A 57,671-nucleotide genomic window follows, 5' to 3' on the forward strand; every position below is an offset into this window, starting at 1 on the left:
CAGTGCGAGGGCGTGCGCGAAGCCGCGGTGATCGTGGTGGGCGAGGCGCAGAAGCAGCGGCTCGCGGCGTATGTGGCGGGGCAGTCCGATGCAGCAGCCTTGCCGCCGCTCGACGCGCAACGTCTGCAACGCGAACTGGAGCAGAAGCTGCCGGGCTACATGGTGCCGTCGTCGATAACGGTGCTCGCACGGTTGCCGTGGATGCCCAACGGCAAGCTCGACCGGGCGTCGCTGCCCGCGCCGCAGGCGGGGTCGATCGAACGGGTGGCGCCGTCGAACGAGGTCGAAGCGGCGCTGCTGTCGATCTGGGCGGCCGTGCTCGGGCGCGATGACCTCGGTGTGACGGACAACTTCTTCGAAGCGGGCGGCGACTCGATCCAGAGCCTGCAGATCATCGCGCGGGCACGCGAGGCGGGCTGGCGGCTGACGCCGCGGCAGGTGTTCGAGCATCCGACGGTCGCGGGGCTCGCGCAACGCGCACAGCGGCTGGACACGGGCGCAGTAGAGGAATTCGACGACGGCGCGGCGCTGCCCTTGACGCCGATCCAGCGGCTCTTCTTCGAGCGCTATCCGCAAGGGGAATCGCACTGGAACCAGGCGGTGCTGCTGAAGGTGAAAGGGCGGCTGGTGCCGGCGGCGCTGGAGCGCGCGGTGGCGGCGCTGGAGGCGCGGCATGACGCGTTGCGGCTGCGGTTCGTGAAGGAGGCGGGGGAGTGGAAGCAGGTGGCGGTGAAAGCAGCCGGGACGTCAGAGGCAGAGCGAGCCCCGAATGCTTCGCAAGCATCAAACGCATCAGACGCGTCAGAGGAAGCACAGGCATCGCGGACATCAGAACCGCTGCAGACCTCACAACCATCACACTCAGCTAGCACAGCGGTAGTCCACCACGACCACCTCGCCTCGCTTGCCGGGCTGACAGCGGCCTGCGACCGCATCCAGTCGAGTCTGAACATCGAACACGGTCCGGTCTGGCGCATAGGCCACTTCGAGACGCCCGACGAAACGCGCGTACTGATCGCGATCCATCACCTGGCGGTGGACGGCGTCTCCTGGCGCGTGCTCCTCGAAGAACTGCAAACCGCCTATGAACAGGCCGAACGCGACGAACCCATCGCACTGCCGGCGCCGTCGATGTCATGGCGCGCCTGGGTGCGCGCAATCAATCAGTATGCCGAATCATCGGAGCGCGTCAGTGAACTCGCGTGGTGGCAAACTTCACTCGACGCGCCGGCGTTGCGCGCCGGCCCGCTGTTCCCGCCGCTTTCTTCGCATCCCCAACCGCAAAAGACGCTGCTGAAAAAACTATCGCCCGACATGACCGCCGAGTTGCTGCGCGAAGCGCCGCGCGCCTACAAAATGCGTGTCGATGAAGTGCTGCTTGCCGCGCTCGCTCGGGCCATCGGCGATACCGTCGCGCGTGACGAAGTGCTGGTCGAACTGGAGGGCCACGGTCGCGAAGACGTGATTGAAGGCGCAGACCTCAGCCGAACGGTTGGGTGGTTCACCACTCAATACCCGCTCGCGTTACCGCGCGGCATGGACTCCGCTGACTCGCTGCTGCGCGTGCGCGAGCGCCTTGCCGCGGTACCGCTGCGCGGCCTCGGCTGGGGCCTGCTGGCCTGTTGCGCCGACGCAGCCAGCCAGTCAGCGCTGCGCGCGCTGCCATCACCGGAAATCGGCTTTAACTACCTGGGCCGCTTCGATCAAACGTTCGACGGCGAAAGCCGCTTTGGCTTCGCGCCTGAATCGTCGGGAGACGCCATCGCGCCGCATGCGCGGATTCCCGATCGCGCGCTCGATATCAATGGCTGGATTGCAGGCAACTCGCTGACGTTCAACTGGGGCTACGCGCCGCAGTTCCTGTCCGATGAGCTCGCGGAGGAACTCTTCGCGTCATTCGAGTCCGCTCTCGACGAACTGCTGGCCCATTTGCGCACAGCCACGTCGCAGCCGCAGATGTCCGCTCCGCTGAGGGCAGCTCCGGAGTCGCTCGAGACGCTTGCAAGGCGCGACGCCGTCGCTGCAAGCTGGGCTGCGCGTGCGGTCTATGAGGCCAGTCTGCCGGTGCCGTCCGACGACGCGCTCGCTGGCTGGTTCGCGCGACGTCGGCCGCAAGACGCGAACGCGCGGGCGTGCGCCGTGTCATCCCCGGTCGTGCCGTTGAACGCGCTCGGTGCGCCCGCCACGCTGTTCTGTCTGCATCCGGGCTACGGCATGGTCGGCGAATATCGCACGCTTGCGCAAGCGCTCAATGGCCGCGTGACCCTGATCGCGATGCAGGCGCCGGCGCTGCGTGGCGAGCCATGGGAAGGCGACACCTTCGAAGCCCTCGCCGCGCACTACGCACAGCGCATCGAAACGCTGCAGCCGCACGGCGACTACGCGTTGCTCGGATGGTCGTTCGGCGGGCGGCTTGCGATCGCCATTGCGGATCATTTCGAGCGGCGCGGCGTGCGCGCGTCGTTCGTCGGTATCGTCGATACGGCGACGCATCGCGTAGACGGCGCTGCGCCCATAGTCGACGAAGGCTCCGTGGCTGCGCCCGAACTCGCGTTGCTCGACGGGGCGGAGCCGTCGCTGCTCGGCAAAGCGCTTGCCGTCGATTCCATGCACGCGGACTTGATGTCCCGGCATGAACTGCCGCGCGTCGCCTGCGATCTGCACGTGTGGCGCGCTCGGCGCGTAGCCGACCCGCGACGCCGGATGGCATGGGCGGACCGCACGCGCGGCCGGCTGCACGAGTTCGACATTGACGCGACTCATTCCAGCATCGTCCACCATCCGCTTCTCGCGGCGCAGCTTGCGCAGTGGTTCGGACAGCCGCTTCCACGAAACGGAGACCCATCAGCGTCCTTGCACGGCGACGCCTGAGCAGTCGGCGTTTTGCAAGGTCCGCCGCACGACCTGCAGGACTATCCGACGAGCGCCGTTGTCGCTTCGCCGCGACGATTTATTCACATTGAATGCGAACGATTATTGTTTACATTAGCATCTTGTCTTGAGAGAATCGTCACGCACCAGGAGCGGCGCGGGACGCCGCCCCTGACTCGGGGATACAAGAATGGGGAAACAAGAAGAATGAAGGTAGAGCAGGCAGGGAAAAGCGGTTCTAAACGGGAGCGCGGCTTGCCGCACCTGCGACCGATATACGTCGCGCTGATGCTGGGCGTTGCCGGGTTCGGCGCGCACGCACAAGGGTCGCTGGCCGCGGCCTCGGGCGCGGAGGCCTCGAAGGAATTGCCCGCGGTTCAGGTGCGCAGTTCTGCTGAGGATCCGCTTGGGCCAGGCGTCGGCTACGTGGCCAAACGTTCCATGACGGGAACCAAGACGGATTCCGCGTTGCTCACGAATCCGCAGAGCGTATCGGTCGTAACGCGTCAGCAGATGGACGATCAGGGCGCGCAGACCGTCGATCAGGCGTTGCGCTACACACCGGGCGTGTATTCGCAGGACGGCACCGACATTCGTGCCGATCAGCTTTACGGCCGGGGTTTTGCGCTCGACTCGTATCTGGACGGCTTGCATCTGTACCAGTCGCCGCGCTTCGCGACGCCGCGCATCGACCCATATTTCATGGAGCGCATCGACGTGCTCCATGGTCCGGCCTCAGTGCTCTATGGGCAGGGCAGCCCGGGCGGTCTCGTCAACTACGTGAGCAAGTTGCCGACGGAGCAGCCGTATCACGAACTCATGATGCAGATCGGCAACCACAACAACTATCAGTTGGGTTTCGATTTTAGCGGTCCCGTCGACAAGAATGGCACCGTGCTGTACCGGCTGACAGGCGTCGCCCGCACCGCCGAGACGCAAGTCAGCGCGATCAAGGACCAGCGGCTTGCCATCGCGCCGTCGGTCACGATCCGCCCGAACCGCGACACCACGTTCACGCTGCAGGGCAGTTTTCAGCGCGACCCGAACGGTGGACTGTTCAATCCGGTTCCGGCAGGCGCGACATTGTTCAGTAATCCAAATGGTCAACTTGGGCCGGACAAATATTTCGGCGACCCGGATCGCGACGGCATGCACCGCACCCAGTACTGGTTCGGTTATCAGTTCGATCATGCGATCAACGACAAACTCAGCGTGTCGCAGAATCTGCGCTATCTGCACATCGACCAGCATTACTACCAGACGTCGGTGACGAGCGCGCTCGGGAGCAATCAGCGTACGGTGTCGATGTGGGGCAACGTCGATAACGAGCACTACACGCAGTTCGAGGTCGACACGCACGCACAGGCCAAGGTGACGACGGGCGCCGTTCAGCACACGATGCTGTTCGGTCTCGACTATCAGCGCTCGATGCTGGGCGACACCGAGGGTAATTCCGTCCTCGGCACGGTCGATCTGTACAACCCGAACTTCTCGTCGCTGCCGACACAGCAAGCGAATACGCGCCTCGACTATTCGTTGAGCACGGTCGGCGTCTATGCGCAGGACGAGGCGCGCTGGCGCAACTGGGTGCTGACGTTCGGCGTTCGTGAGGACTGGACAGGGGGCAACCAGCAGACCACGTTGCTCACCACCGGAACCGGCACGACGTACCACACGAACGATCACGCGTTCACCTGGCGCGCCGGTCTCGCGTACGAGTTCGAAAACGGCATTGCGCCGTACATCAGCTATTCGCGTTCGTTCCAGCCGGTGCTCGGCGCGACCTACTCGGGCGCGCCGTTCGCGCCGACCAAGGGCCGGCAGGTCGAAGCCGGCGTGCGTTATCAGCCGAAGTGGTTCGACGGCTACTTCTCCGTCGCCGCGTTCACTCTCACACAGGACAACGTGTCGGTAAGCGATCCGAACCATCTGGGCAGCACGATACAAACCGGTCAGATCCGCTCGCGCGGCGTCGAACTGGAAGCGCACGCGAACGTCACCGCAGATGTGAAGGTGATCGCGTCGTACACGTACCTGAATCAGGAAGTGACGAACACGACGACGGCTAGCAGCCTGAACAAGCGCCCGACGATCGCGCCTCGTAACACCGCTTCGCTGTGGGCGGATTACACGTTCCACCGCGGGCCGCTGCGCAACTTCGGCCTCGGCTCGGGCGTGCGCTATATGAGCAGTTCGGCGGGCGACGCAGCCAACACGTTCACGGTGCCGGGGCGCGTGCTCGTCGACCTGGGTGCGCATTACGACATCCAGAACTGGCGTCTGTCGCTGAACCTTAACAACGTGTTCGACCGCGAGTACATCTCGTACTGCACGACCGCGTCGGTTTGCTACTGGGGCGCGAGCCGTACGGTGCTCGGAACGGCGCGCTACCAATGGTGATGGCCATGACGAAGGGTGGCGCCGACGGCTCACTGCATGCGTTGTCATGACGGAACGTCTGCGCTTTAACGGCAGGCGGCGCCTCGCGCTCGCTGGTTTGGGCGCGGCGGCGCTCGCGGCATCGGGCGCTCCGTTCGCCCGCGAGGCGGCCGCGCGTCCGGATGCGGCGAGTTCAGGTGCGCACGCGGCTGCAGGTGCCGCTGTCGCTTCGAACCCGCGCGTCGTGGTACTCGACTGGCCGCTGACGGAAGTCGTGCTGTCGCTCGGCGTAGTGCCGGCCGGCGTTTCGCGTCCCACGTGGTATGCAAAGCTCGACGGCGTTCCACCGTTGCCGTCTTCCGTCGTCGACACGGGCTTGCTGTATCAGCCCAATTTCGAGGTGCTGGAGTCGCTGAAACCGGAGCTTATCGTCATCACGCCATGGCATGCGCCGCTGCGCGCGTTGCTCGAACGGATCGCGCCGACGTTGACGGTGCAACTGTTCGGACCCGGCATCGACGTCTATCCGGCGGTTCATGCCGCGACCCGAAAGCTGGCCGGCGCGCTAGGACGCGAGGCCGCGGCCAATGCGCTGTTCGCACGCGCCGACGCCGCGCTTGCCGACGCGTCCGCGCGTCTCGCGGCCTTTCGCGCGACCGGACGCCCGCTCTATCTACTACGCCCAATCGACGACCGCCATATCGCCGTGTTCGGCAAGAACAGTCTGTTCGGCGGCGTGCTCGGCGCGCTCGGGATCGACAATGCGTGGCAGGGCATGGCCGATCCGCAAGGCATGACCGAAGCGGACCTCGGTGCGCTCGCGGCGCACACCGATGCGCAAGTCGTCACGATCGGCGTGCCGCCCGGCGTCGCCGCGCAACTTGCGCGAAGCCCACTATGGAGCGCGTTGCCGTTCGTGAGGCAAAACCGCGTGCAGCATATCGGACCGTTGCCCGCGCTCGGCGGCGTCGTTGCGTCGATGCGTTTTGCCGACAGCCTCGCGAACGCGCTGCAAGGAGTCAACACATGAACCGCCCGACGGCGACCGTCGCCTTCGCCGCCCCTCGCGCCTGGCGGCTGCCCGCGTTGCTGCTGATGCTGGCCGCGTGGCTCGTTTATCACACGCTATCGGCGCGGCTGCCGGTCGCGCAATGGCCAGGCGTCGTGCTGTCCGGCGCCGACGCAACGCTGCCGCAACTCGTCGTGCGTTATGGCTGGTTGCCGCGCGTCGCCATTGCGTTGATCGCCGGTGCGGCGTTGTCGCTCGCGGGTGTCGTGTTCCAGCAGGTATTGCGCAATCCGCTTGCTGAACCGCTCACGCTCGGCGTGTCGGCGGGCGCCTATCTCGCCCTGACGATCGCCGCGGTCGTCGCGCCCGCGCTCGTCGCCGACATGCGTTTCACGGTTGCGCTGACCGGCGCCGCACTCGCAATGCTGGCAACCATGGCGATGACCTGGCGCAAAGGCTTCGCCGCCGTGTCGATCGTGCTGGCCGGAATGATCGTGAACCTGTATTGCGGTGCACTGTCCGTCATCCTAACTATCGTGTTCGAGCGTTCGCTCACATCCGTTTTCATCTGGGGCGGCGGGTCGCTCGTGCAGAACGGCTGGGCGGGCGTCGTCTGGCTGCTGCCGCGCGTGCTCGCCTGCGGTGCGGCTGCGGCGCTACTTGTGCGTCCGCTCACCCTGTTTTCTCTCGACGACGGCAGCGCGAGCCAGCTCGGTATGTCGCTCGCATGGACGCGGCCCGTCGCGCTCGCCATCGCGGTGATCCTGAGCGCGTTCGTCGCGAGCGCGGTCGGCGTGATCGGCTTCATCGGGCTCGGCGGTCCGGTGCTCGCGCGACTGATGGGCGCGCGTCGGCTGCGCGACCAGTTGCTGTGGGCGCCGCTCGTCGGCGCGCTGTTGCTCGCAATCGCCGACCAGGCCGTGCAGAGCTTGCCAGGCGTGCTCGGCGAATTGCTGCCGACCGGCGCCGCGGTGGCCCTCTGCGGCGGCCCGCTGCTGCTGTGGATGCTGCGGCGTCTGCACGTCGACGCGCCGCGTCCAGCATCGGCGGAACGCGCAGCCCCGCGCCGCGCGTTGCGCGTGCCAGTGCTGCTGCTCGGCGGGCTGCTCGTTGCCGCGGTTGTCATCTCGCTGTGCTTTTCGGTGACGATGCACGGCTGGCAATGGACGGACGCGCGACATTGGAGCGACGTCTGGTTCTGGCGCGTGCCGCGGCTGACCGCTTCGCTCGGGGCCGGCGTGATGGTCGCACTCGCGGGCACGATCCTGCAGCGCGTGACCGGCAATCCTATGGCGAGCCCCGACTTGCTCGGCGTCAGCGGTGGCGCGATGCTCGGCATGCTGGTGGCCGCGGTCGTCGCGACGGAGCCGTCGACGCCCGTGCTGCTCGCCGGATCGGCGGCCGGTGCACTCGTTTGCCTGCTGACGATCGTCACGCTTGGGCGCCGCAGCGGTTTCGCGCCCGAGCACGTGTTACTCGCGGGCATCGCGATCAGCGCGTTCGCGCAAGCAGTCATCATGCTCGCGACCGCGAGCGGCGGTGCTTATGCGAACCTGCTGCGTCCGCTGCAGTACGGCTCGACCTATCTCATCGTGCCCGCGACGGCCATCGCCGTTGGCGTGTGTACGGTCGCCGCCGTGCTCGTCGCGTATCTCGGCGCGCGTTGGCTGGAAATCCTGCCGCTCGGCGCCAACGTGGCGGATGCGCTCGGCGTCGGCGCACAGCGCGCGCGGCTGCTGCTGCTCGCGGTCGCCGCGATCCTCACGGCGGGAGCAACGGTCGTGATCGGCCCGATGTCGTTCGTCGGCCTGATGGCGCCGCATCTCGCGCGGCTGCTCGGCTTTCCGCGCGCGCGTTCGCAGATGCTCGTCGCGGCGCTCATTGGCGGCTTGCTGATGGTGCTGTCGGACTGGCTCGGGCGCAACATGATCTTCCCGCAACAGATGCCGGCGGGCGTGATCGCGACGCTTCTGGGCGGCCCTTATCTGATGTGGCTGTTGCGTCGTTGATGCATCGATCCAGTTAGGCCGATCCTGCTGAAAGCGGGGACGAAGTCAGGGAGCCGATGGCTCCCTGACTTTTTGTGCGACGTCCGCGCGCGATCTGCGCGACCTCGCGAATCGCGTCGAACGCCGCCTTAGAACGAAAACGTCGTATTGAGCATCACGAGCCGCGACTCGCCGACGGCGATGATCAGATTGCTGTTGCTCGACGGATAGTACGTTTTGTCGAACACGTTCTTCACGTTCAGTTGCACATGCGTGGGAATCTTGCCGATCTTCGTGTCGTACGCGGCGAACAGGTCGGCGACCACATAGCCCGGCAGCGTGAAGCTATTTGCCGTATCGCCCGGCCGCTTGCTTACGAGCCGCGCACCGCCGCCAAAGCGCCATTGTCCCGGCAGGTAGGGCAGCATCGTGTCGTAGACGGCGAAGAGACTGCCCGTATGACGCGCCGCGTTCACGAGACGCGTGCCGTCGTCGCGGTCCGTCGCGTTCGTATACGCATAGCTGCCGATCACGCTGACGTGCTGCGTGAGCCGTCCGGCAACGTCCAGTTCGACACCGCGCGACCTCGCGCTGCCCACTGTCTCGGTCGTATCGCCGACGGTTACCGCGACGTTCTGCTTGTCGATCTGATACACCGCGAGCGTGCCGGTGATACCGTGCGAGTCGAACTTCAGCCCGGTTTCGAACACGCGTCCATGCTCCGGCGCGAGCGGCTCGTTCACTTGTGTGGCGACGTTCGGCACGAACGACTTGCTGAAGTTCGCATACGCGGAAAGTGCCGGCGTCAGCCGGTACACGAGGCCGAATTGCGGCAGCCAAACCTGTCCATGCGAGTGATCGGCGATCACGAACGGACGGCCCACGCCCGATAGTTGCTGCCAGTTCTCCCAGCGCACGCCGCCTACGGCGATCAGCCTGTCGGTCAGATGAACGGTGTCCTGTGTGACGACCGAGTAGGTGTGGACCTTCGACAGGCTATCGCTTTGCGCCGCGCTCGGCGTGCCGCCCGCAGCGAGCATTCCATAGACAGGCTCGTACAGATCGAAGCCGGACACTGCCTTGCCGCGAATCGTGTCGCCCCGAAAGCTGCGCTGCCGTTCGTATTCGCCGCCCACATAGACCTCGTGACGCATGCCTGCGAGATTCAGATTGCCGATCGCGCCCACGGTGGCGATCTCGTCGGAGTCGTTGCGCTGCAGATTCGCATCCGACGTGCGGCTCATGATGCCGGTCCTGCTGTTGAACGCCGTCGCGCGCGTGATGTACTGGTCGTAGCGGTCGCGGCTCCATCCGTAAGTCGCGCGCACGCGCCACTCGTCCGAGAAGCGATGTTCGATCTTCGCCCGCAGCGTTTCCTGCTCGCCCGAGCTTTGCGCCCAGGGTTCCTCGTAGCGCGTGTAGCGCAGTGCATCGTCGAGATGGCCGTTGACGAGCACGGTGCCCCGGTCGAAGGGCGTCGTGTAATCGACGTACTGGTAGCTCACGTCGATCGATGTATTGGCGTCATGCCATGAGAGCGACGGTGCGATCAGCGAATCGCGCTGACGTCCGAAGCTGCGCCAGTAGCGCGCCGTGTTGTATTCCCCGGTCAGGCGAAAGGCGAGCGTGCCGCCCGCGACCTGTCCCGGCTGGCCGATGGGCCCGGTCAGGTCGAAGCCCGTACCGCTGCCGCGATGGCTCGTGTAATTCGCCGAGACGGAGCCGTGGAAGGTGTCCTCCGGTTTGCGCGTGATCAGGTTGATGACGCCGCCCGGCTCCTGAATGCCGTAGAGCAGCGAGGCGGGGCCTTTGAGAACTTCGACACGGTCGATCGTCGCCAGATAGTTGTGCAAGCTCGGCGAGCGGATTCCGTCGACGAGGATCGAGCCGTCGTCGTTCGAGCCGAAGCCGCGTTTGATGAACGCGTCGCGCGTGCCGCCAAGCGTGTTGGTCTGCGTGATCCCGCTTACGTTACTCAGTACGTCGTCGAGTGTGCGCGCCTGCTGGTCCTGCATCACGCTCGAACTCACTACCGCGACGGACTGCGGAATGTCGCTGATCTTCGTCGCGATGCCGCTCGCCGTTTCGCTCGTGCGCGGACGATAGCCGACGGTCGGGTCGGCGAGCGCTGTGCCTTGCACGGCGACCGCCGGCAATTCCGACGAAGCGGCGGGCTGGGCGCTCGCGGCGTCGGAGGAAGCGGCGGCCATCGCGGCTGGCGCGGTCACCATGTACATCATCATCGAAAGCGGCAAGCCGATGCCGGACCGGCGATAGCGGCCTGGTAGTGCAGAAGTTTTTACGAAGCGCATGGATGGTTCGGACGACGCGGCACGCCCGCACCAAATCGGTCGGGAGTGTCCGGCGGCGTCAGTTTTCATTAATGATGCGAGAGAATAATGTAAATGAGAATTGTTATCAAATGAAAACATTGAAAATCTTAGGTAGGCGGAGAGCGGTGAGGCGGCCGCATTGGCTCGGCCTCGCTAGCGTTGCGCCGGTGGTTACCGCGTCAGCAGAACCCGCATGCTTGCTCTAAACTAGCTGCCGCCCGCGCCCAGCCCAATCAAACAAGACGACCTCGATGCCTCCTGTTCCCGCCGATTCCAACGATCGCAACGACTCCACCGATATCTCGAGTGTCAGCCTGCCGAAGCAACCGGCGTTTCAACGCTTCTGGTGCACGCGGATTCTTTCGTCGCTGTCGTTCCAGATGCTCGCGGTCGCGATGGGGTGGCACATCTATGCGCTGACGCACAGCGCGTTCGCGCTCGGCCTCGTCGGTCTCGCGCAATTCCTGCCAATGTTCCTGCTCACGCTCGTGGTCGGCCATTTTGCGGACCGCTACGATCGTCGGCGGATCGCGGCGATTTGTCAGAGTCTCGAAAGCGTCGCCGCATTGCTGTTCGCGTGCGGCACCTTTGGCGGATGGATCAGCGCGCCGGTCATCTATGCGCTGGCCGCATGCGTGGGCGCGGCGCGCGCGTTCGAGTCGCCGGCGGTCGCTTCGCTGCTGCCGGGCGTCGTGCCGCGCCCGCAGTTGCCGAAAGCGACGGCATGGGCCACTTCGGCGAACCAGACCGCGCAGATCGCCGGTCCCGCGCTCGGCGGTCTGCTTTACGGCATCGGGCCGGGCGCCGCTTATCTCGCATGCATGCTGTCTTTCGCTGCCGCCGCGACGGCCGTGTGGGGCATTCCGCTACGCGCGAAGCCGGCAAGCCGCGCGCCTGTCACGCTCGAATCGGTGTTCTCCGGCATCGCGTTCATTCGCAAGGAGCCGGTCATATTGGGCGCGCTGTCGCTCGATCTGTTCGCGGTGCTGTTCGGCGGTGCCACGGCGTTGCTGCCGGTGTTCGCGCGAGACTTCCTGCATACGGGGCCGCTCGGGCTTGGCCTGTTGCGCTCGGGCACGGCCATCGGCGCGCTCGCCGGGACCATCTGGCTTGCACATTTCCCGCTGCGCAACCGGCCCGGCGCGGCCATGTTCGGCGGCGTGGTCGTGTTCGGCATCGCGACACTCGTGTTCGGCCTGTCGCATCAGTTCATTGTTTCGCTGCTTGCGTTGATGGCGCTCGGCGCGTCGGACACCATCAGCGTGGTCGTGCGGCTGTCGCTCGTGCAGCTTCGCACGCCGGATGAAATGCTCGGACGCGTGAGCGCCGTCAACTCGCTTTTCATCGGGACGTCGAATCAATTGGGCGAATTCGAGTCCGGCGTGACGGCCGGCTGGTGGGGCGCACGAACGGCCGTACTGGTAGGCGGCATCGCAACCATCACGGTTGCCTTGCTGTGGATGAAGCTCTTCCCCGAACTCAGGAACACGCGTTCGCTCGAACGCGAAGAAGAACTGGTGCCTAGCAACTGAGCGGCGCGCTATTCTCAATTGATGGAAACCCGGTTCTCGATCCGGCCGGGTTCTCCAGAAAAGCTTTAACGGTTAAGGTTGACGTGTTACTTGCGGAACGACCCGCGAAGGAGCCGCTTCATGACACGCCTCGACTCGCAACCGAACAGTTATCCGAGCGACATTGCTTTCACGCCCACCGTCAAGGCATTGCAAAGCCGCAACGGATCGCGCGACGCGTATGCCCGGATGGAAGAAGAGCACGGCTGGCAAACCCGGCTGACGCCTGACGTCGCGCGTTTCATCGAGCAGCAGACCAGCGTGTTCTTCGCGACCGCAAGCGCAGAAGGGCAACCGTATATCCAGCATCGCGGCGGCCCTGCGGGTTTTCTGCACGTGCTCGACGACCACACGATTGCGTTCGCCGACTTCGCCGGCAATCGTCAGTACATTACGTCCGGCAATCTGGCCGACAACCCGAAAGTGCATCTCTTTCTCGTGGACTATGCGCATCGCCGGCGCATCAAGATATGGGGCGAAGCGCGTGTGATCGACGACGATCCCGCGCTGCTCGCGAAGCTCATGCCGCAAGGTTACAAGGCACGCGGAGAACGCGTGATCGTGATGAGCGTGCATGCGTGGGACGTCAATTGCCCTCAGCACATTCCACAGCGTTTCGAGGCTGCGGACGTCGCCGCCGCGTTGCAGGAGCGTGACGAGCGCATCAAGGATCTCGAAGCGCAAGTAGCGGAACTCAAGCGCCTTTCAGCTGCTTCTGGCGCTTGATAGACGATGCCCGACGGTGATCTGAGCCTGAGCCGCACCCGCTATCATGGTGCGATCGCGACTCGGCTCCTTTCATCATGCGCATTGCTCCCTTACCACCGCTCCAATGTCTGGTCGCGTTCGAATCGGCCGTGCGGCACGCAAGCTTCACCAAGGCCGCCGCGGAGTTGCATCTGACGCAAAGCGCGGTCAGCCGGCAAATCCAGCAACTCGAGGAATTTCTCGGCCGGTCGCTGTTCGTCCGTGAGCATCGCGCATTGCGTCTGACCATCGCCGGCGAGGGTTACGCAAAGCGCGTGCAATGGCTGCTCGCGAACTGTTCCGAAGCGACGCTCGACGTCATGAAGCGTTACGGCGACCAGGAACTGACCATCGCGTGTTCGTCGGGCGTCGCCGTGTTGTGGCTGACGCCGCGGCTCGGTGCGTTTCGTGCCGCTTACCCGAACGTGAAAATCAGAATGATCGTGCGCGACGGACTCGCGTCGATGTCGCCCGCCGAATTCGATGTGGGTCTCTACTACATCCGCCAGCATGCCGAGCCGCATTACACCGCCCGCCGCATTTTCGACGAGGAGGTGTACCCGGTCTGTTCGCCCGCCTATCTCGCAGGCCGCGTGCTCGAGCCCGCCGATCTTGCTCAGGAAACGCTGCTGATTCAGGAAGACGGTCAGCGCCAATGGATGTCGTGGCCGGAATGGTTTCGCATCAACGGCGTGCAAATGCCTGTTGCGCCGCAGGCGGTCATGGTCAATCACTATCCGCAACTCGTGCAAATGGCGATTCTCGGTCAGGGCGTCGTGCTCGGCTGGCGGCACATGATCGACCGATGTCTCGAAGAAGGGCTGCTGGTGCGCGCCACCCACGCATCCGCAAGTCACGGCGGCGGCTACTATGTGGTGTCGCCGAACGACCGCTCACAGAACCAGGCCGCGCGCGTGTTCACGCGGTGGCTCTTCGAGCAGGCCGAAGCGCAGACGGGCAGGGCGGCGGCCTGAACGGCTTCGCATGCGCTGCACGCATGCGTGCATGCGAATCTTTCGTTTCGAAAACAATTCAGGTCTCTCTACGATCGGCGTTATGCATGCAAAAGCGCCGCGAGGACGGCGTGGCGCGTTGCCGACACTTTGCCTGACAGGCAGCCAGATGAGGAAAGAGACCATGCAAGGAACGCTTTCATCCAACGTACCGCTCTCCGTGGACACGCTCGCGCGCCAGCGGCGGCACGCCATTATCGCGACCGTGCTCGGCAACGGGCTCGAATGGTTCGACTTCACCGTCTACAGCTTTTTCGCGGTCATTATCGCGAAGCTGTTCTTTCCGACCGGCAATGACCTGACCTCGCTTCTGCTTGCCGTCGCCACGTTCGGCGTGGGCTTTTTCATGCGTCCGGTGGGCGGCATCGTGCTCGGCGTGTATGCGGACAAGGTCGGGCGCAAGGCTGCGCTGTCGCTGACCATTCTGCTGATGGCGGGCGGCACGGCGCTCATCGGCATTGCGCCGACTTATCAGCAGATCGGCCTGTGGGCACCCGTACTGATCGTGATCGCGCGATTGCTGCAAGGGTTTTCGGCGGGCGGCGAGATGGGCAGCGCGACGGCGTTTCTCACCGAGTACGCGCCCGCTAACAAGCGCGCGTACTACTCGAGCTGGATTCAGTCGAGCATCGGCTTTGCGGTGCTATTGGGCGCAGCGGTCGGCACGTTCGTGACCAGCAGTCTGAGCACCGAAGCGCTTCATTCGTGGGGTTGGAGAATGCCGTTTCTGATCGGCATGCTGATCGGACCCGTCGGCTATTTCATTCGCAGCCGCATGGACGAAACGCCTGCCTTCAGCGCAGTGGCCGACGAAGCGAAAGACGATTCGCCGCTCGCCGAAGTGTTCCGCCGCTTCCCGCGAGAAACCTTCGCGAGCTTTTCGATGGTGATTCTGTGGACCGTTTGCACCTACGTTCTGCTGTTCTACATGCCGACGTATTCGGTCCGCACGTTGCATCTGCCGCAATCCACGGGATTTCTCGCGGGCATGTTCGGCGGTTCGATGATCATGTGTTTTGCTCCGGTGGTGGGCAAACTCGCTGACCGCTACGGGCGCCGCCGTTTCCTGTCGGGAGCCGCCGTGCTGATTCTCATGCTGGCCTGGCCGATGTTCGCCTACATCAACCGGGCGCCGGGCCTCGCTTCGCTGATGGTTTTTCAAGGCGTGTTCGGTCTGCTGATCGCTGCATACACCGGACCCATTCTCGCGGCGTTCTCGGAACTGTTTCCGACCAAGGTGCTCTCCACGGGCCTGTCGGTCGCCTACAACTTCGCTGTGACGATCTTCGGCGGCTTCGCACCGTTCTTCATTACGTGGCTGATTGCGTCGACAGGCAGCAACATGGCACCCGCGTTCTACGTGATGATCGCCGCCGCGATCAGCCTGACGGGCACGTTCTTCGTGCGCGATCCGCAGCGGCACTGAATCGGGCAGCGCGTGCGGCGCGCTTCCGGCCGCACGGATTTCTTATCAAGTAAGCAAGTCAGCAAGTCAGGACAATTCCCATGAGCATTACGGTAATCAACGGCGGCAATGTACTCGATCTCAAGCAGGGCATTCTGCTCGAACATCATCATGTCGTGATCGAGAACGGCCATATCGTCGAAGTCACCGATCGTCCCGTCGATCTGCCGAACGCACGCGTGATCGACGCGCGCGGCAAGACGGTGATGCCAGGTCTCATCGATTGTCACGTACATGTGCTCGCTTCGCGCGCGAATCTCGGAGCGAACGCAACGCAGCCCAACATCCTGACGGCGATCCGCGCGCTGCCGATCCTGAAGGCGATGCTCGGCCGCGGCTTCACGACCGTGCGCGATGCGGGCGGCGCGGATTGGGGTTTGACGCAGGCGCTCGAAAACGGCCTGGTTCCGGGGCCGCGCATTTTCCCATCCGGCAAGGCGCTTTCGCAGACGGGCGGCCACGGCGATTTCCGTCCGCGCGGCGATATGCTGGAGCCGTGTTCGTGCTGTTTTCGCGCCGGCGCAATTGCGCGCGTAGTGGACGGCGTGGATGCCGTGCGTCTCGCCGTCCGCGAAGAAATCCAGAAGGGCGCGACGCAGATCAAGATCATGGCATCGGGCGGCGTGGCATCGCCAACCGATCCGATCGGCAACACGCAGTATTCCGAGGACGAAATCCGCGCGATCGTCGCCGAAGCGCAAGCTGCAAACACCTATGTGATGGCGCATGCATACACCGGCCGCGCGATTTCGCGCGCGATTCGCTGCGGCGTGCGCACTATCGAGCACGGCAATCTGGTGGACGAAGCCGCCGCCAAACTGATGCGCGAACATGGCGCGTTTGTCGTGCCGACGCTCGTCACCTACGACGCGCTTGCGAAGCACGGCGCCGACTACGGGTTGCCGCCCGATTCGATCGCGAAGGTCGAAACCGTGCGGCAAGCAGGACGCGATTCGCTGCAGATCTACGCGAACGCTGGCGTGCCGATGGGTTTCGGCTCCGACCTGCTCGGCGAAATGCACACGTTCCAGAGCGACGAACTGCGCATTCGCGCAGAAGTGCTCGGCAATCTCGAAGCGCTGCGCTCAGCAACCACGATCGCCGCTGAGATCGTTGCGCAAGAAGGCAAGCTGGGCGCAATCGAAGCGGGCGCGGTGGCGGATGTGCTGGTGGTCGACGGCAATCCGCTCGACGATATCGGCACGCTGACCGGGCAGGGCGAGCGTCTCGCGTATGTGTTTCAGCGCGGCGAAGTCGTGAGCGAGCGCGGCGCGGTAGTCTCGCGCTGAGACAGCGTGTCATGCCGGACTGATCGCGTGCAATTGATGCCCGTGCGCCCGTTACGTAGAATCGTGGCGCACAACGCTTGATTGCCAGCGCAACGATTTGCGCGATCACGAGGAGAACGGGCATGACTTTGCACACGGCCGGGCCGATTGCGGCGACCGTCTATCGCGGCGATTCGGTAGAGAACACGCACCGCGCGCATGTTGCGGTCGTCGATTCGAATGGCCGCCTGCTGTATTCGTTCGGCGACCCGTCGCGCGTGACGTTGGCCCGCTCCGCCGCCAAGCCTGCGCAAGCGCTGGCGGTGCTGGAAACGGGCGCGCTCGAGCGCTTCGGTTTCGACGATGCGGACCTCGCGCTGATGTGCGCCTCGCACAGCAGCGAGCCGCGTCATATCGAACGTGCGCGGCAGATGCTCGCCAAAGCGCAGGCGAGCGAAAGCGACTTGCGCTGCGGCGGGCATCCGCCGCTGTCCGATGCGGTGTATGTCGACTGGATCAAGCGCGATTTCAAACCGGGTGCCGTGTGCAGCAATTGTTCGGGCAAACATGCGGGCATGCTGGCCGGCGCGCGATCGATCGGCGCGGCGCTGAGCGGTTACGAACAGCCGGAGCATCCGTTGCAGATCCGCGTGAAGCACACGGTGGCCGACGTTTGCGACTTGCCGGACGACGGCGTGCAATGGGCCACTGACGGTTGCAATCTGCCCACGCCGGCATTTCCGCTCGATCGTCTCGCACGGCTCTTTGCGAAGCTGGCCGCGGCGCAGGACGAGGTTTCGTCGTCCGGTGCAGCGCCCAACACGCGGACAGCGGCACTCGCGCGCATCTATCGCGCGATGACGGCTTATCCGGAACTGGTCGGGGGCGAGGGCCGCTTCTGCACGATATTGATGAACGCGTTTGGCGGCGCGCTCGTCGGCAAGCTCGGTGCAGACGGCAGTTATGGGATCGGCGTGCGCGCATCGAGTCAGACTGCCGCGCACACGTCGAAAGCGGGCGCACAAGATGCACAAGGCACACAAGGTGCACTCGGCATCGCCGTAAAAATCGAGGACGGCAATGTCGGCGTGCTGTACGCGGTGGTTGCCAAAGTGCTGGCGCAACTCGACATCGGGACCGCCGGACAGCGCGCGAAGCTCGACTCTTTCCATACGCCCAGGATGCTCAACACCATGGGCGTCGCAACTGGCCGGCGGGTCTTCTCGGTTGCGCTCGAAGCGTCCCGATAGGACGTGTGCCGGGCAACGCCCGGCACTCGCGCGATTTCGTCAGGCCGCGGCTTCTGTGGCAGACATCAGTGCACTGCGTATCGCGCTGGCGAGTTCACTGGCCTGAAACTTCGCGACATAGCCGTTCGCGCCGGCGTTCTTCACATGCGCTTCGTTGGCCGCGCCGGTCAACGACGAATGGATGATCACCGGAATGTCGCGGGTGCGCTCGTCGGCCTTGATCTGGCGGGTCAGCATGAAGCCGTCCATCTCGGGCATTTCGAGGTCGGTCAGAACGAGCGCGATGCTGTCCTTGACGCGCGCGCCGTTGCTCTGTGCTTCGTCGGCGACTTGCTGCAAGGTCTGCCACGCCTCTTCGCCGGTCTTGGTCATCACGTATTCGGCGCCAATCGCGGTCAATGCCTGCTCGATCAGCTTGCGGGCGAAACCGGAGTCGTCGGCGGCAAGAATCTTCGCGCCCGGGCGAATGCCGAGTGCATCGCCCACGGACGTCGGGTCCACGCTCGGGTGCTGCGAGGGGAATACGTCGCGCAACACCTGCTCGACGTCGATCACCTGCGCGAGCCGCGAATCGCCCGTATTGCCGTCGATCCGCGCAATGCTCGTCACCAGGTTGCCGCCCGCCGCGCCTTCCGCGGAGAGCACCTGATTCCACTCGAGTCGCACGATGTCGTCCACTTCCTCGACCGCGAACGCCTGGGTGGAGCGCGCGAATTCCGTGACGAGCAGGATATTCAGGCCGCGCGTGGGCTCGCAGCCCATGAGCCGCGGCAAGTCGATCACGGGAATGATCTGCCCGCGAATGTCGACGGCGCCCATCACGAACGGCGACGAACCGGCGATCGGCGTGACCGGCGGCATCGTCGAAATTTCGCGGACCTTGAACACGTTGATGCCGTAAAGCTCATGCGCGTCACTGCCGGGGACGGAGCCCAGCCGATACAGCAGCAGTTCGAATTTGTTGGAACTCGTCAGGTTGCTGCGTTCGTCGTGCGCGCGGTTATCTGCTGCCATCGAATCTCTCCAGGATTGCGGTGCGTGGCGCGCTTGCATGGATTGATGCCGTCGCGCCTCTTACTTTTTGTTATCGGCGCGCTTGCCGAAAAATTCAGCGCTTTGCCGGATTTCTGCTGGCAATCCCTGGGTGAGCCACCTGATCTCATTCACGAGATGGCGTCATTCGTGTGAAGGTTACCTGCCGTTACACAAGCCACAGCGTCGTATCACACCGCGCCGGGGCGCGCTTCTAGAATCTCCCGCGATGGACGGCGGTGCCACGCGGCGCCCCGTGCTCCGTTGCCGTTTCGCTTTCAATCCAAGGAGAACGTATGATCCGCTTGCCTCTCGCCACTATCGTCAGCGCCACTATGGCGAGCCTGCTGACCGTCGCCACGGCCGCCAGCGCCCAGACGGCGCCGGCCCCCGCCGCAGCGGACGCGGGCCGTCTGCATGCTGCCGACCAGACGTTCATTGCCGACGGCACCAAGGCCGTCGCCACTCAACGCGATGCCGCGCGCATCGCCACCTCACGTTCCACGGACCGCGACGTCAAGGCATTCGCCGAGCGCGTCTCGACCGATAACGCTAAGATCTCGGACGCGCTCCGCGCGGCGAGCCCGCGCGGCGTCGACGTGCCGAAGAACGACCCTGACACTGCCGTGCTCGCGAGCATCAACAATCTGCGTGGCGCCGAGTTCGACAAGGCTTATATCGAGCAGGTCGCGCTCGCCGGCGAGCAGAAGGCATTGTCGGCGTTCCAGGCCGAAATCGCTTCGGGCCGCGATCCGCAATTAAAGGATGCGGCGAAAAAGGCGCTGCCGACCATTCAGGAGCATTACGCGATGGCGCAGGAACTGGCCAAACGCAAGCATCTGTCGGCGGCGCAGTAAAGCACTGCACGCGTGCCGCTTCGCTGGGACAAAGCGGCGCGGCGCGCGTTTTTTCCGGATTCATCGCATGAAGAAGCCTGCCAATCTGGCGCAACAGTTGGACCATATGCTTAGGCAAGCGGTCGCGCTTCAACAGAACGGCGCATTGGCCGAGGCGCAGGAACTTTATCGCGAGATTCTCGAGCTCAAGCCTCGCCATTTCGACGCGCTGCAACTGCTGGGCGCATTGGCGTTGCAGAGCGGCCGCATCGAAGAGGGCGTCGATCTGCTCGCGAGGGCGCTCGCGGTCAACCCGAAACAGGCCGCGGTTCATTCCAACCTGGCGTATGCGTTGAACGCGCTGCATCGTTTCGATCAGGCGTTGGCCAGTGCGAACCGCGCGCTCGCCTTGCAGCCGCAGTTTCCCGACGCGCTCAATAATCGCGGCAACGCGCAGGCGGGCCTCGATCGTCCGCTCGACGCGCTCGCGAGCTTCGACCGGGCGATCGCGCTCGTCCCCGATTTCGCGCAGGCCTGGAACAACCGCGCGTGCGTGCTGCGCGATCTGGGCCGTCCCGCCGACGCATTGGCCAGCTGCGACCGTGCGCTTGCGCTGCATCCGGGTTACGCCGAAGCATGGAGCAATCGCGGCAATGCGCTTTCCGATATGAACGAGCCGTATGAAGCCGAGCGCAGCTACCAGCGCGCGCTCGAACTGGCGCCGGGCTTCGTCGACGCATGGAATAACCTCGGTCTTACGCAGATCGATCAGGGGCAACATGAGCAGGCGCTTGCCAGCTATCAGCGCGCGCTTGCGCTCAATCCCGAAGCCGCCGAGACCCACTGGAACGAAGCGCTGTGTCTGCTGCAATTGGGGCAGCTCGAAGCGGGCTGGCGGAAGTATGAATGGCGATGGGAGCGCAGCCGCATCAAGGCGAGCCGGCGCGTCATCGCGCAACCGCTTTGGCTCGGCGACTTTTCGCTCGACGGCAAGACGATTCTGTTGCACGCCGAGCAAGGGCTGGGCGACACGCTGCAGTTCTGCCGCTATGCGGCAATGGTGTCGAAGCTCGGCGCGAAGGTCATACTCGAAGTGCAGCCTGAGTTGCGGCGGCTGATGTCCACGCTCGACGGCGCAGATCAGATCGTCGAAGCGGGCGAACCGCTGCCGCCGTTCGATTGCCACTGTCCGCTGTTGAGCTTGCCGCTCGCGCTCGGCACGTCGCCCGGCAGCATTCCGTCGTCCACGCCTTATCTTTCTGCCGGGCCCGCTGCGGCGCGCGCATGGGGCGAGCGTATCGACGCCGATGCACGAGGCCGCCTCAAGGTCGGCCTCGTCTGGGCCGGCGGGAACCGCCCGCACGTGGCCGAGCTTCGCAAGAACGACGCGCGCCGTTCGCTCACATTCGCGCGCTTCGCGCCACTTCTCAATGTGGCCAACGTGCAGTTCTTCAGTCTGCAAAAAGGACCGGCGGCGCAACAATTGTCTGTCAGCGAATGCGCCGCGCATATCGTTGACCACACCGGCGAACTGCACGATTTCGCCGACACCGCAGCGCTCGTCGCGAACCTTGATCTGGTGATTTCCGTCGACACATCCACCGCGCATCTCGCCGGCGCGCTGAACAGGCCGGTGTGGATTCTGGAACCGCTTCGACACCTGCTGGCGCTGGATGCTGGAGCGCAGCGACACGCCCTGGTATCCACGCGCAAGGCTCTTCAGGCAACCGTCGCTGGGCGATTGGGACAGTGTGATGGAAAGCGTGCGCGCAGCGCTCGCCGACCACGCGCTCGCGTGGACCGGCGTAGACTGAACGTCCGTTTAAATGACGGCTATGCCACGGAGATTCATCAATGGAATACAGACATCTGGGTGCATCCGGTTTCAAGGTGCCGGTGCTGAGTTTCGGCACGGGCACGTTCGGCGGCAAGGGTGATTTTTTTCAGGCGTGGGGCTCGACCGACGTCGATGAAGCACGGCGTCTCATCGACATTTGCCTCGATGCGGGCGTGACGATGTTCGACACCGCAGACATCTATTCGCGCGGCGCTTCGGAGTCGGTGCTCGGCGAAGCGCTGAAGGGCAAGCGCGATAAGGTGATCATCTCGACCAAGGCGACCTTCCGTTTCGACGACGGTCCGAACAACGTCGGCTCATCGCGCTTTCATCTGATTCAGGCAGTGGACGCAGCGCTCAAGCGCTTGCAAACCGATTACATCGACCTTTTTCAGTTGCATGGTTTCGACGCCAGAACGCCGGTCACGGAAGTGCTGTCTACATTGGACGACCTGGTGCGCGCAGGCAAGATCCGCTACACGGGTGTGTCGAACTTCTCCGGCTGGCATCTGATGAAGTCGCTGGACACGGCGGACCGCTACGGCTATCCGCGTTATGTCGCGAACCAGACTTACTACTCGCTCGTCGGGCGCGATTACGAGTGGGAATTGATGCCGCTCGGCGTCGATCAGGGCGTGGGCGCGGTGGTGTGGAGCCCGCTCGGCTGGGGACGTCTGACCGGCAAGATCAAGCGGGGCCAGCCGTTGCCCGATACGAGCCGTTTGCACAAGACCGCCGACATGGGGCCGCCGGTGCCGGACGAGTATTTGTACCGCGTGCTCGATACGATCGACGAGATCGCCGTGGAAACCGGCAAGACCGTGCCGCAGATCGCGCTGAACTGGCTGTTGCAACGTCCGACGGTGTCGACGGTGCTGATCGGCGCCCGCAATGAAGAGCAGTTGCGGCAGAACCTGGGCGCGGTCGGCTGGAACCTGACGCCGGAGCAGGTCGCGCGGCTCGATGCGGCAAGCGCCGTGCGGCCGGCTTATCCGTACTGGCATCAGGAAGGATTCGCCGAGCGCAATCCCAAAGCGGTATAGGCGGGCGGTTCGGTGCGAGTTCTAACGCGTGAGTCCGGCGGCTCGTCACGAGTGCCCGGACTCACGCGCGCTGCAAGTTCGATTAGACCACTGCGTTGAGCCGCTTCAGGTTGCTGAAGCGGCGCCCGACACGCATCAAGCCAATCCGCCGTTTGCCCGCAGCACTTGCCCGTTGACCCACGCGGCCGCCGGGCTCGCGAGAAAGGCCACCACCGACGCAATATCTTCCGGTTGCCCGAGGCGTTCCAGCGGCGGCATCTTTGCAAAGTGTTGAATCTGCTCGTCGGTCTTGCCGTCGAAGAACAGCGCCGTCGCGACCGGGCCCGGCGCCACCGCGTTCACCGTGATGTTGCGCCCGCGCAGTTCCTTCGCGAACACGTGCGTGAACGTTTCCACCGCGGCTTTGGTCGCGCTGTAGATCGCGTAGCCAGGCATGTTCAGCGCGACGGTCGTGCTCGAAAAGTTGATGATGCGTCCACCGTCGTTCATGCGGCCCGCCGCTTCGCGCAACGTATTGAAGGTGCCGCGCACGTTGATGTCGAATGTGCGGTCGTACAACTCGTCGCTCGTGTCGGCGAGCGGCGTCGGCTTGATCACGCCTGCGTTGTTGATCAGCACGTCCACTTTGCCCAGTTGCTGCTCGGCGGTTTCGAACATGCGGCGCACGTCGGCAGCCTTCGACACATCGGCCTTCACCGCCACCGCCCGGCCACCCGCGCCGTTGAGTTCGGCGACGAGCGCGTCGGCCTCGCTGGAACTCGACGCGTAGTTGACGACGACAGCAAAGCCGTCGGTCGAAAGGCGTCGCGCAATGGCTGCGCCGATGCCTCGCGATGCGCCGGTAACGATAGCGACTTGTGCGTTCCTGATCGTGTTCATGGTGCGTTTCCTTTTCGGTATGGAGTTGGTGAGTGAATGATGAACGCTTTGTGCTTCGAGATAATCAGGTTAGACTCGCCATCATCATTCGATTTTCTTTAACAATAGCGCCCATATGGACCGTTTCGAAGAAATGCGTGTGTTCGTGCGGGTCGCCGAGCGGCAAAGCTTCACGCGCGCGTCCGACGACTTGCAGATACCGCGCGCCACGGTCACGAACCTCATCAAACGTCTGGAGGAGCGGCTCGGCGCGCGGCTACTGGAGCGCACCACGCGAACGGTTCGCCTGACGCCCGACGGGCAGGCGTATTACGGACGCTGCGTGCGGTTGATCGCCGATATGGAAGAGGCCGAGGGCTCGTTCTCTAACCTGGCGCCGAAAGGTTTGTTACGTGTGAATCTGCAAGGCACGCTCGCTCGGCACTTCGTCGTGCCGACGCTGCCGGCGTTCCTTGCACGCTACCCTGATATCGAACTGACAATCGGCGAAGACGACCGTCTGGTCGACCTGGTGCGCGAGGGCATCGACTGCGTGCTGCGAGCCGGCACGCTGCAGGATTCGTCGATGGTCGGGCGCCGCGTCGCGCAACTGCAGCAAGTGACGGTGGCGAGCCCGGCTTATCTGGAGAAATATGGCGAGCCCGCCGATCCGTCGGCGCTCGAATCGCACCGCGCGGTCAACTATGTGTCTAGCGCAACGGGCAAGCCGGTGCCGCTCGAATTCGACATCCAAGGCCGCATTACGCCGATGCTGTTGCCCGGCGCGGTGTCCGTGACGGGCGTCGAGCTCTATACGGGCTCGGCGGTGGCCGGGCTGGGCATGGTCCAGGTGCCGCGCTATCGCGTGTCGGATGAACTGGCAAGCGGGCGTCTTAAGATCATTCTCGCGAATTTTCCGCCGCCGCCGATGCCGGTGTCCGTGCTGTATCCGCAGAATCGGCAACTGTCGTCGCGGGTGCGCGTGTTTGCAACGTGGCTGCGCGATATCTTCGAGGCGGCGGGCACGACGTGAGCGCCGCCGTGTAAGGTCTCGTGGGATGATGTGCGCCGCACATCGGGTGCGGAACCTGCAACAAGGGAGCAGCAAGATGATCGATGGACTGGTGAGCGGGCGCCTGTATGGCGAGGCGCAGCTTCGCACGGGGCAAAACGGTACGCGCTTCGTGACCTGCAAGGTGCGCGCGGTCACCAATGACGGCGACACGATTTTCGTCAACGTGATTGCGTTCGATAACGGCGTGCAAACCGCGCTGCTCGCGTTGAGCGACGCGGACAGCGTTGCGCTGAGCGGGGCAATCACGCCCAAGGTGTGGACCGACAAGAACGGCCTGGTCAAACCGGCCGTCGACATGGTCGCTCACAAGCTCCTGACAGCCTACGAGGGGCGCAAGGACGGCGACGCGTGACGGCTGACGCCGCGCGCGGCATGGCGCCTGCCGTGTAGCGGGGCGTTATGACACGAAGTGCGCCAAACTTGGCCGGTGCGCGTCGTGGAAAACTGTATAAATATACAGTATAGTGTTCAACTGCAAGCGGGACGCGGCTTCAGCGCCTCAGCGCCCGTTTGCACTGAACTTGCGCGGTCGCGAGGCGTCCGTGAGAGGTGGCCCACTCATTCAGACGGTCGAAAAATTGTCATCCAACGGCATCATCAAGATTCGCGGCGCGCGCCAGCACAACCTCAAAAACGTCAATCTCGACGTGAAAACCGGCGAAATGACGGTCGTTACCGGCCCGTCCGGGTCCGGCAAGTCGAGCCTCGTGTTCGACACGCTTTACGCGGAAGGGCAGCGGCGCTACGTCGAAACGTTTAGCGCGTACGCGCGGCAGTTCCTTGATCGCATGGACCGGCCGCAAGTCGACCGGGTCGACGGCGTGCCGCCCGCCATCGCGATCGACCAGACCAATCCGGTGCGTAGTTCGCGCTCCACCGTCGGCACCATGACGGAGCTCAACGACCACCTGAAGCTGCTCTACGCGCGCGCGGCCGAACTGTTCGACCGCAAGACGGCGCATCAGGTGCGTCACGACACGCCCGAAACGATCTACGCCGAGCTGCTCGAACGCACGGAAAAGGACGATCCGCGGCTTGTCGTCACGTTCCCGGTCGAATTGCCGGAGTCGGCGTCCGAGCAGGAAGTGGAGCAATGGCTGTCGGCGAGCGGCTACACGCGCGTGCAGGCGCAGCGCGAGGTCGAGTCGCCTACCGGCAGACGCAAACTGCTGGACGTCGTCGCGGACCGTTTCCGCCTGCGCCAGGCGGACAAGCAGCGCGTTGTCGAGGCGATCGAAGCGTCGCTCAAGCGCGGCGGCGGGCGCGTGAATATCTACGTGCTGCCGCCGGCTTCCGAGGTCCAGCAGGCGCCTGAGGCACAGCAAGCCGAGCCGCAAATCTGGCGTTTCTCCACAGGACTGCACAGCCCGGAGAGCGATCTGCGCTACGCCGATCCGCAACCGGCGCTGTTCTCGTTCAACTCGGCGTACGGCGCGTGCGAGGTCTGCCGTGGGTTCGGCCGCGTGATCGGCGTCGACCTGGGTCTCGTGATTCCAGACGCGCGCAAGACGCTGCGCGACGGCGCGATCAAGCCCATGCAAACGCCGGCGTGGAAGGAGTGTCAGGACGATCTGATGCGCTACGCGGCGAAGGCCGACATACGCCGCGGCACGCCGTGGGGCGAACTCACGGACGCCGAGCGTGACTGGGTGATCAACGGCTCGCCTGACTGGAACGGCAAGTGGCAAAGCCATTGGTACGGCGTCAAACGCTTTTTCGAATATCTCGAATCGAAAGCGTACAAGATGCATATCCGCGTGCTGCTGTCGAAATACCGCAGCTACACGCCATGCGAAACCTGCGGCGGCGCGCGCCTGAAAACGGAATCGCTGCTTTGGCGTCTCGGCAGCAAGAAGAACGCCGACGACGTGCTGACGCCCGCACAGCGCTTCATGCCGCGCGGCGTCGAATGGAACCGCGCTCAGCTCGAAGCGTTGTCCGGTCTCACCGTGCACGACCTGATGCTGATGCCGATCGAGCGCATCCGCCGCTTCTTCGACGAAATCAGTTTGCCGAGCGCTTTGCTCGACGACGCGCTCAAGCTGCTGCTCGCCGAAGTGCGCACACGCCTCAAATACCTGTGCGACGTCGGGCTCGGCTACCTGACCCTCGACCGCCAAAGCCGCACGCTGTCGGGCGGCGAAGTACAGCGGATCAATCTCACCACGGCGCTCGGCACGTCGCTCACGAAAACGCTGTTCGTGCTCGACGAGCCGAGTATCGGCCTGCATCCGCGCGATCTGAACCGTATCGTCGAAGCCATGCATCGCCTGCGTGACGCGGGCAATACGCTGGTGGTGGTCGAACACGATCCGTCGGTCATGCTGGCGGCGGATCGCCTGATCGACATGGGGCCGGGGCCGGGCGAGCGGGGCGGCTCGATCATTTACGACGGTGTGCCCGAGGCCATCCGCTCGTCGGGCACGCTCACCGGCGAATATCTCGGCGGCCGCCGGCACGTGGCGGACGCGGCGCACTGGTCGCAGCGCCCGGTCGACGCGAGCACGCCTCGCATCGTGCTCGAAGGCGCGACCGAACATAATTTGCGCGACGTGACGGTGGAGATTCCGCTGCAACGGCTCGTCTGCGTAACAGGGGTGTCGGGCTCCGGCAAATCCACGTTGCTGCAAGACGTGCTGTATCCGGCCATGGCGCGGCACTTCGGTCTCGCCACCGAGTCACCCGGTGCATTTCGCAGCCTGACCGGCGCGGACCAGGTCACCGACGTCGTGCTCGTCGACCAGTCGCCTATCGGCAAGACCGCGCGCTCCAATCCGGCGAGCTACGTCGGCGCGTTCGACGAGATCCGCAAGCTGTTCGCGAAGGCGCCGCTTGCGCAACAACGCGGCTATGGCCCAGGCATGTTCAGCTTCAATTCCGGCGACGGGCGCTGCCCGACGTGCGGCGGTTCGGGCTTCGAACATATCGAAATGCAGTTCTTGAGCGACGTGTATTTGCGCTGTCCGGACTGCGACGGCCGCCGTTATCGCGCCGAACTGCTCGAAGTGAAGATCGAGCGCGGCGAACCCGCGCGTGCGTTGAGCATCGCAGACGTGCTCGAACTGACCGTCAGCGAAGCCGCCGCCTATTTTTCGAAGGACGCCGAAGTATTACGCGTGCTGCAGCCTATCGTTGATGTGGGCCTCGAATACGTGAAGCTCGGCCAGCCGGTGCCCACGTTGTCGGGCGGCGAGGCGCAGCGGCTCAAACTCGCGGGCTTTCTCGCTGAATCCGCGCAGGCGCGCACCGCGCGCGGCGCGAAGCAGGCAGTCGCCCAACGGCTTTTCATGTTCGACGAGCCGACCACGGGCCTGCATTTCGACGATATTGCCAAGCTGATGCAGGCGTTCGGCAAGCTGCTGGCAAGCGGCCATTCGCTGATCGTGATCGAACACAATCTCGACGTGATTCGCGCGGCGGACTGGATCATCGACCTCGGTCCCGAGGGCGGCGACGGCGGTGGCCGCGTGTTGTGCGCCGGCACGCCGGAAGACGTCAAGGGCTGCCCCGAATCGCATACCGGCGAAGCGCTGTTGCACTACGACCGCGCAATGAGCGCGGCTGCACTGCCTGCCGAGGAGGCATCGCAAGGCATTCCGTTGCAGAAGGCGCTGAGCGCGGCGCGCGCGCGCCGTGCCGTCGAAGGCGAGGACGTCGTACGCATCGTCAACGCGCGCGAGCACAACCTGAAAGCGCTGGACGTCGACATCCCGCATGGCAAGTTCAATGTCATCACCGGTGTGTCGGGGTCGGGCAAGTCGACGCTCGCGTTCGACATTCTTTTCCACGAAGGGCAACGCCGCTACCTCGAATCGCTCAATGCGTACGCGCGTTCCATCGTGCAGCCCGCCGGCCGGCCTGAGGTCGACGCCGTGTACGGCATCCCGCCGACGGTCGCGATCGAACAGCGTCTGTCGCGCGGCGGCCGCAAGAGTACGGTGGCGACCACGTCCGAGGTGTGGCATTTCCTGCGCCTGCTGTATGTGAAGCTCGGTTTGCAGCATTGCATTCATGACGGCACACCGGTTACGTCGCAAAGCGTCGAGTCCATCGCCGCGCAATTGCTGCGTGACCATAAGGGGCAGCACGTCGGCTTCCTCGCTCCGCTCGTGGTCAACCGCAAAGGCGTGTACACGGATCTCGCGAAGTGGGCGAAGGCACGCGGCAATACGCATCTGCGGGTGGACGGCGAATTCGTGCCGGTGGACCCGTGGCCGAAGCTCGACCGCTTCCGTGAGCACACTATCGAACTGCCGGTTGCCGACCTGATCGTGTCGGCGGACAACGAAGCGGAACTGCGGCACGCGCTCGATCAAACGCTGGAAGTCGGCAAGGGGGTGATGCATCTGCTCGCGCCGCTCGACGGTCTGCATGACGCAATAAACGGCGGGCGGCCCACCGCGAAGCTCGGCGCGGTCAAGGTGCTCTCCACCAAGCGGGCGTGTCCGGTTTGCGGCACGAGCTACCCCGAGCTCGATCCGCGCATGTTCTCGTATAACAGCAAGCACGGCTGGTGCACGACCTGTGTGGGCACGGGGCTCGCGCTCACACGCGAGCAACGCGCCGCGTACGACGACACGATCGTCGTAGACGACAATCGTGGCCGCGAACAGAGTTTGCCGTCGGAAGAGCAGGAACCCGAAGGTCTCGTCGACGAACCGTGTCCGGATTGCGTGGGCACGCGTTTGAATCCCACGGCGCGAGCCGTCACGTTCGACGCGCAAGCCATTACCGACGTCGCGCAGTGGACTGTGTCGGATACGCGCGCGTGGATCGACGGTTTGCACATGACAGGCCGCGACGCTGAGATTGCGCGCGACGTAGTCAGCGAGATCGGCAGCCGTTTGCAGTTTCTCGAAGAGGTCGGGCTCGGTTACCTGAGCCTCGACCGGGCAGCGCCGAGCCTGTCGGGCGGCGAGGCGCAGCGCATTCGCCTCGCCGCGCAACTGGGCAGCAACCTGCAAGGCGTCTGCTATGTGCTGGACGAGCCGACCATCGGCCTGCATCCACGCGACAATCAGATCCTGCTGAACGCGCTGCGCAAGCTCGGCGACAAGGGCAATACGCTCGTGGTCGTCGAGCACGACGAAGACACGATCCGGCGGGCCGATCACATCATCGACATCGGGCCGGGCGCCGGCAAGCGTGGCGGCACGCTGATCGCGCAGGGCAGCGTGGCGGATCTGTCCGCGCAGCCCGAATCGCTGACGGGGCAGTTTCTCGCAACGCCCATCGTGCATCCGCTACAGCCGCGTCGCAAAGTCGTCGCGCCAGGCAAGCGCGCGGCGGCGGTGCCCGAGAACTGGCTGACCGTGCACGGCGGCAAACTGCACAATCTGCGCAACGTCACCGTGGGCATTCCGCTGTCGCGACTCGTCGCGGTGACGGGTGTCAGCGGCTCGGGCAAGTCCACGCTTGCGCGTGACGTGCTCATGGCGAACCTGCTCGACGCAGTTGGGCGCTCGGTGTTGTCGTCGCCGGCTACGCGTCGGGCGCGAGCGGCGGCAGAAGAGAAGCCCGCCGCGAACCGCCGTTCGAGCGTGCTCGCGCGCACCGCGCCACGTGCTCCGCTGAACGTCACGCATGCGTGGCAGGGCTGCGATTCGATCACGGGTTGGGAAAGCATCGACCGCGTGCTGGAAGTCGATCAGACGCCAATCGGCAAGACGCCGCGCTCGTGTCCCGCAACGTACATCGGCGTGTGGGACGCAATTCGCAAGCTGTTTGCCGGCACGCTCGAAGCTCGCGCGCGGGGCTACACGGCATCGCGCTTCTCGTTCAACACAGGTGAGGGCCGCTGCCCGGCTTGTGAAGGGCAAGGCGTGCGCACCATCGGCATGAGCTTCCTGCCGGATGTGAAAGTGCCGTGCGATGTCTGCCACGGGCAGCGCTTCAACCCGGAAACGCTCGCAGTGACATGGCGGGGCAAGAATATCGGCGACGTGCTCACCATGGAAATCGACGAGGCTGTCGAGTTCTTTGCGCCGATCTCGAACATTGCCCATCCTCTGCAGTTGATGAAAGACGTGGGGCTCGGTTACCTCACGCTCGGTCAGCCATCGCCTACCTTGTCGGGCGGCGAGGCGCAGCGCATCAAACTCGTCACGGAGTTGAGCAAGGTGCGCGACGACATTACGCGGCGCGGTCAAAAACCGCCGCATACGTTGTATGTGCTCGACGAGCCGACGGTTGGCCTGCATATGGCCGACGTCGCCAAGTTGATTCGCGTGCTGCATCGTCTCGCTGACGGCGGCCATAGCGTGGTGGTGATCGAGCATGACCTCGATGTGATCGCCGAGGCAGACTGGATCATCGACCTCGGTCCCGAAGGCGGTGTGGGTGGCGGGACAGTCGTCGCTGCTACGGACCCCGAAGGAATCGTGCTGGTTCGCGCGAGCCACACCGGCGCAGCGTTGAAGCCTGTGCTCGACCGTACTGCACATGGCGGCGCTCGCGCTGCGCAAGTCCAAGCGGGCGAAGGCACCAACGGGTAGCGGAAACTTCGAGTCGCGCAGCAAAAGAGAGGGCCCGCATTGCCGACCAGGCGATGCGGGCCCTTTCCATTCCCCTAGAGCATGTTTAGTTCGAGACAATGTTTTGTTTAGTGCACTGTCACATCGTCGGATATCGCAAGCCGGGTTGGCACACGAGCAAATTCGGAAAACTTTAGAACGTCCCGTCTAAAAGGCCGGCAGTGCCAGATTGAAACAATGCCATCAAAAAAAGTTTGACGACCGATTTTGATTTGTTATTGTCCCTGTCCATTGAGTGTTTCATAACGCTTGGTGCGTTGGTGGGACACGCGCACCGGGCTCTTCTTCACGGTTTTCCAGCCTGTTTGAAAGTCAAGCGTCCGTAATTCGGCCGCCGCTTCCGCTCGCGCTCGAAATGCTTAATCGCTTGCCATGACGCCTCGAGGCGTGGTCCAGCTGCGACATAGCAGCCGGACGAGCAGTGAGTGTGGTGCGCGAAACAATATTTGCTTATATCAAACAAATTTTGACTACGTGATTCTGACTTGCTATGTTTCTGCCACCGCATGACATGCAGCGCAATTTGATCTGAGCCTTGCGCGCAGGCGGTTCTGTGGCAATAGTGTTCCCCAGTCAGTGAATCTTTCAACTCACTGACAGATCAGCTGGGCAGAAGCAAGCTCGCACCGGAAGTGCCCTCGGCAGAACGCTGGCGAGTTGATGAAAAGTTAGGCATCCAAATTGTTTGTGTCTCAGTGAATGTGCCGAGCCGCGCCGAAAATGGCGTGCCGCGAAAGCGGACGGGTTCACCTCGACATGAACATTGCACGAATAGAAAAGCTTTCATTTCTGTTAGTAAATTAGTAGTCCAATTCAATAGATTGAATTGGATTCGTATCGCCTTTCGCAAAGTGATTGGATTAAACGCAATTTAATCGTTTTGGACTTATTTGCACTAATGCTGGGCATATCCGGTAAAGCGTGGTGCGCCGTCGTCGTAAAAAGGGCAGGGAAGTTCATAAGGCTTTTCTTGCACAACAGGTGTGGTCTTACTGACAAGTGAGAAGGGGAAAATGAAACAAAGGGCATTGGCGTTGGCCATTAAAAGGATGCTTTGGGCAGAACTCGCCTTGTCGGCGGCTATGGCCGCACCGGCGTTTGCACAAAGCCAGCCGGCGACGACCGGCAATACCGCGGCCACTACGACGTCGGAAGCCACTCCGGCAGCGACGGACTCGGGCAACGTAACGAAGATGCAGCGCGTGGAAGTTACCGGCTCGCTGATCCGCACGTCGGATAAGGTCGGCAATACCGAGGTGCAAACCATCACGCCGAAAGAAATCGAGCAAAGCGGTTACACGACCGTGGCTGATTTTCTGCGCGGCACGTCCGCCAACTCGGGCAGCAGTTGGGGCCAAACGACCATGAACAGCTCGGCGCAAGGCGGTGGGGGCATCGCGTTGCGCGGCTTGAGCGAAAAGTACACGCTGGTTCTGGTCGACGGCCAGCGCGTCGCCAATTACGGCAAGGCGGTGAACTTCACCGACACGTTCTTCGACGTCAACTCGATCCCGCTCAATATGGTGGATCACATCGACATCGTGAAGACGGGCGCCGTGTCGGTGTACGGCTCGGACGCGATTGCCGGCGTGGTCAACATCATCACGAAGAAGAACTTCCAGGGCTTGCAGTTCGACGGCCAACTGGGCAAGGCGCAGCATCCGGGCGACGCGCAGGGCAACTTCGGCGTGCTCGGCGGCTTCGGCGATCTGAATTCCGACCGCTTCAACGTAACGGCTGCGGCGAGCTATTACCGCGACACCGGTTCCTCGCTCGCCGATCGTTCGATGACGGCCAACCAGGACTTCAGCCAGTTCCCCGGCGGCCTCGCAGGCCCGCTCGGGCCGAACCAGCAGTCGTACTGGACGGCTCCTGACGGCACCAAGACCGCGCTCAGCCCATGCCCGCCCGGCAGCGTGTCGGCGGACGGCGGCGCGGAGTGTAAATCGAATCCCGCGAGCACGACCTCGCTGGTTCCGTCTACAACGCGTTTGAACGCAAAGGTGCGCGGCACCTTCAAGATCAATGACGACGTGCAGGCCTACGCGGACCTATGGGTGAGCCGCAACGAAACCGTGCAGAACGAAGGCCCCGCGGCACTTTCAAGCATAACCAACGCCTACAATCCGGCCACCGGTTCCGCGCTGCCGCTGTCGCGCACCGTTCCGGGGACCAATCCGTACAACCCGTTCGGCGCACCGGCGCAGATCAACTACACGTTCCCCAACACTATTTCAGCGGATACGGTCTCCACCTTCTGGCGCGCGATGACCGGCGTGAAGGGCTCGTTCACCACGCAGAAGTTCGGCGACTGGGACTGGTCTGCGGACTACGGTCATTCGCAAAGCACCGTGGACACGACCTACAGAAACATGTTGAACGTGGCGGGTGTCGAGAACATTCTGCAGAACGGCGTGTACGACTTCGCGAATCCGTCGGCCACGCCTAACGGGCTGAACGGCGTGTTCCAGAACGACTACGAACAGGCTATCTCGAAGCTCGACAGCGTGACGGCGAAAACCTCGACCGGCAATCTGTTCAATCTGCCGGGCGGCCCGGTCGGCGTCGGCTTCGGTACGGAATTCCGCCACGAGAGTTCGCTGATCAATTCGCGCACTTACACTGTGCAGGGCATCACCGCGCCGGCGAACGTGCAGACGGTCGACGGCGAGCGCAACGTGGCCGCTGTCTACTACCAGGTCGACATTCCGATCATCCGCAATCTGACGTTCACGCAGGCGGGCCGTTACGACCACTACAGCGACTTCGGCGGCGCGTTCTCGCCGAGCTTTGCGCTGCGCTTCCAGCCGGTGCAGGCGCTCACGGCATTCGCGTCGTATAGCCGCGGTTTCCGTGCGCCGACGCTCGTCGAAAACTCGCAGGCAACCTATCTTGCGCACCAGAACCTGGTCGATCCGAACGATCCGAGCGGTTCGTCGACCAAGCGCTTTACGACTGAACAGGTCAATGGCAATCCGAACCTGCAGCCCGAGCATACGAAGAACTACAACATCGGCTTCCAGCTCTCGCCGGATTCGTCGACCGATATCGGCGCAGCGTTCTACAAGATTCACATCGACGGCGTGATCGGCACCAACGATCCGAATGCGGTGATGAACGCGAACGACCCGTCGACGGTGATTCGCAATGCGGACGGCACGGTCGCCTACATCAAGGAACAGTTCGTCAATCTCGGCTCGCTCGACACCGACGGCTTCGACATGAACTTCCGCAAGTCGGTCGGCACGAAGTACGGCACGTTCACGCTCGCCGGCGACTGGGCCTATGTGTGGCACTTCAAGCTAAACAGCCCCGGCGCACCGACGCAGGACTTCGCGGGTAACAACCTTGCGCTGCTGCAACCGTTCGGCGCGAGCAACCCGCGCTGGAAGGGCAACACGAGCCTGAGCTGGGACTATCGCAAGTTCACGACCACGCTCACGTGGCAGTACACGGGCCCTTACACGAATGCGGTGGCGTCCGAATTCGGCGACGGCGGCACGTTGTCGGTGGCGTCCTACAGCCAGTTCAACCTGATGGCCACGTATCGCGGCTTCAAGCACTGGACCATCTACGGCGGCATCAACAACATCTTCGATCGCAAGCCGCCGTTCGACGTCGAGTGGCAGGCCACACCGGATATCACCGGCTACGACCAGTCGCTTTACACCAACATCGGCCGCTTCTTCCAGGTCGGCGCGACGTACCGCTTCTAAGTCCTCGATGTCTGTTTTTGAAAAGCAGTCTGTTTAGTCGGTCGGCTGCTTCGGCTCCCGTCTTCGGGACCGAAGCGGCCCAACTTTGTTAGAGACGCAACTGGAGTTCCCCGTGCTCAATACCCTTATCAACTATTCAGTTCAATCGATGGGCCTGATTCCCGTTCTGGCCTTCATCTTCCTGCTGGGCATCTCGATCATCGTCGAGCGCTTCATGTTCTTCTCGCGAGCGGTCAAGGCGGGCAAGACGCTCGAACATGATCTGAAGATGGTCGAGCCGGCCAATCTGTCCGACGCACAGAAAGTCGCCGAGCACTACAAAGCAACCGTGCAGGGCGAACTGGTCAAAAGTGCGCTGAAGGTGCAAGGCAAACCCGAAGCGGTGGTGGAGCGCGAACTGGAGGAAACCATCATGTTCCAGATGCCGCGCCTCGACCGCAATCTGTGGATTCTCGACACGGCGGTGACGCTCGGGCCGCTGCTCGGCCTGCTCGGCACGATCATCGGCATGGTCGAGTCGTTCAACGTGCTCGGCACGAGCGGCACCGCGAATCCGAACGGCGTGACGGGCGGGATCGGCCACGCGCTCACGGCTACCGCGTGCGGCCTGACGATCGCCATTATCTGCGTGATCTTCCTGAACTACTTCAACAAGCGTATCCGGATGACGGTCAATCAGTTCGATCTGATCAAGTCGCTGCTCGTGTCGCGGTTCGCCGCCTGAACATCCGTTTCCAAGGAGAAGGATCATGCGTAACCATCGCAGCCATTACCTGGGCGCGGAAGAGAAGGCGCGCATCGAGATCATTCCGATGATCGACATCATGATGTTCCTGCTCGTGTTCTTCATGCTTGCCACGCTGAAGATGATTCAGGGCGCGGGCATCAAGCTCGATCTGCCGCAATCGAGCACGGCGGAGCAGTTGCAGCAGACGGTCAAGGTGTCGATCGGCGTCACGAAGACCGACGAGATTTATCTCGACGCGAAGCCGGTCACGCCCGCGGAGTTGACCGCGCATCTGCAAGGGCTCGTGCATGATTCGAAGAAGGTCGACGTGGCGATTGCGGGCGACGAAGGCACGAGCTACAAGAACATCGTCAAGGTGATGGACCTCGTGCGCGCGGCGGGCATCAGCTCGGTTGCACTCGCCACCAATCCGACGACATGAGCTCTCCGGTACTCGACATGAAAGACCCGCAAAGCCGCCTGAGCGGCGCGCTCTGGGCGTCGTCCAATCCGGCGCATCATGGCCGCATGTCCATGAAGACTGCGCTCGCTGCCGCGCTCGTCGTCGAATTGCTGATCGTCGCGGGGCTCTCGCAGGTGAGCTTCAGGCAGGAGCCGCCCGCGCCGCGCAAGATCATGGAAGTGACGATGGCGCCGCCGCCACCGCCGCCTCCGCCCGAGGTGAAAAAGCTCGAGCCGCCGCCCGCGCCGACGCCGGTAAAACCGCCGCCTAAACAGCAGCAACCCAAGCCGCAACCGGCGCCGAAGCCGCCGCCGGCGATGCCGTCGGCGACGCCCAAACCCGCGAACATCGCGCCCGCCGCAAATCCGAGCGCGAATGCGCCCGCGCTCGCCACGGCAAACGCGACGCCGGGTCCAGCCACGGCGCCTGCCGCTCCGCCCGCGCCGGTGGCGCCGCCGGCGTTACACGGCGTGGTCGACGGACGCGGTCACTGCCAGGCCGTGCAGCCGCAGATTCCACGCCGCGCGTTGCAAGAGGGACTGTCGGCGACGGTAATCGCACATCTGTCGATCAGTCCCGACGGCAGCGTCAGCGACGTAAAGATCGTGCGCGTGACACCGCCGACCTCGGTCTTCAACGACGCGGTCATCACGGCAGCCAGGTCGTACCGTTGCGAGAAGAATGCCGAGCCGTACGTTGGCGAGGTTGCGTTCTCGTTCAAGACCGCACCGAGCGACGACGACCAGTAAGGCCGCAACCGCAGTGGAGAAGGGAGCGCGGGCGATGGCCAGAACCATCCTCGCGCGATTCGACGTACCGCGTGCCGGCTCGCAGCCGGCGCGCGACCTTTTAGCGCTTGGAATAAATGAGACCTGTGAAGTTTCGCTGGCCGCGCGCGTTGCGCATGCTCGCATATCTGCCGCGGCCGGGCTCGAGCGTGGCCTCGCTGTGGGCGCGCGCCGTCGTGCTCGGCCTCGGTCTCACATTGGGCATGACATCCGCGCACGCGAGGCCATCGATATCGCAATACGACGAGCCCCGATATCCGGCGAACTTCACCCACTTCGACTACGCGGATCCCAACGCGCCTGCGGACGGCACGCTCAGCTTCCAGAACTACAACGAGTTGCAGACCTACGATTCGATGAATCCGTTCCTCGTGCGTGGCGCACCCGCGCCGGACGTGCTGCACCTGATGTTCGACACGCTCATGCAGCGAAGCTGGGACGAGCTTGCGTCGGAGTATCCGTTGATTGCGGACGACGTGGAAGTCGCGCCCGATCTGTCGTCGGCGACGTTTCACATCAACCCGGCCGCGCGCTTCTCGAACGGCGATCCGATTACCGCAGCCGACGTCAAATATTCGTTCGACACGTTGACGAGCCCGCAGGCGTCGCCGATGTTCAATGCGCAATTCGCGGTGATCAGGCGCGCGGTCGTGGTCGATCGGGCCACCGTGCGCTTTGAATTCAGGCGTGCCGAGCGCGGCGCGCCGCTGATTGCGGGCGACCTGCCGGTGTTCTCGCCGAAATGGGGGATGCGTGCCGACGGCACGCGCGCGCCGTTCGACCAGATCGCGAACGAGGTGCCGGTTTCGAGCGGCCCGTATCTCGTCGAATCGCGCAAGAACGACAAGGAGATCACGTACAGGCGCAATCCGGCGTATTGGGCGGCGGACCTGCCGTCGAGGCGCGGCATGTACCGCTTTGCGCATATCACGTTCAAGCTGTATCGCGACCACTACACGCAACTCGAAGCCTTCAAGGCCGGCGACGCCGATGCGATTGTCGAATACAGCGCGACGCAATGGGCGCGCAAGTACGTGGGCAAGAACTTCGACAACGGTGTGTTGAAGAAAGGCAATTTCGCGGATGGCCCCGCCCAGATGCAAGGCATGCTGATCAATCTGCGCAAGCCGATGTTCCGGGACGTGCGGGTGCGCCATGCGTTGACCATGGCGTTCGATTACGACTGGATGAACCGGATGATGTTCTACGGCCAGTACCGGCGCACCGGCAGCTATTTCGCTGCGAGCCCGTTCGGTGCGAGCGGCATGCCGGGCGCGAAGGAACTCGCGCTGCTCGAACCGTACCGCGCAAGTCTGCCGCCGGAAGTGTTCGGGCCGATGGTGAAGCCGCCCGACACGCTGCCGCCGAATTCGCTGCGCGGCAATCTGCGCGTGGCGCGCGATCTGCTCGCGCAAGCAGGCTGGCACTATCGCGACGGCGCGTTGCGCGACGCCAACGGCACGCCGATGAAGATCGAGATCATCGACGATCAGCCCGGCATGGACCGGCTGATTCTTCCGTATATGCAGGCGCTGGCGAACCTCGGAATAGAGGCGCATCTGCGGGAGATCGACAGTGCGTTGTATCAGAAGCGGATCGACAACTTCGAGTTCGACATGACCACGTATATCTATCCGCCGGTCACCATTCCCGGTGTGGAACTCGCGCGCCGCTTCGGCAGCGCGGCGGCCTCGCAGGTGGGCTCGGAGAATTACCCGGGGATCCGCTCGCCCGCAGTCGACTCGCTGATCCATGCCGCGCTCGCCGCGACCACGCTCGACGATCTGCAGGCGGCAACCCGCGCACTCGACCGCGTGCTGATCAACTCCTATTACCTCGTGCCCGAGTATTACGCGCCGGGCGCGCGCATTGGCTACAAGGCCACGCTCGGCTTTCCGGAGATCGTGCCGGCCTCGTACCAGTACGAGGATTGGGTTATCGACTACTGGTTCGCCAGACGGCAGGCCGCGTCACATTGAGTTCATCGGAAAGCGACATGCTTGCGTACATTTTCAGACGATTGCTGTTGATGGTGCCGACCTTGCTCGGTGTCGTCACGCTGACTTTCATCGTCACGCAGTTCGTGCCGGGTGGGCCGGTCGAGCAGGTGATGACGCAACTCCGCCACGGCACTGGCCGTGGCGGAGACGCGGGGGCGGGCGGCGGCGGTTATCACGGCAGCCAGGGTGTCGATCCGCAGCAGATCGAGCAGATCAAGAAACAGTTCGGCTTCGACAAGCCGCCGCTCGAGCGCTATGTGCTGATGCTCGAACACTACGCGAGCTTCGACCTCGGGCAGTCCTACTATCAGCATGCAAGAGTATGGGACGTGATCCGCTCGAAGCTTCCGGTGTCGATCACGCTCGGGCTCTGGACGGTGCTGCTCACCTATCTGGTTTCGGTGCCGCTCGGCATCGCCAAGGCGGTGCGCAACGGCTCGCGTTTCGACACCGTGACGAGCGTACTCGTGCTCGCGGGCTACGCGATTCCCGGCTTCGTGCTGGGCGTTCTGCTGCTGATGCTGTTCGGCGGCGGTACCTTCTGGCAGGTATTCCCCATGCGCGGTCTCACATCGGATAACTTCGGTGAGCTGAGCACATTCGGCAAGCTACTCGATTATCTGTGGCACATCGTGCTGCCAGTCACGGCCTCGGTGGTCGGCAATTTTGCGGTCGTCACGATCCTCACCAAGAACACGTTTCTCGAAGAGATCGGCCGTCAGTATGTGCTGACCGCGCGTGCGAAGGGCGCCACCCAGCGCGACGTGTTGTGGAAACACGTGCTGCGCAACGCGGCGATTCCGCTGCTGACCGGATTGCCGGCGGCGTTCGTCGGCGCGTTCCTGAACGGCAATCTGCTGATCGAGACTTTGTTTTCACTCGACGGCATGGGCCAGCTCTCATACGACTCCGTGATTCGCCGCGATTACCCGGTCGTGCTGGGCTCGCTCTTTCTCTTCACGTTGATCGCCCTTGTAACCAAACTCATTGCTGACGTCTGCTATGTCCTCGTCGACCCGCGTATCCAGTTCAACCGGCTTGACCGATGACGCGTCCGCCGCGCCACGCGGCTTAGTGCCGTCTCCGTGGCGGCGCACGTGGCTGCGCTTCCGGCGGCAGCGTCTGGGCTACTGGAGCCTCATGATCCTCGCTTCGCTGTTCGTTCTCAGCCTGCTCGGCGAGGTGCTGTCGAATGACCGGCCGCTCGTTGTCCGCTATGACGGGCATTACTATTTCCCGATCGTAAAGGACTATCCGGAGACGCTTTTCGGCGGCGATTTTCCGGCGCGCGCGAATTACCTCGATCCGTATATTCGCTCGCGGCTGGAGGCGAACGGCAACTTCGCGGTCTATCCGCCGAACCACTTTCACTACGACACGATCGACTATTTCGCCGCGCATCCGTATCCGGCGCCGCCCACGTCGTCGAACTGGCTCGGCACCGATCAATACGGGCGGGACGTGCTCGCGCGGCTTCTTTACGGCTTCAGGCTGTCGGTGTCGATGGCGCTCGCGCTCACGGTCTCCGGCGTGCTGATCGGCGTGGCGGCGGGCGCGGTACAGGGCTTTTACGGCGGGCGCACCGATCTGATCGGCCAGCGTCTGATCGAGATATGGAGTTCGATGCCCGACCTGTATCTGCTCATCATCTTCGCGTCGATCTTCGAGCCGACGCTGTGGCTGCTGTTCATTCTTCTGTCGATGTTCGGCTGGCTCGTGCTGTCCGACTACGTTCGCGCGGAGTTCCTGCGCAACCGTTCGCTCGACTATGTCAAAGCCGCACGCACGATGGGCCTGTCGAACGGGCAGATCATCTGGCGTCATGTGTTGCCGAACAGCCTTACGCCGGTTATCACGTTCCTGCCTTTCCGGATGAGCGCGGCGATCCTGTCGCTGACCAGCCTCGATTTCCTCGGGCTCGGTGTGCCGCCGCCGACGCCAAGCCTCGGCGAGTTATTGCAGGAGGGTAAAAACAATCTGGACGCCTGGTGGATTTCGGTGTCGGCGTTTGCCGCGCTCGTGGTCACGTTGCTGCTGCTGACTTTTATCGGCGACGCGATGCGCAATGCGCTCGACACGCGATCGCGCGGTTCCGCATTCGGGGGGGCGCCGCGATGAGCGTCACGTCGAACGACCGGCCGCTGCTGGAAATCGAGCGCTTTTCCGCGCGTTTCGGCGACAAGCTCGCGGTGCGCGATCTTAATCTTTCTATCGCATGTGGCGAGCGTGTTGCGCTCGTCGGCGAATCGGGCTCGGGAAAGAGCGTCACCGCGTTGTCCATTCTGCGGCTCGTCGACCACGCGCATTTGAGCGGACGGATTCTGCTCGACGGTGAAGACCTGTTGAGCAAGACCGAGCAGCAAATGCGCGGGCTGCGCGGCGCGGACGTGGCCATGGTGTTTCAGGAACCCATGACCGCGCTCAATCCGCTTTTCACGATCGGCAAGCAGATCGCGGAAAGCGTGCGACTGCACGAGGGCTTGCGGCCGAATGCGGCACGCTCGCGCGGCATCGAGTTGCTCAGGCGCACAGGTATTCCGGAGCCGGAGCGCCGCATCGACAGTTTTCCGCATCAGTTGTCAGGCGGCCAGCGCCAGCGCGCGATGATCGCGATGGCGCTCGCGTGCCGTCCTCGCCTGCTGCTCGCCGACGAGCCCACTACCGCGCTCGACGTGACCGTGCGCCAGCAGATCGTCGACCTGTTGATCGAACTCCAGGAACAGGAAGCCGCCGAGCGCGGCATGGCGGTGTTGCTGATCACGCACGATCTGAATCTCGTCAGGCGTTTCGCGCAGCGCGTCGCGGTGATGGAGAAGGGCGTGCTGGTCGAAACGAATACGACGCAAGCATTGTTCGACGATCCGCGGCATCCGTACACGCAGCGTTTGCTCGACAGCGAGCCGCGCCGCTCCATAGCGCCGCTCGAAAAAGGCGCGCGCCGTCTGCTCGAAGTGCAGGGGCTTTCCGTCGACTACAGCACGCCCGCCAAAGGTTGGCGATCGCTGTTCGGCCGCTCCACGTTTCGCGCGGTGCATGACGTCGATTTGAGCGTGCGGCGCGGCGAAACCCTCGGCATTGCAGGCGAATCGGGATCGGGAAAATCGACGCTTGCGGCAACGGTGCTCGGTTTGAACAGGGCTGCTGCGGGTCATGTGCATATCGACGGCATGCCGTTGTCGGTGTTGAAGACGGCTGCTTCGCGGCGTGCGTTGTACTCGCGCATGCAGGTGGTGTTCCAGGACCCGTTCGGCTCGCTGTCGCCGCGCATGACGGTGGAGCAGATCGTCGGTGAAGGTCTTGCCGTGCATCGGCCCGAGATCGACGCAAAGGCGAGGCGTGCACGCGTTGCCGGTCTGCTGGAGGAAGTGGGGCTGCCCGCCGACGCGATGCCGCGTTATCCGCACGAGTTTTCCGGCGGGCAGCGTCAACGGATTGCGATTGCACGAGCGCTTGCAGTGGAGCCGGAACTGCTGGTGCTCGATGAACCGACGAGCGCGCTCGACGTGTCGATCCAGCAGCAGGTGCTCGCTCTGCTGGTACATTTACAGAAAACGCGCAAGCTAAGCTACCTTCTCATCACGCACGATCTCGCGGTGATGCGGGCCATGGCGCATCGTGTGATCGTCATGAAGTCCGGGCGGGTCGTCGAGGCCGGTGATACGCTCGAAGTTTTGCATGCGCCGTCGCATCCCTATACACGATCGCTTCTGGCCTCGTCGCTGCTGATGGCGCGGCCGGATTCCGCGCAAACTCCAAGGAGTGTGAATGATTGACGAACGCTGGGCGCAGGCCGCCCGGTCGCTTAAGAGCCGCGCGGAGTTCTGGTCGCTGCGCATCGTCGACGAACGGATCGACGATCACGAGGTTCGCAACGATATCGCGCAACCGCTGCGCACTGTGCGCGATCGTGGCGCGATGCTCATCGCGTGGGTCGGTGCGGGAGCCGGCTATGCGGCGACGGCGAATCTCTCGGCGGCGGGCTTGCAACAGGCGCTCGATCTCGCCACCGCACGCGCCGAGGCGAGCGCGGCATTATCGTTGATCGATCATCGCGAAGTGGCGCGTCCGTCGGCGAGTGGCCAGTACGTGTCGCCGAATGCGCAGCACACGCTGCCGGGGCGCGCCGAATGGATCGACCGGCTCGGCGCCGAATGCGCGGCGGCGAAGCTGGATTCGCGCATCGTCGAGCGAGTGGCCGCGATGCAGATCATTCACACCGATCAGCTTTACATGACCGGCGACGGCGTGCGTATCGATCAGCGGTTCCGCTTCGTGATGCCGCAGTTGAGCGTCGCAGCGCATGCGAATGGCGACACGCAAGTGCGCACACTCGGCGGCAACTACGGCACGCTCGGACAGGGCGGCATGGACGTGCTGGCGCGCTTCGGTTTCGACGGCTGCGGCCCGCGCGTCGCCGCCGAGGCGCTGCAATTGCTCGCCGCGCCAAATTGCCCGTCGGGCAAGCGCGACCTTCTGCTGATGCCCGATCAGATGATGCTGCAGATTCACGAGTCGATCGGCCATCCGCTGGAACTCGACCGGATTCTCGGCGACGAGCGCAATTTCGCCGGCTGGAGCTTCGTGAAGCCGGACATGTTCGGCTCTTACCGCTACGGCTCTGAACTGCTGAACGTAACTTTCGACCCCGAGTTGCGCGAAGAAGCTGCAGCCTACGCATTCGACGACGACGGCTCCGAAGCGCACAAGGAATATCTGATTCGCAACGGCGTGCTGGAGCGGCCGCTTGGCGGCGCGCTCTCGCAGCAACGCGCGGACATGCCGGGCGTGGCGAATTCGCGTGCGTCGAACTGGAACCGGCCGCCGATCGACCGCATGGCGAACCTGAATATCGAGCCGGGCGACAGTTCGCTCGACGAGATGATCGGCAACATCGAACACGGCATTCTGATGCGCACCAACACGTCCTGGTCGATTGACGATCATCGCAACAAATTCCAGTTCGGCTGCGAATTCGGGCAACTGATCGAGAACGGCAAGCTCACGCAGATCGTCAAGCAGCCGAACTATCGCGGCATTTCCGCGAATTTCTGGCGCAGCTTGAGCGCGGTCGGCAACGCCGACACGCGCGAAGTGTATGGCACGTCGATGTGCGGCAAGGGAGAACCGGCGCAGATCATTCGCGTGGGCCACGCGTCGCCCGCTTGCGTGTTCAGCAATGTCGACGTGTTCGGAGGCGCGTGATGAGCGACTTCATGTCACCGCGCGCCGCGCATGCCGTGGACTGGCAGCGGCACTTCACGTCGCTCGCCGATGCGATCGAGCGTCTCCAGCAACGCGGCGAAACTACGCTCAGTTCGTTTGCCGGCGAGCAGTCCGACTTCATTCGCTTCAACGCGGGCAAGGTGCGGCAAAGCGGCACCGTCTCGCAAGGCAAGCTGACCTTGCGCCTGATCGACGGCGCGCGTCAGGCGTATTCAACGTTGACGGTGTGCGGCGAGCTGGAGCAGGACATCGACGAAGTGCGCGCCGCGCTGGCCACGTTGCGCGAGGGTCTGCGCGATGCCGCCGACGATCCGCACCTGCTGTTCGATACATCCGCATGGCAGCGCACCACGCGGCGTTCGGGCAGATTGCCGGATCCGCACGGCTTGTTGCGCGTCGTCGCCGAATGCGCGCGCGGCCTCGATTTCGTGGGCTTTTATGCGGGCGGCACCATTGTGCGCGGCTTTGCGTCGACGGGTGGCAGCCGCGGCTGGTATGAAGTCGACAACTTCAATTTCAGCTGGTCGCTCTATGACCCGAGCGGTCGGGCAATCAAGACCACATACGCAGGCGACGACTGGAGCGATGCGGTCTTCGCCGGCAAAGTGGAACAGGCTGCCACGCGTCTCGCGGTGCTCGCTCGCGCGCCTCGTGCGCTCGCGCCTGGACGCTATCGCGCATGGCTCGCTCCGGCCGCACTTGCGGAGCTATTGGGCGTGACGGCGTGGCGCGGTTTTTCGGCACGCGCGCAGGCCAGTTCGCGCAGCGAGTTGTACAAGCTGCACGTGGGCGAGATCGCGCTGGATCGTCGCGTCACGCTCAGCGAAGAACTCGGCCTAGGCATCACACCGGGCTTCAACGACGACGGCTACTTGCGCGACAGCGTTGCGCTGATCACAGCGGGCCGCAGTGCCGGGCAACTGACCAATGCACGCAGCGCAAGGGAATACGGCTTGACGCCCAACGGCGCGCTCGCCGAAGAATCGCCGGCGTCGCTCGCCATGCAGCCTGGCGACCTGATGGACGAGGACGTGCTTGCGCAACTGGGCACCGGGCTTTACATCGGCAACTTGTGGTACGTGAACTTTTCGGACCGGATGAATTGCCGGCTCACCGGCATGACGCGCTTCGCAACCTTCTGGGTGGAGAACGGAGAGATCGCCGCGCCGCTCGAAGCCATGCGGTTCGACGACAGCCTGTATCGCCTGCTTGGCAGCGAACTCGAACGGATCGGCGCGCACGCCGAAATGCTTCTGAGCGATGGGACGTGGGGCGAGCGGGCGACGGGCGGCATGCAATTGCCGGGCATCCTTGCAAAGTCATTCGAGCTGACCCTTTAAGCATTGCGACGCGGCTCGCCGTTCGAGGCGAGCCGCGCCGGCTTCCCCGCGTACGCGAACGGGAAGCTTCTCACGACCCCCAATCTTCTGAAGAATTAGCGTTTCACGCAAGGAACCACTCTACAGTGGCGCCGATTAATCTGAAGAATAAACAGATCGTGTTTCATAAATGAAACATTTTTTGCGATTTTAAAACGTTCGCATAAACGAATAATCGCTGGATTAGAATCGTTGCGGGCTAATTACCACGGCTGACAAGGCACATTCCGAATGTGCGAATAACAAATCCAATTAAAAGGGCCATTGCGGTGCGCCGGTGTGTTCAGCTTTGAAACGTTTTGATAGCGCTCCAATGCCGCACACGCCGCCGGGCGTATGCACACGGCATTCCACGGGGAAAGCGAGGCGGGCTGCGGTCCCGCTCAGCCGCGGCTCGCAGGGCTCGGCGGCGGCGCACGGTAGGTTTTTCCGCTCCGGATTCACGCGTCGGCTAATTATTACTTGCATCAAATGAGAATAATTTTCGTCAGACGTTAAATGCCTGGCTAATTCCGTTGTTTTCAAATTTACTAACGGGATTCATTCGGCTAACATCGCTGATAATGCGTGAAGCGGCGTTCACCGATGTTGAATAGCGATTATCAGTTGATCCATATCGTCGGAGTAACGCGCGTCCTCGTCCAACCACGTAGACATTTTGAGGAAGACCATGTCCCACATCCACGTCGATTCCGCGAGGGTTACCTGGTTACACACGCCCGCTGTCAATGTGCGCACAGCGGCGCGGCGAATTGGTGTGCTGTTGTTCGACGGCTTCTGGTTGCTTGGCCCCGGTACGGTCGTCGAAATGTTCCAGACCGCGAACGAACTTTCCGGTACGCGCCCAGGCGAAGAGCCGCCGTATGAAGTGCAGTTCCTGTCGCTCGACGGCGGCAGCGTGCCGAGTTCGTCGGCCGCGCGCATCTGGACCGATCGTATCGACACGCGCTATGGAACGGGCTTCGACGTCCTTTTCATTGCCGGCGGTCACGGCGCGCATGAGGCGGCCCGCGACCAGCGCCTGCTTGGCTGGCTGCGCTCGGTGCAGGCACGCACTCGTGCAATCGAAACCATCGGCGAAGGGCGGCTCGTGCTGGAGGCGGCCAATCCGGGCGACCCCGAGGCGCTGCAAATTGGCCGCTATGGCCGCGGCGGGGCGGACGCTATCCTCAGCGCGTCCAACGATCGCAATGACTGCGCCCGCAGCGCGCTGATGTTCATCAAGCGCGATCTAGGCGCGGAACTCGCGCGCAGCGTCGCCGAACGCGTGATGCCTGGCATGGCTGCAACATGGGTTCCGCTGCCCGCCGAGGGCGGCACGCTGAGCGTGGCGGAAAAAATCCGCGCGGCCGCGCGCTGGATGGAAGCGAACTGCGACCGTCCGGTGTCGGTTGCCGACGCAGCCCAGGTCGCCGCGATGAGTGAGCGCAATTTCCTGCGTCGTTTCAAGCATGAGATGCACGTCACGCCGTCCGACTACCTGTTGCAGGTGCGTCTGCGCATTGCTTGCAACTTCCTCACTGAAACCGAACTGCCGGTCGACAAGATCGCGCGGCGCAGCGGCACCGGCAACGGCGACCGCCTTGCAAAGATCTTTCGCAAGCGCATGGCGCTATCGCCAACCGAATATCGCGCCCGCAGCCGGCTTGCCTCCTCGGAGCTCTGACAGTAGAGCGCGTCTGTAGGGCAGGCGCGTTTCAAGGCCGCCGCGCGGACGCGCGGCGGTGTCCTCGTTCTTTGTCGAGCAGTTTCTTACGGGCACAGTGGCATGGGCAACCAGGTGTTGGCAACGGCACTGCCGGAAGTGAAACTCATCGAGCCCGAGGTGTTTGGCGACCCATTCGGTTTCTGTTATGAGAGCTTTGCCGCGGACGAGTTTACCGCCGACGTCGCACGCGGTTTCGACTTCGTGCAAGACCGGCATCTGCGCGCGGTGCATGGCGTGCTGCGCGGATTGCACTACCAGGTCCAACGTCCGCAAGGCCGGCTCATGCAGGTCGTGGCAGGCGAAATTTTCGATGTCGCCGTCGACGTGCGGCTCAATTCACCGAACTTCGGCAAGTGGTGCGGCACGCACCTGAGCGCGGAAAACCATCGGCAGATCTGGGTACCGCCGGGCTTCGCGCATGGCTTCGTCGTGCTTTCCGACGTCGCCGAGTGTCTGTGGAAAACAACCGAGTACTGGTTTCCCGAACTGGAGCGCTGCATCTTGTGGAGCGATCCGGACATCGGCATTGAATGGCCGATCGATTTCGAGCCGATTGTCGGCGCGAAGGACGCTGCCGGGCGGCGTCTATACGAAGCCGAGAACATGGCTTAGCCGCGCATGCGCGGTCACAGTTGCGTTGTCGTTACTGCGCGGCGCGCTCGACGGATCGCAATGCGCCGTCGCTACCGCGAGGCCACCACCGCGCCGACACTCGCGGCCACCACGAACAACGTGCCCGCGACCTGCAGAATACCCATCGGCTGATGCAATACGACAAAGCCTGCCACCGCACCGATGGCTGGCTCTACACTCATCAGGATGCCGAACGAACCTGCGGGCATATGACGCAACGCCACCATTTCCAGCGCATAGGGCAATAGAGGAACGAGTATCGCAAGGCCGGCGGTCGCCGCGAGTTGGCCTGCGGCCACGTGTATGCCGCTTTGTGCGAGACCGAAAGGCGTGGCCACGAGCGCCGCTGCGATCAGCGAGACCGACAGGCCTTCAAGACCCGCGAAGAGCTTGCCGGTCTTTTTCATCAACACGATGTAGCTACCCCAGCCGCAGGCGGCGGCAAGCGCAAGGAATACGCCGAGCGGTTCACCCACCCAGCCGCCGCGATCGCGCGAAAGCAGCACGACGCCGGCAATCGCCAGCGCGGGCCATAGAAGCGCGCGTGCACGGCGCACGGCCAGGGTTGCCACCGTCAGCGGCCCAAGAAAGTCGATCGCCACCGCGAGGCCGAGTGGAATACGTTGAAGCGCCGCGAAAAAACACAATGTCATGCCGGCCATCGCGGCGCCGAGCGCGCCCGCGGCGAACCAGTGCGCGCGCGAGTAGCTGCGAACGCGCGGCCTTACCAGCACTGCGAGCACGAGGGCGGCCCAGCAGAGCCGCAGCCAGGTGGTGCTGAGCGAGCCGTAGACCGACATGGTCGGTTCGGAAAGCGCGGCGCCGAACTGGACGCTCGACATGGACAGCACGCACAGCAACGCTGCACCGGCTGCGGCGCGCGCAGGTTTGACGTCGGCCGGGTCGGGCGCGGCTGCGCACTTGATTGTCGTGTCCTGCATGGTTTTTTCGCGTCGGTGTGTGAATGTTCACGCTATCTTATCGGCTCCCGCGCTACTAAGATAAGTTGATATTTCTTATGCCGACTTCAACAATCGTGATGACCCGTGACCTCGACAGCAGTCTGCTTCGCACATTCGTCACCGTCGCGGAGACGGGCGCGGTGGGCGTGGCCGCAATCCGTCTCGCGCGCACCCAGGCGGCGGTGAGCATGCAGTTGCGCCGTCTTGAAGAAGACCTCGGTCAGCGGCTGCTCGACCGTTCGCCACGCGGCGTGCAACTCACCGAAGCCGGCCATCTGCTGCTGCCGTACGCGCACGCGATTCTCGGCGCGGGTGCCGATGCGCGGCGTGCGCTGAGCGCGGGGCAGGTGTCGGGCACGGTACGGCTCGGCATGCTCGAGGACATCGCCGTCGGTCGTTTGCCGCGTGCGTTGCGGCGTTTTTCGATTGCCTATCCGCGGGTCGCGCTCGAAATCGTCGTGGACAGCAGCGCCGCTTTATCCAGGCGGCTCGTAGACGGCGGCCTCGATGTGGTCGTTGCCGATCCCGCGTTGGTGAACGGCACGCCTTTGCTCACATGGACTCAACCGTTGTTCTGGGTCGGCGCACGCGGCTATTCGCGCGACGCCGAAGCGCTCTTACCGCTGGTCGCTTTCGGCGACACATGTCTGTGGCAACAGAATGTGTTGACGGCGCTGCGCCGCGCGGGCATCGGCTGGCGCATTGTGTGTACGAGCACGAGCTTGCCGGCGGTGCAGTCGGCGGTCGAAGCGGGGCTCGGCGTGTCGGTATTGCTCGAAGGCAATATTCGTTCGGAGTCCATGAGAATTCTGGGTCGTGCCGATGGCTTGCCCGATGCGCCCGCTGCGGATTTCGGCCTGTTCACGCGCGAGGTCGCGGGCGCGCAGGAGGCAGCCGTGCAGACGTTGCAAGGTTTTCTATGCGAGGAGTTGCATCTGGGCATGCGGGAGAGCGACTCGCGCGTGCTGTCGGAGGAATGAAGCAGATACAGACGAGGGGATGCTGGAGTGGCGCGTGGAACACGCTGAAGACTGGCGGCACACGCATAGCGCGATGCGCGTGCTGCGTTGCGGAGAAGCCCGGCGTGAGCGGCAACTATTGCAATACACCGTGGCAGGTATTGCAAGAGGTTGTTCGCACGCGCCGGGGCGGGTATTCCTCCGCTTATACAGCCGATGCGGCGATCAGCGCCGCATCACGCCCATCAGCAAGGTGACGAGGAAAATCACCACGAAGATGAAGAACAGCACCTTGGCGATCTCCGTCGCGCCGGCGGCGATGCCGCCAAAGCCGAATACCGCGGCGATGATAGCGATGACGAAGAAGATTGCAGCGTATCGAAGCATGAGGCCTCCCACCGATGAATACTGGATTGAAGTAGAACGGCGGCTCGCCTCGGGTTAGGTCCCGCAACGAGCGATCTGCCGGCGAGCGATGTTGAGCAATGGCTGTGCCTGGTTCCCGCCAACCGTCGGCGGCCGGGCTTGCTGTTGCCTCACTGCAACGACACGCTAAGCGCCGAGGAGCGCCTCATGCCGTGAAAAACGGATATCCACCGACGATAACGTTTGCGCGAGTCAATAAGCATGCTGCCGAGTGGATCGATGTGTCAGTTGATTTGCGCTGCATAAAAACAGGCGTGTCAAATGAAAAATAGTTAATCCGCATTTAATAAGGGTGAAGCAGCGGGGTGTCATGGCGGCAGAAACAACAAGATGTCGTGCGGCTGCCGTTGAGTCTCTCAACAAAATCCGCCCCAAGCATGACCGTATTAACGCCACTCACCACCGCAAATTGGCGGTATCAAACCGTCGCGCACTGGCACAAATCGGGTTTTAGCGATTTCCAGGGGAAGTCCACCGAACGCTTTCCGGCTAAAGCGGTTTATCGAAAATCACTTCACCAAACGGCCAACGGCGGAACCCCGGCGGTCCTTCTGTCGCGCCGGATCACGCGCCAATAACAACGTGCGGCGGCGACGATTCCGCTAGCAGGGCACCTGACACAACACTGGCGCTCCGAGCCCCATCTTGCCCGCTTAAGCCTGCTCGAAAGATTCCCGCTGAAAACGATTAAGTCATTCGTGGATTGTTAATTGTTGTCAGACCGAACGATTTTGGACCCGGCGGGTGGTGAAGAGGTGAAACGTTTGCGCCGTCATATAGGATTGGGTAGCACAGTAGTTCGTTGATGTTCCCGGCGTTTTTGGCGATTGTTGGTAAAAAACCCGAGCGCCAGAATACTCGTGCAATTTGAAAAAGCTGCTATTAGAATGCGCAACCTGGACGCGGGGCGGCTATTAACGCCAGAGGGGCCGTGGCGGTGTTTTATTACGCCGTTGTAAAGGTCGGCGCAGCGCGCGTCAAAAAAGAGGGGCAGTCAATCGAGTGGGCTGCAGTAAAGCCAAAAAAAAGCCGCGTTCAATGCGGGCCGGTAAAAGAGCATAAACCGAAGAAGAAATCACATGCCATTGGGGATTCAAACGATCGGGGGTGCGCGCCGGGCGCTTCGCAACGGGCCGGGCGGCGAGGCGACGCCAGCGCGTTTCGAGCGAGGACGTGCCCAGCCGCGCCTCATGCGTGTGTCCGAGTGCGCTGTCCTTGCGGCGCTCGCGATCGTCTACGGCAGCGCGAACGCTCAGTCGACGGCGCCGCAATCCCGATCCGCGACGTTACCCACGGCACCGCTAGCTCAGGCAGAAGCGCGCACTGCGCAAGCGGGTCCTTTTGCGTCAGTCAATCTCGCGTTTTTCGACGGCGCCAATGTGCCGGTCGGCTTGTTGCAAGCGTTCGATGCCGTCGTCGTCGATCCGTCGCATGGTTTCGATCCGTCGGCGAATCCGTTGCACCATACGGTATGGCTCGCGCGCACCGGTGCGGACGCCGCTGCCAGCACGCCCGGTGCATTCGTCGCGAGCGTAATCGAGCCGCTGTGGCAGCGCGGTTATCGTGGCTTCCTGCTCGACACGCCGCAAGCACTTGCATCGATCGACGCGATTCGCGCGGCGCATCCCGACGCGCGAATCGTGATCGGCGGCGACGATGCGCTTAAGCTCGCCGCGCCGCATGCCAAAGCGCTGTATGCGGTGGTGGGCACGTCGCTCGTCAGCGGTGCGAGCGCGAGCGGTGCCGGGCAGATCGTCGTTTCCGCAGACGACCGTGCGGCGCGCGTCGCCGCTGCGCAAGCGTTCATGCGGCAGACGGGCGTGCCCGTCGTGTCGATCGAATACTGCGCCGCCGATGACCGCGCGTGCGCGCGCAGGACGGCGGCGCAGGTGGTGGCGACGGGCGTCACGCCCTATGTGACCGACGTGGCGCGCGACGTGGTCGGCATCGGCGCAATCGAAGTGCTGCCGCGCAAGGTGCTCGTCGTGCAGGACACGGGCGAAGATTTGCTGCTCGACGAAACCCCCGGCGTGCGCGACCTGGCAATGCCGCTGAACTATCTCGGCTATGACGTCGAGTACGCGAACGTCAACGACACGCTTCCCGATGACATTACGCCCGACCGCTACGCGGGCGTCGTTGCGTGGCTGCAGGGCAGCGGCACGCAGGACAGCGCCGTGTGGCGCAGATGGGTCGATGCGCGCATCGCCACGCACGTTCCCGTTGCGTTTCTTGGCCAGTTCGGTTTCGACGCGGCCGAGGACGAAGGGCGCGCGCTCGATCTGCAGGCAGTGCCGGGTCCCTTCAGCGACAAGGTAGACGTCGTCTCGCGCGATCCGATGATCGGCTTCGAGATCGATCCCAAGCTCGGCCCGCGCGATCTGACGGGCGTTCAGGTCGGCGCAGCCAGCCGGCCGCTGCTGCGCGTGAAGAGCGGTCAGGCGACGCTGGACCCGGTCGCGATCACGCCATGGGGCGGCTTTGCGATGAGCCCGTACACGGTCGTGTCGCTCAACGGCATCGACCAGGAGCGCTGGGCGATTCAACCGATTTCGTTCCTCACCGCCGCATTGCGTCTGCAACAGATGCCGTCGCCGAGCGTGACCACCGAGAACGGGCGGCGCCTTTTCATGTCGCACGTCGACGGTGACGGTTTCGCGTCGCGCGCGGAATTCCCCGGCGCGGACTATTCGGGCGAAGCGCTGTATCAGCAGATTTTTACCCGCTACAAGGTGCCGATGACGCTGTCCGTCATCGAGGGTGAAGTGGGGCCCACGGGTCTTTACCCGAAAATTTCGCCGCGGCTCGAAGAGATTGCCCGCAAGATGTTCGCGCTGCCGTATGTGGCAATCGGCACGCATACCTACTCGCATCCGTTCGACTGGGGCAGCGTGGACGCGAAGACGGGCGAACGTGTGGACCGCGGCGGCGGCGATACTGCGTTCTCGCTGAACATTCCGAACTACACATTCGACATCGACCGGGAGGTAACCGGCTCAATCGATTACATCAACACGCGCCTTGCGCCTCCCGGCAAGAAGACAACCATTCTGCAATGGCCCGGCAACTGCAAGCCGCCCGCGGTGGTGGTGCGCAAGGTCTACGCGGCGGGCGTCGCGAACGTGAACGGCGGCGACACCGTCATCACGAAGAGCGCGAGCAGCTGGACCAACATCGCGCCGATCGGCGTCGACAAAGGGCCGGGCGCGTATCAGGTGTACGCGCCGAATCAGGACGAGAACGTCTACACGAACGACTGGCTCGGTCCGTTCTACGGTTTCACGCGCGTGCTCGAAACCTTCGACATGACGGACAAGCCGTTGCGTTTCAAGCCGATCGACCTGTACTACCACATGTACAGCGGCACCAAGGTCGCTTCGCTGCGCGCGCTCGACCAGATTTTCACGGCGGTGCTCAAGCAAGCCGTGCTGCCCGTGCAGATGACCGACTACACGCAGAAGGTCCTCGACTGGCGTTCGTTCGCTGTCGCACGCGCGGTGCGCGGCGACGTCGACGCGGATGCAGGTGCAGGTGCAGGTGCAGGTGCAGGTGCCGATGGCGGCAAGCGTGCCGACGGCGACTGGATCGTGCGCGGCAACGGGGACGTGCGGGAGTTGCACTGGCCGCTGTCGACGGCGCCGGATCTGCGCGCATCGGCCGGCGTCACCGGCTATTCGGCCGGCCCCGACGGCACTTATATCCACATCGCAGACGGCGCCGCTCGCGTGTCGTTCAACGGTGCCGATGCTCGCGATAGCGCTTCGGGAGCGCTTTCGAAAGCAGCCGCATTGCCCTACATCGCCGAAGCGAACGGCTTCGTTCGCAACTTCAGGCGCGGCGCAAACGGCATGTCGTTCGAATTCGGGGGCTACTACCAGCCGTTCGTCAGGCTTGCCCACGCGGGCAGTTGCAGTGTGAATGTCGCCGGACGTCCCGTCGCCGTCCACCGCGACGCCGCAGGCTTGCGCTTCGACACCCCGGCCTCCGCCGGTCTGGAGGTGAACTATCAGCCCGTCGAGATTTCCTGTGAGCGCTAAACGTCCCCGTATCGCACCGACCTGGCTCGTCTGTCTGATGGCGGGCGTCGTACTGCTGACGATATACGGCGTGTCGCCTCGCGGCGGCTTGCGCCAGCGCGTGGCGTCGGTCGGGGCGCCCAGCGAGCTGAGCGTCGCGTATCTGGAAGCATGGTCGAAGGTGCGGCCGGATAATGAGGAGTTTCTCTCGTTGCTCGGCGCGCAGTATTCGTATCTGGGCCGCACCGCCGACACCGAGCGGATCGCCGCACGCATGGATGCGCTCGGCACCGACGACATGCATCGCACCGCGACGATGCTGCGTCTTTCGGTGGCGGAGCAGCGCACGTTTGCGATTCCCGAAGACGATCCGCGCCGCGCCCGCGAACTGAGCGATCTGCGCGTGCATTTGCAGGAAGCGGCAAAGCTGCAGTGGGCGCCGAAGGACCTCGAATGGCTCGCACAACGCGCGGCTGCCGTCGGCCTGCCCGATCTCGCGGTGCAACTTTATGCGCGGCTCTCGGCTAACGATCCCGATGGCCGCAACAAGTGGGACACGCAGATCACGCGCTACGCGCTGCAAGTGGGCGACTATCGCGCGGCCGCGGATGCCTGGTTCCGTCAGCAGGCTGCGGCTCGCACGCGCGACGAACAGCGCCGTTGTTTCGTGGCGGGCCTGCGCGCGTTGCAGTCGGGCAATCTGCTCGATGACGCGCTTGCCGCGGCGGACGCACATGGCAGCGCGCTCGCCGACGATCCCGCGACGCTCGTCGTGCTGCTGAATCTGGCGCGTGCCGCGAACCGGCCGCAAGCGGTCGATCGCTACGCGAAGATGCTGGCGCGCTATACGTCGAACGAATTGCGTGAGATGCCGCCGCAAGGGCTGCCTTCGCCCCGCGCGCAATACGCGTATATGGACGGACCTGTCGCGCGGCCCGGCGGCTTCGTGCTCGCGAGTCTGCGCGAGGCGATGCACGGCGAGGCGCAACCTCCGCGCACGGTTCACGTCGTTCGCATTGCGACTGCAGCGACCCCGGCAAGCCGAGCAACACCGGCAAGCGCAGCCACCGCTGCATCCCAGACTAACCCGGACCCCGGCATCGCAAACACCGTGTTCCAGGCGTTCGTCGAATCCGGCGACCTGCCCAACGCGCAGAAAATCGCCGCGCAACAGGTGCAGCGCGACCCGCGCTCCGCAGTGTGGGTCAAGCGACTCGCTGAAGTGGCGGAATGGAATCGCGAACCTTCGCTCGCGCTGAAGTCGTGGCTCGAATATGCGCAGGTGTCGAACGATCCCGTTGGCTGGCAAAACGTGCTGCGTATCGCACCAATGCTCAACGACGACGAAGCATATCTCGTTGCGCTGGTTCACCAGGCGCGCGCGAAGCCCGGCGACATGAAACTCGTCGACAGCGTCACCGCCACCTATGAACGTCTTGGCCGGCCCGACGACGGTCTGGCGTTCCTGCGTTCGCTGCCGCGCGGCGCGAATGGCGATGCGATCGATCAACGCATAGGCGCGCTTGCCGAGCGGGCAGGGCACGACGAAGAGGCGCTCGCTACCTACCGCGCGGTGCAGGCCCGTCATCCGAACGACGCAACGGCCGCGCTGCGCACGGCGAGTGTGCTGTACCGCAAGGGCGACTATCGCGCCTCGCTCGCCGCGTTGTCCGCCGCGCGAGCAGGCGCAAAAGACGGCGACGAAGTTTTCTGGCGCAACTACGCCGAACTCGCGCGACTGCAGCAACGCGACGGCGACGCCAACGAGGCGTATCGCCACCTGCTCGCGAACGGCATGGCGACGCGGGAAGATCTCGGCGAAATGACGGATTTCTACGATCCGTATCCGATCGACGCAGGCCGCATTGCCGAGTTGCGCTTTCATCGCGAACACACGGCGCGTGCGTTGCGCGACGCGATCTACTACTACCTCGACGCGCAGGCCTTGGACCGGATCGCGACGCTGCTCGCGAATCTCACGCCGGACGAGCGGAGGACCGCCGACGCATCGCCCGCATTGCTCGGCGTACGCGCCGAATACTATCGCCTGATGGGTGAGCCGCAAAACGCACTTGCCGATCTGAAGCGGGCAGTGGACCTGCCCGGCGCAGGCTCCGACGTGAGCGCCGCGTATCTGTGGACCCTCGTCGACTACGGCAGCGACGCGGATCTGCGCGCCGCGCTCAAGCGCTGGCGCGCCAATGCCGCTCAAAGCTCGGCGTTGTGGGGCCCGTTCGCCGCCGCTGAAATGCGGCTGAACCGGCCCGTCGCCGCGCTCGACTATCTGCGCCGGCAGGCAGGCATGATGTCGCGCGATCCGCTTTGGCTCCTCACCTATGCCGACGCACAGGAACAGTCGGGGCACGCGGGGCTGGCCTGGACCATCCGCAAGAAGGTGTGGCTGCAACTGCAGGACGAACAGGCGAAGCTCGCGAAACTCCACGGCGCGCAGCGCGCGTCGATGCGTGGCCGCGCCGCGCAGGACGCCGAGACGGCTGCCGATCTGCGCGGCCGCCGTGTGACGTTATCGACGGAGTTTGCAACGGGTGACGTCTCCGCCGCATTGCTCGACGACCTCATGTCCACGCACGCAACGCCGGCCGACATCGCGCAACTGCGCCGCACCTTGATCGGCAACGCGAAGGGTTTGCCCGGCGGTGCGCCGATGCAAGGCGCCGATCTGCCGCAAAACGCGCAGGTGCGCGGCGCGGTTGCGAAGGACGTCGCGGTTGCATGGGCGCTGTCGCACGAAAGCAATCCGCTTGCGAAGCGCTGGCTCGCGCAGCAGTATGCCGAACGCCTGTCGCGTCCCGCCGACGCGCGGCTCACCATCGCGCTCGCCGAGAACAACGTCGGCGAGATGGAGCGTCTGCTCGATCTGGAGCGCTCGCGCTTGCCGGTCTACGACCGCATCGACGCGACCATCGCCGTCGATCATCCTGATCGCGCGCAACAGCTTGCGTTCGACGCCCTTGGCGGCGCGCCGGAAGACACCGAACTGCACACACGGGTCACGGAGACGACGCTCGACTGGCCGCAATCGATCGACGCGAATGTCACCAACTACGTCGAGCATCCGCTCGATTACGTCGAGGCAACGCTCGCCGGCAGCCGCAAGATCGCCGAGCGTTATCTCGTTGGCGTGACTGCGGTCCAGCATTTTCAGCATTCGACCGACATCACCCAACTTGTCAACGTGCCCTCGGTGGATCGTTGGCTCAACATCTACGGCGAGCGGCGCACGCGCGACACGTCGTTCACGATCACGGGCGGCAGGCGCGTTGCGTCCGCCTCGTTCTACACGCTCGATCTGGCGGGAGAGGTGGGCCGCAACTCGGCCCTGACACTCGGACTCCGCGCCGGCCGTAATCAGGTCGCGGACGAAACCCAGACGCTGCTGGTCGGCGGCATGAAAGACAACCTGATCGGCGATTTCACGTATCGCATGACGCAGCACATCACGCTCACGGGCAGCGTGGAGGCGGACCGTTTCTACAGCCAGGCGCGCACCTATATGGGCAGCGGCGTGCTGTCGACGGGCGAGGTGAGTTACCGGATTCGCA

At 63.7% G+C, this 57,671-nt stretch carries 35 protein-coding genes and 1 pseudogene (1 of these 36 running past the window's edge); 31 read left to right on the forward strand and 5 right to left on the reverse strand.

Translation table 11 applies throughout. The annotated features are described in order from the left end of the window. The 4 genes from J2W46_RS27540 to fhuB all read left to right on the forward strand — a co-directional run. On the forward strand, nt 1–2,871 hold a 2,871-nt coding region (locus J2W46_RS27540), incomplete at its 5' end, for a condensation domain-containing protein (RefSeq protein WP_310357952.1). A gap of 207 nt (nt 2,872–3,078) precedes the next feature. Next, nucleotides 3,079–5,271, forward strand: coding sequence for a TonB-dependent siderophore receptor (locus J2W46_RS27545; protein ID WP_310357953.1), 2,193 nt, complete (start codon nt 3,079–3,081; stop codon nt 5,269–5,271). A gap of 46 nt (nt 5,272–5,317) precedes the next feature. Continuing rightward, nucleotides 5,318–6,280, forward strand: coding sequence for an ABC transporter substrate-binding protein (locus tag J2W46_RS27550; protein ID WP_310357955.1), 963 nt, complete (start codon nt 5,318–5,320; stop codon nt 6,278–6,280). Further along, nucleotides 6,277–8,268 carry a Fe(3+)-hydroxamate ABC transporter permease FhuB gene (fhuB, locus tag J2W46_RS27555; protein ID WP_310357957.1) on the forward strand — a complete coding sequence of 664 codons (1,992 nt, stop codon included), beginning with the start codon at nt 6,277–6,279 and terminating at the stop codon, nt 8,266–8,268. The genes J2W46_RS27550 and fhuB overlap by 4 nt, the downstream gene beginning before the upstream one ends. A gap of 128 nt (nt 8,269–8,396) precedes the next feature. Here fhuB and J2W46_RS27560 read toward each other — a convergent pair whose 3' ends face one another. After that, nucleotides 8,397–10,457, reverse strand: coding sequence for a TonB-dependent siderophore receptor (locus J2W46_RS27560; RefSeq protein WP_374726874.1), 2,061 nt, complete (start codon nt 10,455–10,457; stop codon nt 8,397–8,399). Between the two features lie 374 nt (nt 10,458–10,831). On the opposite strand from J2W46_RS27560, the gene J2W46_RS27565 reads away from it, so the two are divergent. The 6 genes from J2W46_RS27565 to J2W46_RS27590 all read left to right on the forward strand — a co-directional run bounded on the left by J2W46_RS27565 (nt 10,832) and on the right by J2W46_RS27590 (nt 17,894). Further along, entirely contained in the window at nt 10,832–12,112 is a 1,281-nt protein-coding gene (locus tag J2W46_RS27565) for an MFS transporter (RefSeq protein ID WP_204521094.1), read from the forward strand. Between the two features lie 120 nt (nt 12,113–12,232). Further along, a complete protein-coding gene (locus J2W46_RS27570) occupies nt 12,233–12,877 on the forward strand; it encodes a pyridoxamine 5'-phosphate oxidase family protein (protein WP_131320948.1) in 645 nt (214 codons plus the stop codon). A gap of 77 nt (nt 12,878–12,954) precedes the next feature. Beyond that, nucleotides 12,955–13,872 (forward strand): LysR substrate-binding domain-containing protein, encoded by a 918-nt coding sequence (locus J2W46_RS27575; protein ID WP_020069930.1) that lies wholly within the window; start codon nt 12,955–12,957, stop codon nt 13,870–13,872. A gap of 163 nt (nt 13,873–14,035) precedes the next feature. After that, nucleotides 14,036–15,337: an MFS transporter gene (locus J2W46_RS27580; RefSeq protein ID WP_131320949.1), complete on the forward strand. Its 1,302-nt coding sequence runs from the start codon at nt 14,036–14,038 to the stop codon at nt 15,335–15,337. An 80-nt stretch (nt 15,338–15,417) separates the two neighbouring features. Further along, nucleotides 15,418–16,665 (forward strand): metal-dependent hydrolase family protein, encoded by a 1,248-nt coding sequence (locus J2W46_RS27585; RefSeq protein WP_087753175.1) that lies wholly within the window; start codon nt 15,418–15,420, stop codon nt 16,663–16,665. 122 nt (nt 16,666–16,787) lie between these two features. Beyond that, entirely contained in the window at nt 16,788–17,894 is a 1,107-nt protein-coding gene (locus J2W46_RS27590; RefSeq protein ID WP_310357967.1) for an asparaginase, read from the forward strand. A gap of 39 nt (nt 17,895–17,933) precedes the next feature. Here J2W46_RS27590 and J2W46_RS27595 read toward each other — a convergent pair whose 3' ends face one another. Continuing rightward, nucleotides 17,934–18,908: a chemotaxis protein CheV gene (locus tag J2W46_RS27595; RefSeq protein WP_020069926.1), complete on the reverse strand. Its 975-nt coding sequence runs from the start codon at nt 18,906–18,908 to the stop codon at nt 17,934–17,936. Between the two features lie 314 nt (nt 18,909–19,222). Here J2W46_RS27595 and J2W46_RS27600 point away from each other — a divergent pair, with 314 nt between their 5' ends. From J2W46_RS27600 to J2W46_RS27610, 3 genes and pseudogenes are all read left to right on the forward strand, one after another. Continuing rightward, on the forward strand, nt 19,223–19,783 hold the full coding sequence (locus J2W46_RS27600; protein ID WP_310357970.1) for a DUF4142 domain-containing protein: 561 nt from the start codon (nt 19,223–19,225) through the stop codon (nt 19,781–19,783). A 67-nt stretch (nt 19,784–19,850) separates the two neighbouring features. Further along, nucleotides 19,851–21,576, forward strand: a pseudogene (locus J2W46_RS27605) (tetratricopeptide repeat protein). A 40-nt stretch (nt 21,577–21,616) separates the two neighbouring features. Beyond that, nucleotides 21,617–22,642, forward strand: coding sequence for an aldo/keto reductase (locus tag J2W46_RS27610; protein ID WP_204521088.1), 1,026 nt, complete (start codon nt 21,617–21,619; stop codon nt 22,640–22,642). Nucleotides 22,643–22,777: 135 nt separating this feature from the next. Here J2W46_RS27610 and J2W46_RS27615 read toward each other — a convergent pair whose 3' ends face one another. Continuing rightward, entirely contained in the window at nt 22,778–23,521 is a 744-nt protein-coding gene (locus J2W46_RS27615; protein ID WP_020069922.1) for an SDR family oxidoreductase, read from the reverse strand. 115 nt (nt 23,522–23,636) lie between these two features. On the opposite strand from J2W46_RS27615, the gene J2W46_RS27620 reads away from it, so the two are divergent. The 15 genes from J2W46_RS27620 to rfbC all read left to right on the forward strand — a co-directional run bounded on the left by J2W46_RS27620 (nt 23,637) and on the right by rfbC (nt 47,724). After that, nucleotides 23,637–24,533 carry a LysR family transcriptional regulator gene (locus J2W46_RS27620; RefSeq protein WP_310357972.1) on the forward strand — a complete coding sequence of 299 codons (897 nt, stop codon included), beginning with the start codon at nt 23,637–23,639 and terminating at the stop codon, nt 24,531–24,533. A gap of 76 nt (nt 24,534–24,609) precedes the next feature. Then, nucleotides 24,610–24,927, forward strand: coding sequence for a single-stranded DNA-binding protein (locus J2W46_RS27625; protein ID WP_020069920.1), 318 nt, complete (start codon nt 24,610–24,612; stop codon nt 24,925–24,927). Nucleotides 24,928–25,153: 226 nt separating this feature from the next. Next, entirely contained in the window at nt 25,154–31,069 is a 5,916-nt protein-coding gene (uvrA, locus tag J2W46_RS27630) for an excinuclease ABC subunit UvrA (RefSeq protein ID WP_374726875.1), read from the forward strand. Nucleotides 31,070–32,121: 1,052 nt separating this feature from the next. Beyond that, nucleotides 32,122–34,824, forward strand: a complete 2,703-nt coding sequence (locus tag J2W46_RS27635; protein WP_214878863.1) for a TonB-dependent receptor plug domain-containing protein — start codon at nt 32,122–32,124, stop codon at nt 34,822–34,824. 112 nt (nt 34,825–34,936) lie between these two features. Then, entirely contained in the window at nt 34,937–35,548 is a 612-nt protein-coding gene (locus J2W46_RS27640; RefSeq protein ID WP_020069917.1) for a MotA/TolQ/ExbB proton channel family protein, read from the forward strand. Between the two features lie 25 nt (nt 35,549–35,573). Continuing rightward, nucleotides 35,574–35,993 (forward strand): ExbD/TolR family protein, encoded by a 420-nt coding sequence (locus J2W46_RS27645; protein ID WP_027777380.1) that lies wholly within the window; start codon nt 35,574–35,576, stop codon nt 35,991–35,993. Beyond that, nucleotides 35,990–36,763, forward strand: a complete 774-nt coding sequence (locus tag J2W46_RS27650) for an energy transducer TonB (protein WP_310357982.1) — start codon at nt 35,990–35,992, stop codon at nt 36,761–36,763. The genes J2W46_RS27645 and J2W46_RS27650 overlap by 4 nt, the downstream gene beginning before the upstream one ends. 116 nt (nt 36,764–36,879) lie before the next feature. After that, complete coding sequence (locus tag J2W46_RS27655; RefSeq protein WP_310357986.1) at nt 36,880–38,781, forward strand: extracellular solute-binding protein; 1,902 nt, start codon at nt 36,880–36,882, stop codon at nt 38,779–38,781. A gap of 17 nt (nt 38,782–38,798) precedes the next feature. Next, nucleotides 38,799–39,851: a microcin C ABC transporter permease YejB gene (locus J2W46_RS27660; protein ID WP_020069913.1), complete on the forward strand. Its 1,053-nt coding sequence runs from the start codon at nt 38,799–38,801 to the stop codon at nt 39,849–39,851. Next, nucleotides 39,805–40,920, forward strand: coding sequence for an ABC transporter permease (locus J2W46_RS27665; RefSeq protein WP_310357989.1), 1,116 nt, complete (start codon nt 39,805–39,807; stop codon nt 40,918–40,920). Before J2W46_RS27660 ends, J2W46_RS27665 begins: the two co-directional genes overlap by 47 nt. Beyond that, the gene (locus J2W46_RS27670; protein ID WP_131321018.1) at nt 40,917–42,575 is read left to right on the forward strand and encodes an ABC transporter ATP-binding protein; all 1,659 of its coding nucleotides are present in this window, start codon (nt 40,917–40,919) and stop codon (nt 42,573–42,575) included. The genes J2W46_RS27665 and J2W46_RS27670 overlap by 4 nt, the downstream gene beginning before the upstream one ends. Further along, nucleotides 42,568–44,004, forward strand: a complete 1,437-nt coding sequence (locus J2W46_RS27675) for a TldD/PmbA family protein (RefSeq protein ID WP_310357992.1) — start codon at nt 42,568–42,570, stop codon at nt 44,002–44,004. Before J2W46_RS27670 ends, J2W46_RS27675 begins: the two co-directional genes overlap by 8 nt. Next, nucleotides 44,004–45,365, forward strand: a complete 1,362-nt coding sequence (locus J2W46_RS27680) for a metallopeptidase TldD-related protein (RefSeq protein WP_310357996.1) — start codon at nt 44,004–44,006, stop codon at nt 45,363–45,365. The genes J2W46_RS27675 and J2W46_RS27680 overlap by 1 nt, the downstream gene beginning before the upstream one ends. 709 nt (nt 45,366–46,074) lie before the next feature. Next, nucleotides 46,075–47,070, forward strand: a complete 996-nt coding sequence (locus tag J2W46_RS27685) for a GlxA family transcriptional regulator (protein ID WP_027804932.1) — start codon at nt 46,075–46,077, stop codon at nt 47,068–47,070. 102 nt (nt 47,071–47,172) lie between these two features. Continuing rightward, nucleotides 47,173–47,724 (forward strand): dTDP-4-dehydrorhamnose 3,5-epimerase, encoded by a 552-nt coding sequence (gene rfbC / locus J2W46_RS27690; protein ID WP_020069906.1) that lies wholly within the window; start codon nt 47,173–47,175, stop codon nt 47,722–47,724. A 71-nt stretch (nt 47,725–47,795) separates the two neighbouring features. Here rfbC and J2W46_RS27695 read toward each other — a convergent pair whose 3' ends face one another. Further along, nucleotides 47,796–48,686 (reverse strand): EamA family transporter, encoded by an 891-nt coding sequence (locus tag J2W46_RS27695; protein WP_310357999.1) that lies wholly within the window; start codon nt 48,684–48,686, stop codon nt 47,796–47,798. 77 nt (nt 48,687–48,763) lie between these two features. On the opposite strand from J2W46_RS27695, the gene J2W46_RS27700 reads away from it, so the two are divergent. Beyond that, complete coding sequence (locus J2W46_RS27700; RefSeq protein WP_020069904.1) at nt 48,764–49,687, forward strand: LysR substrate-binding domain-containing protein; 924 nt, start codon at nt 48,764–48,766, stop codon at nt 49,685–49,687. 204 nt (nt 49,688–49,891) lie between these two features. Here J2W46_RS27700 and J2W46_RS27705 read toward each other — a convergent pair whose 3' ends face one another. Further along, nucleotides 49,892–50,053: a DUF1328 domain-containing protein gene (locus tag J2W46_RS27705; protein ID WP_006051149.1), complete on the reverse strand. Its 162-nt coding sequence runs from the start codon at nt 50,051–50,053 to the stop codon at nt 49,892–49,894. A gap of 1,229 nt (nt 50,054–51,282) precedes the next feature. Between J2W46_RS27705 and J2W46_RS27710 the strand changes: the two genes are divergently transcribed. Both J2W46_RS27710 and J2W46_RS27715 read left to right on the forward strand, forming a co-directional pair. Then, on the forward strand, nt 51,283–54,129 hold the full coding sequence (locus J2W46_RS27710; protein ID WP_374726871.1) for a sugar ABC transporter: 2,847 nt from the start codon (nt 51,283–51,285) through the stop codon (nt 54,127–54,129). A 37-nt stretch (nt 54,130–54,166) separates the two neighbouring features. After that, nucleotides 54,167–57,671 carry the 5' portion of a tetratricopeptide repeat protein gene (locus J2W46_RS27715; RefSeq protein WP_310358181.1) on the forward strand. Its footprint extends 392 nt past the window's final position, so 3,505 of the gene's 3,897 nt are visible here — the first part of the coding sequence; it begins with the start codon at nt 54,167–54,169; its stop codon lies beyond the right edge, outside the window.

It is taken from the genome of Paraburkholderia strydomiana (genome assembly GCF_031456815.1).
Lineage (GTDB): Bacteria > Pseudomonadota > Gammaproteobacteria > Burkholderiales > Burkholderiaceae > Paraburkholderia > Paraburkholderia caledonica.

What these genes read in the sequence shown, in the direction of transcription:
- J2W46_RS27595 (WP_020069926.1), bottom strand. Translation starts at nt 18,908, where the DNA reads ATGGCAGCAGATAACCGCGCGCACGACGAACGCAGCAACCTGACGAGT.
- J2W46_RS27650 (WP_310357982.1), top strand. Translation starts at nt 35,990, where the DNA reads ATGAGCTCTCCGGTACTCGACATGAAAGACCCGCAAAGCCGCCTGAGC.
- J2W46_RS27705 (WP_006051149.1), bottom strand. Translation starts at nt 50,053, where the DNA reads ATGCTTCGATACGCTGCAATCTTCTTCGTCATCGCTATCATCGCCGCG.
- J2W46_RS27550 (WP_310357955.1), top strand. Translation starts at nt 5,318, where the DNA reads ATGACGGAACGTCTGCGCTTTAACGGCAGGCGGCGCCTCGCGCTCGCT.
- J2W46_RS27560 (WP_374726874.1), bottom strand. Translation starts at nt 10,457, where the DNA reads ATGGCCGCCGCTTCCTCCGACGCCGCGAGCGCCCAGCCCGCCGCTTCG.
- J2W46_RS27610 (WP_204521088.1), top strand. Translation starts at nt 21,617, where the DNA reads ATGGAATACAGACATCTGGGTGCATCCGGTTTCAAGGTGCCGGTGCTG.
- J2W46_RS27660 (WP_020069913.1), top strand. Translation starts at nt 38,799, where the DNA reads ATGCTTGCGTACATTTTCAGACGATTGCTGTTGATGGTGCCGACCTTG.
- J2W46_RS27655 (WP_310357986.1), top strand. Translation starts at nt 36,880, where the DNA reads ATGAGACCTGTGAAGTTTCGCTGGCCGCGCGCGTTGCGCATGCTCGCA.
- J2W46_RS27685 (WP_027804932.1), top strand. Translation starts at nt 46,075, where the DNA reads ATGTCCCACATCCACGTCGATTCCGCGAGGGTTACCTGGTTACACACG.
- J2W46_RS27625 (WP_020069920.1), top strand. Translation starts at nt 24,610, where the DNA reads ATGATCGATGGACTGGTGAGCGGGCGCCTGTATGGCGAGGCGCAGCTT.
- J2W46_RS27710 (WP_374726871.1), top strand. Translation starts at nt 51,283, where the DNA reads ATGCGTGTGTCCGAGTGCGCTGTCCTTGCGGCGCTCGCGATCGTCTAC.
- J2W46_RS27675 (WP_310357992.1), top strand. Translation starts at nt 42,568, where the DNA reads ATGATTGACGAACGCTGGGCGCAGGCCGCCCGGTCGCTTAAGAGCCGC.
- fhuB (WP_310357957.1), top strand. Translation starts at nt 6,277, where the DNA reads ATGAACCGCCCGACGGCGACCGTCGCCTTCGCCGCCCCTCGCGCCTGG.
- J2W46_RS27585 (WP_087753175.1), top strand. Translation starts at nt 15,418, where the DNA reads ATGAGCATTACGGTAATCAACGGCGGCAATGTACTCGATCTCAAGCAG.
- J2W46_RS27575 (WP_020069930.1), top strand. Translation starts at nt 12,955, where the DNA reads ATGCGCATTGCTCCCTTACCACCGCTCCAATGTCTGGTCGCGTTCGAA.
- rfbC (WP_020069906.1), top strand. Translation starts at nt 47,173, where the DNA reads ATGGGCAACCAGGTGTTGGCAACGGCACTGCCGGAAGTGAAACTCATC.
- J2W46_RS27620 (WP_310357972.1), top strand. Translation starts at nt 23,637, where the DNA reads ATGGACCGTTTCGAAGAAATGCGTGTGTTCGTGCGGGTCGCCGAGCGG.
- J2W46_RS27580 (WP_131320949.1), top strand. Translation starts at nt 14,036, where the DNA reads ATGCAAGGAACGCTTTCATCCAACGTACCGCTCTCCGTGGACACGCTC.
- J2W46_RS27545 (WP_310357953.1), top strand. Translation starts at nt 3,079, where the DNA reads ATGAAGGTAGAGCAGGCAGGGAAAAGCGGTTCTAAACGGGAGCGCGGC.
- J2W46_RS27590 (WP_310357967.1), top strand. Translation starts at nt 16,788, where the DNA reads ATGACTTTGCACACGGCCGGGCCGATTGCGGCGACCGTCTATCGCGGC.
- J2W46_RS27700 (WP_020069904.1), top strand. Translation starts at nt 48,764, where the DNA reads ATGCCGACTTCAACAATCGTGATGACCCGTGACCTCGACAGCAGTCTG.
- J2W46_RS27635 (WP_214878863.1), top strand. Translation starts at nt 32,122, where the DNA reads ATGAAACAAAGGGCATTGGCGTTGGCCATTAAAAGGATGCTTTGGGCA.
- J2W46_RS27665 (WP_310357989.1), top strand. Translation starts at nt 39,805, where the DNA reads ATGTCCTCGTCGACCCGCGTATCCAGTTCAACCGGCTTGACCGATGAC.
- J2W46_RS27645 (WP_027777380.1), top strand. Translation starts at nt 35,574, where the DNA reads ATGCGTAACCATCGCAGCCATTACCTGGGCGCGGAAGAGAAGGCGCGC.
- J2W46_RS27570 (WP_131320948.1), top strand. Translation starts at nt 12,233, where the DNA reads ATGACACGCCTCGACTCGCAACCGAACAGTTATCCGAGCGACATTGCT.
- J2W46_RS27670 (WP_131321018.1), top strand. Translation starts at nt 40,917, where the DNA reads ATGAGCGTCACGTCGAACGACCGGCCGCTGCTGGAAATCGAGCGCTTT.
- J2W46_RS27565 (WP_204521094.1), top strand. Translation starts at nt 10,832, where the DNA reads ATGCCTCCTGTTCCCGCCGATTCCAACGATCGCAACGACTCCACCGAT.
- J2W46_RS27615 (WP_020069922.1), bottom strand. Translation starts at nt 23,521, where the DNA reads ATGAACACGATCAGGAACGCACAAGTCGCTATCGTTACCGGCGCATCG.
- J2W46_RS27695 (WP_310357999.1), bottom strand. Translation starts at nt 48,686, where the DNA reads ATGCAGGACACGACAATCAAGTGCGCAGCCGCGCCCGACCCGGCCGAC.
- J2W46_RS27680 (WP_310357996.1), top strand. Translation starts at nt 44,004, where the DNA reads ATGAGCGACTTCATGTCACCGCGCGCCGCGCATGCCGTGGACTGGCAG.
- J2W46_RS27600 (WP_310357970.1), top strand. Translation starts at nt 19,223, where the DNA reads ATGATCCGCTTGCCTCTCGCCACTATCGTCAGCGCCACTATGGCGAGC.